Here is a 45,096-nt window from a genome sequence, read left to right on the forward strand (position 1 = left end):
GGTGTGGCTGGATCGTCACTAAGTGCAGGGATGAAGCCTTGAAAGCTGGCTCCAGGTGAATTTTGTGGCGCCTTCAAGGCATAAAAAAGCTGCCGCTTCATAAGCGGCAGCTGATGGTTTATCGGCTGGAGGTTCGCTGCGGGACTGAGCAAAACCCAGGCATGACCATTCTTCAAAAGCGCAGGATTTACTCAAGAAGCGCCTTGGACAACTCACGGACATGCACGCCAACCACTCTGGCCGCCTTCGACAGCGGATGCTGGTGGGTAAACGCCAAGGCAATCGTCCGTTTGATTTCCGGCCTGGTGATTCGCACGGCATCGAGCAACCCGCGTTCGACATCGTCCTGCACCGCCAGAAAAGGCAGGATGGTGAACGCTCCGCCTGTCGTCGCCACATCCTTCATTGCGTTCAGCGTGTCGACTTCGATAGCCACGTTCAACGAGAGCTGATGTTTGCGCGCCAACTGGTCCAGGGTGGTCCGTAACCCGTTGGGGCGAGAAGGCAGGATCAGCGGAAAATCCGCCAACGCAGCAAACTCGATCGATTGCTTGAGCCCATTGAGGCTTCCCGCTTTACCTACCAGGTACGTATCAACGACGCCGAGGGTTTCTTCGTCACGCGCGTTGGATATGCCGTAGCGATTAACGACTATCAGGTCCAGCGCACCTGCTGCCAGTTGCTCATCAAGATCACCGCTGAAGCCCTCGACCACATGCAGGCGTACGCCGGGGGCATGGGTTTGCAGCTTGGTGAACAGCATGGGCAGCAACCTTCTCGACATCGACGGCAGCACACCGATGTGCACCGTCCCTGCCGGCACGCCTGAGGACTCCCTGACCAACGTTTCCAGGCGCTCGGCCTGAGCGAGCAGCAAACGAATCTCCGGTAGCACAAGCCGCCCAAAATCCGAGACGACCAGACCACGCCCAGTGCGCACGAATAGCTGATCGCCCCACTCGACCTCCAGTTGCGCCAGTTGCCGGCTGACCAGCGACTGAGCGGTGCCCAGTGCCACTGCGGTTCGGGAAATAGACCCGAGCTCGTCCATCAGCAGCACGCTTTGTAGCTGTTTCAGATTCATCAACCTCGCCCTCAGCGCCCTCATCCAGTGCTCGAAACATAAACGACAGCCCTGCATCAAGCCATCACTATTTGATGTATCTGATATCGCCTTTATGACACTTCCAGATGGGTATGGCGCTCCCTAGACTCGTATCAGACCTGAAGCCAACGAGAGCCCCCATGGCCCATAACAATAAAATCAGCCCGGCAGCGTTATCGCTGTTCGACCCGTCCAGCGTCGCCGTCATCGGCGCATCCGAAGACCCGAACAAAGTCGGCGGACGGCCCATCCATTACATGCTCAAGTTGGGTTACGCCGGCACAATCCTGCCGATCAACCCCAAGCGCGAGTCGGTTCAAGGCCTGCGCTGCTATCCCGATCTGGGTGCGCTGGATACCGTTCCCGAGGCAGCAATCATTGCCGTCTCGGGCACTGCGGCGGTGGAAGCGATCAAGGCGTGCGCCCGTTTGGGTGTGAAGACGGCAGTGGTCATGGCTTCCGGGTTTGCCGAGACCGGCGAAAGCGGTCGCCAGTTGCAGAATGAACTGGTGGACTTCGCATGCCATCACGGCATGCGTCTGATCGGCCCCAACGCCCAAGGATTTGCCAATTTCGCCAACGGCGCGGTGCTGAATTTCAGCACCATGTTCATGGAAGTGGCGCCCGCCGACGGACCTATCGCCATTGTCAGCCAAAGCGGTGCGGCGAGCGTCATGCCGTACGCGATGTTGCGTGAGCAGGGTTATGGCGTTCGCTACCTGGCAGCCACTGGCAACGACGCTGACCTGGGCGTGTCGGAGCTGACTCGCGTCCTCGTGGACGACCCGCAGATCCGCCTGATTCTGGTGTACGTGGAAACGGTTTCGAACCCGATGCTGCTCGCGGAGGCGGCACACATCGCTCGTCAAAACGGCTGCCACATCGTGCTGCTCAAAGGCGGCGTGAGTAACAAGGGCGCTGCTGCCGCCGCGTCCCACACCGGGGCCATGGTGGGCCAGGATGGCGCCCTCGATGCGTTTCTCGACAAGCATGGAATCTGGCGTGCACACGATATCCACGAACTGGTCAACGCAGCACCGCTGTACCTGAGCGGGTTTGCCCCAGGGGCTGGTCGAGCGGTCGTGATGAGTCACAGCGGTGCAGTGGGTGTGCTGTGCGCCGATGCCGCCGAACGTGTCGGTCTGCCGCTGACCGAGCTGGCGCCGCCAACCCTGGAACGCCTGAAAGGTCTGATCCCTGACTTCGCCAGCGCCGCAAATCCGCTGGACCTCACCGCCGCCCTGCTCGGCAACGGCGGGATGTTTCCTGCCGTTCTCGACGTGCTTGGCCAAGACCCGGAAGCGGACATGTTTCTCATCGGGATCCCCGTGGCTGGCCCCGGCTACGATGTGCCGGGGCTGGCCCAGACCACTGCGAGGTTCATGCAACACACCGGCAAACCCGTGGTAATGACCGCGCCTCAAGCGGATGTCCGGGCGCAATTCCAGCAAGCCGGAGTGCCGGCCTTCCGCAACGAAAGCGAAGCGGTAGCGGCGCTTCGTCAGTACGCCCGGCATTGCCAATGGCAAGGTTCGCCACTCACCGCGCCCACGGCAACAACCGTGAACGCCTGCGCCGGCCTGCTTGATGAGGCAGACAGCCTGGCCCTCCTGGCAAACGCCGGGGTGCCGGTCGTCGAGCATCGGGTTTGCCATGACGCGGATAGCGCGGCCCGTATCGCCGCTGATTTCGGCGGGCGCATCGTCATCAAAGGCTGCGCTGCGCAGGTTCCCCACAAGAGCGAGCACGGTCTGGTTCATCTCAACCTCGCCGACCCGCAAGCGGTTCAGGACGCGGCGCATCGTTGCCTGGGCGCCCTGGACACGCTGGGTGTTCCCCACGGCCGGCTGATCGTCGCGCGCTCGGTCAAAGGGCTGCATGAATTCATGCTTGGCGTCGTCGTAGATCCATTGTTCGGCCCGCTGGTCGTGATCGGTGAAGGGGGAACCCTGGTCGAGATCCGCAAGGACACCGTTTCGCTGCTCGCCCCGTTCACTGAGGCACAAGCGCTGGAAGCGATCGATCAACTGCGCATTGCCCCGGTACTCAAGGGCGCACGCGGTCAACCACCACTCGACGCCAAGGCCCTGGCCCGGGCAGCGGTGGCGCTGGGTGATTTCGCCCTGCAACACCAGGCAAACCTGCTGAGCGTCGACGTCAACCCGGTCATGGTCATGGCCGAAGGCGTAGTAGCGGTCGACGCCGTTATCGAATATCGGGAGGCACCATGAGCATCAGTCATATCGATCAACAGCGCAGCGTCCTGGTTGAAATCGAGAATCAGGTGGCGCTGGTCACGCTCAACCGCCCCGCCAACCTGAACGCGGTGAATCAAAACCTGCGCAGCGCATTGATCACCGCGCTGACACAACTCAATGACGACCCGGCTGTTAAAGCGGTCGTTCTGACGGGTGCCGGTGACCGGGCGTTTTGTGCGGGTCAGGATCTGGAAGAAGCCAGCGCGGTCGACTGGAAGCAGATTGCGCCTTGGCTGAACGCGCAACGCGCCATGTACCAGGCCGTACGCGACCTGGACAAACCCTGCGTGGTCGCCATCAACGGCGTCGCCGCTGGCGCAGGCATGCAACTCGCGCTGTGTGGCGACTGGCGGGTTGCCACGCCGGACGCCCGCATCGGTCAGCCTGAAGTGAAAGCGGGCCTGGCAAGCATCGTCGGCTCCTACTTGCTCTCTTTGCATGTCGGCCTGACCCACAACGCGCAACTGTCCCTGTCCGGCGAACTCATCAACGGCCAGCGCGCTCACGAGATCGGGCTGGTGACAGAGCTTGCGTCAGACGTCCTGGGTGCAGCCATCGTCCGTGCACACTCGCTGGCGCAGCTACCCGCGACGGCCATCCGCCTGTCCAAACAACGCTTCCGGGCGCTCACTCAACCCGGTTTCGACGACGCCTGTACCGCCGGCATCCGCGCCCAACTCGAATGCTATGCCAGCGGTGAGCCACAGACCTTGATGAGCGCGTTTCTCGACGCCCGTGCACGCAAAGGAAATACACCATGACTGCCTATCAACATCACCTGATCAACGGACGCTGGACGCCCGCACAATCCGCCGACAGCACTCGCGTCTACGACTCGGCGAGCGAAGCCGGGCTGGGCCAGGTCGCCCATGGCACATCATCGGAAATCGACCTCGCCGTCGAGGCCGCAAAAAATGCCTTTGCCTCGTGGTCAACGCTGCCTGTCAGCACACGGGCTGACTTCGTGCGCGGCATCGCCAATCAACTGGAAGAACACGTTGCTCAGCTTGCCCAAGGGATCGCCGCCGAGGTCGGCATGCCGCTCAAGCTGTCGCAGCGCATACAGGTGCAGGCACCGATTCTGGCGTGGCGGGCGACGGCTGATCTGGCGGTCGATTGCCTGGCGGATGCCCAGGTCGGCAACTCCGCCATCACCCATGTCCCGGTCGGCGTCGTCGGTGCTATCACCCCGTGGAACTACCCGTTGCACCAGATCACCGGCAAGGTCGCCGCGGCATTGGTCGCCGGTTGCACCGTGGTCCTCAAACCGTCGGAACTGGCGCCTTGCACAGCACGTGCACTGGGTGAAGCGGCACTGGCCGCCGGCCTGCCCAACGGTGTGCTGAACATTGTTCTGGGCGACGCGGCGACCGGCCAGGCTTTGGTCGATCATCCAGACATCGCGCTGCTCTCGTTTACCGGTTCCACCGCAGTGGGCCGACGTATCGCCGCCTCGGCAGGCCAGGCACTGAAGCGGGTTTCACTGGAGTTGGGTGGCAAATCAGCCTGCATCGCGACAGCGGATGCCCCTGCCGAAAACGTCGTACGCCACGTGGTCGCGTCATGCTTTCTGAACTCGGGCCAATCGTGCAACTCACTGACGCGCTTGCTCGTCCCCGTCGAGTTGTATGACACCTACCGTGCCTTGCTGGCTGACGCGGTGACTCGCCTGACGCTAGGCGACCCCATGGAGGCGACCACACGCATGGGGCCCCTGGTGTCTGCGGCGCATCGGGACCGTGTTCACGCCATGATCACTGATAGCGAATCCCAGGGTTTTGACCTGATTGCCGGCGGCAGCCAAGCGCCAGTGCCGGCGACCGGTTACTACATTGCGCCGACTATTTTCGGCCGCGTTCCGCCTCAATCGGCACTGGCACAGCAGGAAGTGTTTGGCCCTGTACTCAGTGTGACCACCTATGAAAGCGAACAGCAGGCCGTCGAGATTGCCAACGGCACAGCGTATGGCCTGGCCGGCGCGGTGTGGGCGGCCGATACCGATCACGCCCTGAGCCTCGCCCTTCAACTACGCGCCGGTCAGGTCGACGTCAATGGCGCGCCCTATAACCCGGCAGCGCCGTTCGGTGGCTTTGGTGATTCCGGCCTTGGTCGTGAGGGCGGTACGTACGGAATCGAGGAGTTTGTGGAAATACGCGCCATTCAAATGCCCGTCGCCAGCACGAGGGAAAAATCATGAATTTCAATCAGATCGAACTCAGCCGTTTCGGCGCTCAAGAGCACGTTGCCGTCGTGACCCTGATGCGCCCCGAGAAAATGAATGCACTGACCAAGGTGATGGAGGCAGAGCTGCGCGAAGCGTTCGCTCAACTGGATCGCGACGACACCGTTCGCGTCATCGTATTGACCGGTAACGGTCGTGCATTCTGCGCCGGCATGGACATCGATGAACTTGAGGTGCTGCCACCCGACGACATCAGTGAAATGGCCTGGATGCGTGCCTATGACATGAACCGTCGCGCCGACTACCAAAGCCGTTACTCGTATTTCCCCGGCGTCCGCAAACCCGTCATCAGCGCAATCAACGGCGCCGCAGCCGGCTTGGGGTTGGTACTGGCGCTGTACAGCGACATGCGTTTCGCCAGTGAAACCGCGGTGTTTTCCACGGCTTTCGCCAAACGCGGGTTGATTGCCGAACACGGCATTGCCTGGCTGTTGCCGCGCATTGTCGGGCCGGGGCACGCCGCGGATTTGTTGCTTTCGTCACGCAAGGTATCGGCGCAGGAAGCACTGAGCATGGGCCTGGTCGAACGCCTGTTTGCAGCGGATGCCCTGCTGGATCAGACCCTGAAATACGCCGAAGAACTGGCCCTCAATGTCTCGCCCCGCTCTGTACGCGTCATCAAACAGCAGTTGGGCGAGTCGCCTTTCCAGACACTCACCGAGTCCATCGCCCAGGCCAACCGGGAGATGTTCCTGAGCATCCAGAGCGATGACTTCAAGGAAGGCGTGGCGCATTTCATGGAACGACGACCGGCACGCTTTAGCGGCACCTGATTTATCCAGACAACCTTCAGAGCTGCCACAATCGCCAGAGTACAGCCGCTTCGACTGCTCGCTGGCGATCACAGGGCATTGATATCACGAGCACTCCATAAAAATAACAAGGAGTCAGCGATGACTATCCTCAATACCGCAGAACAGCACATCGGCGTACAGGACCCTGCCCTCGCCGAATCAACGTTCAAGAAAATCATGTGGCGGTTCATGCCGCTGTTGTTCCTTTGCTATGTCGTCAGTTACCTGGACAGGATCAACGTCGGTTTTGCCAAGCTGACCATGCTCAACGATTTGTCCTTCAGCAATGCGGTCTACGGCCTGGGCGCCGGTGTTTTCTTCATTGGCTACTTCTTCGCTGAAGTGCCCAGCAACATGATCCTGCACCGCGTCGGCGCGCGACGCTGGATCGCCCGGATCATGATCACCTGGTCGCTCATCTCGGCTGCGACTGCACTGGTTCAGACGCCGATGCAGTTCTACATCGCCCGGTTTTTCCTGGGCATCGCCGAAGCAGGCTTTTTCCCCGGCATCGTGCTCTATCTCACCCTTTGGTTTCCGGCCCATCGCCGGGGCAAGATGGTCGCGCTGCTGATGGCGGGCAATCCGGTATCCGGCATCCTCAGCGGCCTGGTGTCGGGCTACATCATGCACACCATGAACGCGGTCCATGGGCTGGCCGGCTGGCAATGGCTGTTCATTATCGAAGCCGCACCGGCACTGATACTGGGTTTTGTCGTGATGTTCTTTCTCACCGACAAAGTCGACGACGCTCATTGGCTGAGCAAAGAACAACGCGCCTTGGTTGCCGAAGAAATCAGCCAGGACAACCGCTCCAAAACCCACAGCTCGGTGCGTCAAGGATTGCTCGGCGGTCGGGTCTGGCTGATGTGCGCCATTCTGTTCCTGCTCGTGATGGGCACCAGCACCATTGGCTTCTGGCAGCCAAGCATCATCAGCAACTCCGGCATTACCGACCCGCGAACGATCGGGATCATTTCGGCGGTGCCCTATCTGGCGGCACTGCTGGGCATGTACCTGGCCGGTAAAAGCTCTGATCGCCATCGGGAGCGCCGTTGGCATGCAATCATTCCGCTGTTGGTGGCCGTGCCTGGTTTTCTGATTTGCGCGTTCTTCCCGTTGACACCCTGGCTGGCCATTACCGGTCTGATCATCGCGACTGCCGGGATCATCACCTCACTGCCCATGTTCTGGGCGCTGCCGACCTCGTTTCTGGGCGGTGCAGGTGCGGCGGCCGGAATTGCGCTGATTAACTCCACGGGCAATCTGGCCAGCTTCGCCGGCCCTGCAATGCACGGTTACCTGAAGGACCTGACGCAATCGATGACCACAGGGTTGGTCATTGTCGCGGGCTGCGTGTTCGTCTCGGCCATGATCATCCTGGTGTTCGTACCGGCGAAAATGGTCAACCGATAGTCACCACTTCCCGTTGTACCCCCCCTCGCAGCTTCTGACGGCAATCCAACAGAAGCTGCGTCAAAGGATCAAAGATCGAGGTGATAACCGTGAACAGCACATTCAGGATTGATGCAGTAGACGCCGTGCCGACAAACGAGCGGGAAGCCGAATATTTCGAGTACAGCAAAGCGGCGAATCCGATCAGCGCCAAGCTCATTACCCGCGTTCCCTACCACAACTTTCCAGCGTCACTCTGTGCCACTGGCCCCTCGCGGATCGTGCCGCTGGACCTGAGCGAAGCACTGGGCTGTGAAGGGCCGGCAACCGGGCCCGGGCTTTGTGCAAACTTCATCCGCCTCAATGCGGGCGATAACCTTACGCTCCAGCCCAACGCCACCTCGCAGGTTTTTTATGTGATTGCCGGCGCAGGCGAAGTCACCCAGGGCGAGCACACCCTTGAATGGTCCAAGGGCTGCTTCATCGCACTGCCAGGTCTTCTGGACGCCCGTTTCAGCGCGACCGAGGATGCCCGTCTCTACTACGTGCATGACGAACCACTGCTGCGTTATCTCGGCGTGACCCGCAGCATCGATCGGTTCATGCCTACGTTGTATCCGGCGCATACAGCCAACGCGAAGCTGCGTGAAGCGGCCGATGACCCGCGCGCGCAAGACCGCAGCCGTATCAGCATTTTGTTGGCTAATCGCAATTTTCCTCAAACCCGAACCGTGACCCATGTGCTCTGGGCAATGTATGGAATCTTGCCTGCCGGCTCGATCCAGAAGCCTCACCGGCATCAGTCCATTGCGCTGGATTTCATCATCGACTGCCCGGCAGGTTGCTACTCACTGGTGGGCACCGAGCTGGATGCCGATGGCCAGATACGTAACCCGGTTCGCGTGGAATGGGCCCCGGGATTGGCTTTTGTAACGCCACCTGGCTACTGGCACGCCCACTTCAACGAGTCGGATCAGGAAGCGTTCCTGATCCCGATTCAGGACGCGGGGCTGCAGACGCATCTTCGCTCACTGGATATTCGCTTCAGCTGATACAGGTTGTTCATTGCCCCCGCTCGCCCTGCACGAGCGGGGGCAACACCGGTTTAATCACCTGAAAGCCGGGTTACTTGAAAACGGGCACGCTGGCTGACCCGCTCGGCTTTTTCAAGTATTCACGCAGCCGTGCACCGATCTCGGCAATTTTCGCCTCCCCCGCCCGCAAGGCTTGCGGGTTGGTATGCACCGAGTAACTTCCCAGCGCCAGATCATAAGGATGAGGCTGCGCGGAGCCGATCACGAAGACCGTATCCTTGTGCATGGCCTTTAGCGTAACGCTGCCGCTACCGGGTTCGAAGACGACCATTTCTCCCGCCATGACCACCTCCGGAGCGCAAAGCGATCCGCGACTGACACTCAACCACAACGACTCATGACCTGTGGGCGGAACATAACTCCAGGATTCTCCGGCAGGTAGCGTGACCAGCAGGTAGTTCATGCCGGCGGGAGCGCGAACCGGGCTTTGGACACCCTGGTATGCACCTAGAATCACACGCGCCGGCCCCACTTCTGGCATCACGCCTGACTCCAGGTATTGGCTATCGACACTGGCGTTTTCCAGCGCCGGCGGGAGTGCAACCCACAGTTGAAAACCCTGAATGCGCTTCGATGTACCGACCGACATTTCCTTGCCATGCCAGACCCCGCCACCGGCGCGCATCCATTCGACACCGCCATAGTCAATCATCCCCGAACCCGAATCCGCCTCCTCAAAACGCAAATTCCCTTCGGTAATGACGGTGACCGTGGCGATGCCGGAATGCGGATGCATCTGCATGCCGTTGATGAACGAGCTCTCGCCTTCAAACAGGTCAAGGAACACAAAAGGCTTGAGCAGTTGGCCGAGGTCTGAGGGGCTCATCAACCGGACAATCGCGCCATGCCCATTGCCGGTGGTGCGGTAACGGATGGCCCGCTGGGTAACGGTTTCTTGTGTAGCGAACTGAGGCTGTTGCTTTAAAGACATCTTGATGACTCGAAGTTGGAAGCCTTTCGGCCCGATGCTCCAGACAATAGGCCCGGAACGATTACTTGATAAGCCGGTACAATTGGATTGCACTCGTCCACCAGCATCAGGAATTACTCGCCATGCTCGACCTCAATGACATCGCCATGTTTGTGCAGGTAGTACGTTGCGGCAGCTTTGCAGAAGCCGCGCGACAGCTGGGCATGCCCCCCAATACCGTGAGTCGGCGCATCCAGCAGCTCGAAACGCAGCTCGGCACTCGGCTGATGCAGCGCTCCACTCGCAAGCTCACGCTCACCAGTGCCGGCCTTGGCTTTCATGAGCGTTGCGTGGGCGCTGTCGATGGCCTGCTTGAAGCGGGACAGGCGTTGATGACGGGCAGTCACGAGCCCAGTGGTCGGGTGCGCGTGGCGGCCCCGGCTGACTTTTTCGACTTTTTTCAGATGCAATGGGTGACGGAGTTTCTGACCGCGCATCCGCGCGTGCGACTCGACTTTGTGCTCAGCGACGCGAAGGCCGACCTGATCGCCGAGCAGATCGACGTCGCCTTTCGTGGCGGCCCCTTGCGCGATTCAGGCTATGTCGGTCGTCAGATCCTTGACCCGCGCAGCGTCGGGATGGTCGCCAGCCCCGCCTACCTCGCGGCGCGCGGTTCACCCCGCACGCTGCAAGACCTGGTAAACCACGATTGTGTGATCTCGGCGCATCCAGGCGGCCATGCCACTTGGCGCTTGGTCGGCCCGAACGGTGAGGAAGAAGTGCAAGTGAGCGGACGCTTCAGCGGCAATACCGCCCAGGCGTTGCGCAAGGCCGCCGTCGCGGGCCTCGGCATCGCGCTGCTGCCGCCGGTGATGGCCAAGCTTGAAGTGGAGGCCGGCGCACTGGTCCCGGTGTTGCCTCAATACCAGCCCAACGGTTACGGCCTGAACGTGCTGTATCCGAGCCGCCGACAGTTGCCGCTGGCGGTATCAGCGTTCATCGAGTTGGTCATCCAGAAGATGAATGCGGCCGACTCTTCGCCTGAGCATCAGTAACGGCACCCATTGCAGGCAACCCGTCACGGCAGTGCCAGGCCTCTACACCTCGCGATAAAGAATCATGCCCGCGTGGTACAGAATCCCGTCGCGGAAGTCGCCATCAGCCGTGAACCCGGTGTCATCGACGTACTCGATGTGGTCACCTTCCAGCCAATACCGCCCCTGGTAGGCACTCGCCTTCCGGCCCCGGGCTTCATCGTATCGGCCACCCGGCAAGAGCTCATGGCGGATGAGCCCGTCTGCCGTGACCCACATACCGACGTACTTGTCCTGATCAGCGGATTTTTTTACCGTCATGTTCAAGTCCTCGGTTCAGTACGCGCTGGCAGTCGGGCGGACAATCAGCTCACTGACGTCCACATCGGCAGGCTGTTCGATGGCGTAAGCGATAGCGCGAGCGACGGCCATTGCCGGGATGGCGATCTTGCGGAACTCGCGCATCTCGGCACGCCCGCCTTCATCGGAAATGCTCTCGGCCAGCTCGGACTCGGTTACGCCGGGTGAAATCACCGTGACACGAATGTCCCCGCCGACCTCCTGACGCAATCCCTCAGATATGGCGCGCACTGCAAACTTCGTCGCGCAGTAGACCGACGCCGTTGGGCTGACGGTGTAGGCGCCAATCGATGCAATGTTGATGAACTGGCCTGATTTCTGTTTTTGCATCAACGGCAAACCTGCCGCGATACCGTGCAAGACGCCGCGAATATTGACGTCGATCATCTGATCCCATTCAGAGACCTTCAGCGCCTCGAGTTTCGACAGCGGCATGATCCCGGCGTTATTGACGAATACGTCGACCCGGCCATGCAGGTTCAATGCAAAATCCACGAATGCTTGTACGTCGGTCAGACGGGTGACATCCAATGCCTGGAAGTGGGCACTTCCCCCGCTGGAATTGATCTCAGCGCAGAGTATTTCGAGGCGCTCCGTACGACGTGCCCCGAGCACGACATGTGCACCGCTACTGGCCAACAGGCGCGCTGTCGCCTCGCCTATTCCGCTGCTCGCGCCCGTAATCAGAACGACTTTTTTCGAGATATTCGACATGACCCTAATCCCTCACTTGAGTGGCTGGTGACGCGAGAGCGGTGTCTCGCTGCCAGTCCAGATTAGGGATAACGGTGGGCAGCCAGTTAGTCAGATCCTTCTGACAACTTGCCTGATCCTGTCGGGATAACGGACTGCGACTTACCGGTTCAACGACGGCGAGCGTCGAGGCTGAAGCGACCGGCACCGAAAGCCACGACCTGCAACAGGCCACCGGCCATCGCGATGTTCTTGAAGAAGTGGATGAACTGGTTTTGATCGCCCAGTGCGTTATGGAAAGCCAGTGCGGTAAATACGCTGAACACGGCCAGTACAGCGGCAACGGTGCGAGTGCGGTAACCGGCGATCAGTGCCAGGCCACCACCGACTTCGACAATGATCGCCAACGCCAGCGCCAGTTCCGGAAGCGGAAGACCCACGGAGCTGATGTAGCCGACCATCATCGCGGGAGCGGCCAGTTTCGAAAAACCGGAGAGAATGAAGATTGCGCTGAGCAGTACGCGGCCGATCAACGAAGCCGAGGCTTGGGTCACGTCGCGGCGGCTCTGTTCAGAGCCGGTGGAATGAGCGATGTTTGCAGAAGTAGTCATGAGGTATTTCCTTCAAAGTTTGTGCGACTCGCCATGAATCGCTGCTGTGAAGAAATTTTGCGTCTTGTCCTCTCATCTGAATAGCCGACTAATTTAGATCATTAGATTCGAATAAATAGGCAAGTAATTCACCCCATCAACAGGGAGTTCAATCGTGCAAATCGTTGAGCGAACCTCTGCAACAGGCCTGGAATCGCACATTCGCGGTCAGCGCCTGGCCGCCTCCGAGGATGTATTTTCCAACGATGTGCTGGTGCAGATCTTTACCCGGGAAAGGATCGAACAGAGCTTTGTCGTTCCCGCCGTGGCTGAACCGCTGATTGTCTGGGTGCTTTGCGGGAGCGCCACCATTGAAGAACGGGAGCCCGGCAAAGAGTGGCTGGCGAGTGAGGTGACAGAGGGTGATTTTTTCCTGACCACCAGTGCTGTGCCCTACGAAATGCGCTGGCACGTGAACAGTGCGGAGCCCTTCGTGGTGATGCACATTTACCTCGGTCTGCCATTGCTTGAACGTGCAATCCAGGAAACCCACAAAGAGGTCACCGGTGCGATTTGCCTGCGGGAAATATCCGGCGGTCGAGATGAAGCGCTGTCAGTGCTGTTCGAACAATTCAGAGTTGAACTGACTGCCCAGGGAGAATCCAGCCCCCTGCTGATGCAAGGCATCGCCCAGTGCATCGCCGTGCATCTGGCGCGCCGGTACCTTGATACGCAAGCGGACAACATCGTGCAGCGCAACGCCCTGCCGGCCTTCAAGCTCAAGCGTGTGCTGAACGCGATGGAGAGGTCATTGAGTGAGGCGTTTTGTCTGGGTGACCTGGCCGACGAAGCCGGCATGAGCGAGTACCACTTCAGTCGCCTGTTCAAACGCGCCACGGGGCTTTCACCCTCGCGCTACTTCATCAGGTTGAGAATGACCAAAGCCAGGCAACTGCTGATTGAAACCGACATGAGCATCATCGATGCCGGACTGGAAGTCGGGTACAGCAGCGCCAGCCATTTCTCTCAAGCGTTCAAACGGGAAGTCGGCGTCCTGCCCAGTCACTACCGCAAATGAAAAACGCGACACGGCGTGCACCGTGCCGCAGGTACAACCGCCCCATCAACCGCCCACGGGAATGCTCATGCCGCCATCGGCCATGACCACCGAGCCGACAATGAAACTGGCGCGCTCGGAGGCCAGGAATGCCACGATTTCGGCGATCTCCCCGGGCGAGGCGGCACGGCCAATGGGGGCGGATTTCCCGTGCTCTTGCAGGAAACCCGGGCCGTCTTCCATGAAGTGATTGAGCAGATTGGTGACCACGTCACCCACGCCAATCGCGTTGACCCGGATACCGTGTTCTATCGCCTCCAGCGCCTGGGTCCGGGTCAACTGCGCCAGTGCCCCTTTCGACGCGGTGTAGGCCGCGATACCGGGGAAGGCAAAGTAAGAGGCATAGGAGGCAATGTTGACGATAGCGCCTGACTTTTTCTTCATCATTTCTTTCGCCGCTTCGCGGGAATGGAGAAATGCACCCGTCACGTTTGTCTCCATCTGCCAGCTCCAGTCCTCGCGGGTCATCTCGACCAGAGGCTTGTAGATGATCCGTCCCGCATTATTGACCAGCACATCGAGCGTGCCGAAGTGTTGAACGGCCAGTGCAACAGCCTGTTCAGCCGAACCATCGACCGTGATATCCGCCACCAAAGGCACCAGCCCCGGGCGCTCAAGTGCATTCACTTCGGGGTTGATGTCTTCGGCTATGATCCTGGCGCCACGGGCATGAAACAGCTCGACGATGGCACGGCCGATACCGCTGGCGGCGCCCGTCACAATCACGACTTTGCCGGCGATCTCGTTGGGGGTAGGAATGAAATCAGTCATCTTGTTTCTCCTGTTAAGAGCGCAGCTGAATAATTCCAGCCGCTGCGCATACGCCTGAACGTATGGGGGTGTCGCAATCGACGACTCAACTGTCGCCGATTGCGACCCGCCACTCTTTAGGAGCCTTGCTCACCCTGTCGGGGCTTTGCGCTTATCTGTCTGGCGTTTCAGTTTCCCTGAGGGTCGGGTTGAAAGCGCAAGCCGGGCAGGCAATCCAGGCTGATGAAACGGTTAGCAATACCGGGATAATATTGACCATTACGTTCGAGGAAACACGCATGATTTCTGATCCCGGAACACCGACACTGGACCAACTGCGCGTGTTCCTGACGGTCGTTGAAGTTGGCAGTTTTGCAGCGGCTGCCAGAAAGCTGCATCGAGCCACTTCGGTCATCAGCTACTCGATTGCCAACCTGGAAATGCAGCTCGGCGTGTCGCTGTTTGACCGTCAGACCACACGCAAGCCGCAGCTCACCGACGCCGGCCGCACCGTTCTGGCCGAAGCCCGGACCATCGCCAATGGCATTCATGGTTTACGCGCCAAAGTGAAAGGGCTGCTCCAGGGGCTTGAAGCCGAAGTCCACGTGGTGCTCGATGTAATGCTTCCCCCGGAGCGCGTGGTCGACGCACTCAAATCCTTTCGCGAAGAATTCCCTACGGTTGCCCTGCACTTGCATATGGAAGCGCTCGGTGCCGTCACCGAACTGGTGATCAACCGTGGTGCAATCGTCGGCGTCAGTGGGCCGATGAACGAAGGCATCGACGGTATCGAAAGAATTGGCGTCGGCAGCGTGGAGTTGATTCCGGTGGCAGCCCCGAATCATCCACTGGCTTCAAGCGACTCGAATGTGCCCGGTGCCGGGCGAGAGTTCACGCAACTGGTGTTGTCCGATCGCTCGCTTCTGACCAAAGGCAAGGATTTCGCCGTGCTCAGTAACCGCACCTGGCGCCTGGCGGACCTGGGTGCCAAGCACATGCTGCTGCGTGAAGGCATCGGTTGGGGGAATATGCCGTTGCCGATGGTCCAGGAAGATCTGGAGAGCGGCCGGCTCGTGCAATTGAACATACCGGAATACAAAAGCGGCCAATATACCTTCGACGTCATCTACCGTACGGATCTGCCACCGGGCCCTGCGGCAAGGTGGTTGATCGACCGGTTCGTACAACAAGGCTCGGTGCTGGATAGCGCCGCTTGAGGACGATTTCGCCCTGCCTGCATCAGCTCTCAAACGGGTGCTGGCAGGGCTGCGTGAAACCATTACCCATGACGACTACTTGCTCGCTGCGGCAAGCGCCATCTTCGACGGCCTGCTCGACGAATTTGTGAAAGAGGAACAACCCGATGAGTAAGGTTTCCACATTGGAAGTTGACGAGAATCTGTCGAGGCCTCAGCCGGTCAGTTTGCGTGAGGCGTTCTGGTTCTGGCTAAAGCTCGGCTTCATCAGTTTCGGCGGGCCGGCAGGACAGATCTCGATCATGCACCAGGAGTTGGTAGAACGGCGGCGCTGGATTTCGGAGCGCAGATTTTTGCATGCCCTCAACTACTGCATGTTGCTGCCCGGGCCTGAGGCTCAGCAATTGGCGACCTACATTGGCTGGCTGATGCATCGGACATGGGGAGGAGTCATTGCGGGCGCACTGTTTGTGTTGCCCTCGCTGTTCATCCTGATTGCGTTGTCGTGGATGTACATCGCGTTCGGCGAAATGCCCGTGGTGGCCGGGCTCTTCTATGGGATAAAGCCCGCCGTGACGGCCATCGTGGTGCAAGCGGCACACAGGATCGGCTCTCGGGCACTGAAGAACAATTGGCTGTGGGCGATAGCGGCGGCATCATTTACCGCGATCTTCGCATTCAACGTTCCATTCCCGCTGATCGTGCTGAGCGCCGCTTTGATCGGCTATGTCGGAGGGCGCCTGGCGCCCGAGAAGTTCAGGACCGGGGGCCATGGTTCCGCCAAAAAATCCTTCGGGCCAGCCTTGATCGATGACGACACCCCCACCCCTGAGCATGCCCGTTTTAACTGGCTGAAACTGGCGTCGCTCGCACTTATCGGCGCCACGCTCTGGGCATTGCCGATGGGCATCTTGACCCTCCTCTTCGGCTGGGAAGGCACCTTGACTCAAATGAGCTGGTTCTTTACCAAAGCCGCGTTGCTGACCTTTGGCGGTGCGTATGCCGTGCTTCCGTATGTCTACCAGGGCGCGGTCGGACACTATGGCTGGCTGACCCCGACACAAATGATCGACGGGCTGGCCCTGGGGGAAACCACACCGGGGCCGCTGATCATGGTCGTGGCCTTCGTCGGCTTTGTCGGCGCCTATGTCTCGCAAGTGTTCGGAGCCGATCAGGTGTTTCTGGCCGGGGCCGTGGCGGCCTCGCTGGTGACCTGGTTCACCTTCCTGCCCTCGTTCCTGTTCATCCTCGCGGGTGGCCCGCTGGTGGAGTCGACCCACAACGAACTCAAGTTCACGGCACCGCTTACCGCGATAACAGCCGCCGTGGTTGGAGTGATCCTCAATCTGGCGTGTTTCTTCGGCTATCACGTGCTTTGGCCAACAGGCTTCAGCGGCAACCTCGACTGGCCCTCCGCGCTGATCGCGATTGCGGCGGCGGTTGCCTTGTTCCGCTTCAAGCGGGGCGTCATTCAGGTGCTGATGGCCTGCGCGCTCGTCGGTTTGACCGTGCATCTGTTGCGTTAGCCTGGTGCAAGGAATGCGAGGGTGAATCGCATAAATGGCCTTCACCCACGCCCTGAACCAGACTAAACCCGAAACTGCTGCATCAGCCCCTGCTGATGGTTGGCCAGGCGGTTCAGCGCCTGGCTCACCTGGGCCGACTCCTCGGCCTGCCCCGAAAGGGACTCGGTGACATCGCGGATGGTCGCCACGTTGGTATTGATCTCTTCGGCCACGGCGCTCTGCTCCTCGGCGGCACTGGCAATCTGCAGGTTCATGTCGGAGATGACCGATACCGATTCGCCGATTCGACGCAAGGCGGCGACCGCCTGTTCGACGTGTACGACGCTGCCCTGTGCCTGCTGGTAGCTGCTGTTCATTGAGCTGGCTACCTCGCGGGTCCCCTTCTGCAAACCTTCGATGACCTGACGGATTTCCTCCACCGAGTCCTGGGTCCGCTTGGCCAGGTTGCGCACCTCGTCGGCAACCACCGCAAAGCCGCGCCCGGCTTCACCGGCACGCGCAGCTTCGATGGCGGCATTGAGGGCGAGCAAGTTGGTCTGCTCGGCGATGCTGCGGATCACCTCCAGCACCAACCCAATCTGTTCACTGTTGGCCGCCAGACCTTCGACCTGCGCCATGGCACTGCTCATGTCGCGCGCCAGGGCATCGATGGCGCTGGTAGTGTGGCCGATGATGCCGAGGCCTTCGCGGGTGGCGAGATCGGCACCACGTGCCGCTTCAGCGGCCTGCGCCGCGCTGCGGGCGACATCCTGGGCGGTGGCGCTCATCTCGTTGGAGGCCGTGGCCACCTGGTCCACTTCGCGATATTGCTGCTGCATGCCGGAGCTGGTCTGGCTGGCGATCGCCGCGGACTGATCGGCGGTGCTGCGGGCGTCCTGCACCGAACGCTTGACGTCGGCAATCACCGGTTGCAGCTTGTCGAGGAAGCGGTTGAACCAACCGGCCAGTTCGCCCAGCTCGTCCTTGCGCGAGTAGTCGAGGCGACGGGTCAGGTCGCCTTCACCGCTGGCGATGTCCTTGAGCATGCTGGCGACCCCAAGGATCGGTCGGGTCACGCCACGCGCGGTCAGCCACACCAGGAGCAGACCGGCGATGGCGGCGGCTATCCCGAGCAGCAGCTCCAGCCAGGTTCCCTGGGTGTTGCGCACGTCCAGATCGTTCTGCAAGGCCATGGCCGGCGCCAGCAGGGTCGTCATGGGCACGTCCAGCAACACGGCCCAGGGCTTGGCATCTGGAATGGGTTGCAGCGGTGCCAGCACCTGCAAATGGTCGTTCGTCTGCTGCTCATGCCCCTGCCCCTGGCGTTGCAAGTCCAGCAGCTCGGCCGCTTCGCCCGGGTAGGCCTTGGACAGGCTCTGGCCGAGCAGGCCGGCGTCCACACTGTGACCGGCCAGCAAGCCGGCCGGGCTGAGGATACTGATGGCGCCCTGCCCCTGATAAAGGCCATGACTGCCCGCCGTCGCCAACTGCTGAAGATTGCTCAGGCTGATGTCCATGCCGACCACCGCGATCATGCGACCGTTCTCGATGACCGGAAAAGTCAAGGTGGTGATCAGCGTCTTCTGCCCCGAAGCGTCATCAAAGTAGGGATTCAACAAGCAGGGTTTAAGGCTTTGCTTGGGGCAGTTGAACCAGGTATTGAAAGGGCTGCCGTCGAGCATGGGCGTGGCGTCGCTGATCATGTCTTCGGTCACCGCCAGGGTATTCAGGCTTGCACCGCGCTGTGCCCAGTAAGTGGCGAAGCGACCTTGTTCGTTACTGCCCGTTTCGGCATGGCCGGCAAAGGCGGAATCGTCGCCGCCCAGCGCATCAGGTTCGAACACCAGGTAGAGGCTGAGCAGTTGCGGGTTGGCCTGCAACGCCTCTTTGATCTGCTGGTTGAGCGAATCACGCAGGGCCTGGCCGTCCAGATTCAGTTTCTGCGCCTGGCGCCGCTGGCGCATTACTTCGCGGGATAAGTTCAGGCCATCCTGGTAGGCCGACATGAAGTAACGCTGGATGGTCAACGCCTGAACCTTGCCCTCCCCTTGCATGCGTTCGCGGGCCGATGCTTCGAGCATCTGCGCACTGCTCGCCTTGACCAGCGTGGTCCCGGCCCCCATGCGGTAGAGCGAGATGCCGATGAGCATGGCAACGATAGCCACCAGACAGAAGCCGGTCAGCAAGGTGATCTTCCATTGGATGGAAAGTCGGTCAAGAGGCATTGAAGCAGTCCTTGTGCGGAGATACTGGTTGAGGTCCGACGATGCGCGCATTGACGGCGGAACCCGACGGCAACGTGGATCGGGTCAGCTCAGCAAGCAGTACTGGCCCCCTGACATCAATCACCAGCACTTTTCACGCCAAAGACATAAAGTCTTTTAGTTACAATGATTTAATTAAAAAATCGGAACCGCGCCGCCGCAGACAGAGGGCCCCTGTGTAAAATTTTGCGACAGACTATCTCTACTTGAATCACTACCTGGCCGACCTCCACATGCGCGGCTTGCGAGACAAGGCGGCAACGGACATGGCAGCGAGAGCCAGAGCCGGCCCCCGCTGCTGGCAGTCAATGTCAGCGCTTGAGTTTGCGCTTGTTGCGGTATTGGTCGATGACCACCGCGACCACGATGATCAAGCCCTTGATGATGTCCTGGATGTAGGCATCGACCCCGACGAAAGTGAACCCGCTGGCCATCACCCCAAGGATCAGTGCGCCGATGACCGTGCCGGTGATGCGCCCCACCCCGCCCGCCAGGCTGGTGCCGCCGATGACCGCTGCGGCAATCGCATCCAGTTCATAGGACATGCCCATCCCGGCCTGCCCGGTGGCGGCACGGGCCGAAGCCACCACGCCCGCCAGCCCCGCCAGCAACCCGGCGATGCTGTAGACGATGACCAGATGGCGTTTGACGTTAATACCCGACGTGCGCGCCGCCTGCATGTTGCCGCCGATGGCGTAGGTGTATTTGCCGTACTTGGTGTAGCGCAGCGCGATGTGGAAGATCACCGCCACCACCAGGAAAATGATCACCGGCATCGCACCGTGACCAATCGCCGTGTAGGAATCCGACAGCATGCTCACTGGCTGGCCTTCGGTGTAGTAACGCGCCAGGCCACGGGCCGAGACCATCATGCCCAGGGTGGCAATGAACGGAGGAATCCCGGTGATGGCAATGATGCTGCCGTTGATTGCCCCCGCCAACAGCCCGACGCCGAGCCCGACAATCACTGGAATCCACACCGGCAAGTCAGTCAGCGACGGGAATACCGCCCGAGTGAAATCCGAGGTCTGCGCCAGGCTGGCAGCGATCATCGCCGACAAGGCCAGCACCGAGCCCGACGACAGGTCGATGCCGGTGGTGATGATCACCTGGGTCACGCCAATCGCCAGCAGGCCGATGATCGACACTTGCAGGATCATCAACACCAACCGCTGGGAGTTCATCAGGAAGCTCTGGTCGCGCACGATCCAGCCGAACATTTCAAATACCAGGCCGATCCCGATCAGCACCAGGAAGATGCTCAGCTCGGTCGGAAAGCGCCGGCGACTCTTGGCCGGTGCCGCTGCCGGTTTGTTTTCCAGTATCGCGTTCATAGCCACTCACCTTTCTATTGCGTCATCGACGGCGGCCGTAGCCACCACCCGCATCATTAATGAACCGAGGACATGCCCGAGGCCAGTTGCATCACTCGTTCCTGAGTCGCTTCGCTGCGGTCGAGGGTGCCCATCAGTTCGCCCTCGTGCATGACCATCACCCGGTCGCTCATGCCGAGCACTTCCGGCAGTTCCGAGGAAATCATGATCACCGCCATGCCTTCGCCGGCGAGGTAGGAGATGAGTCGGTAAATCTCGGCCTTGGCGCCGACATCGATACCGCGGGTCGGCTCGTCGAGAATCAGGATTCGTGGGTTGGTCATCAGCCAGCGCGCCAACAAGGCCTTCTGCTGATTGCCGCCGGACAAGGTGTCGATGCACTGCTCCAGTGAAGGGGTTTTCACCCGCAGCTTCTTGCACATGTCTTCGCACAACACCCGCAAGGCTTTCTGCTGAATGAAGCCGTGGCCGGCGTAGTGCGGCAGCACCGCCATTTCCATGTTCTCCAGTACCGAAAGGCATGGGAACAGGCCGCTGAGCTTGCGATCCTCGGTCAACAGTGCGAAACCCTTCTCGATCGCCATGTGTGGATCGCTGATGCGCACCACTTCGCCATCGAGGCGAATCTCGCCACTATCGCTCGGGGTAATGCCGAAAATAGCTTCGGCCACGTTGGTCCGTCCGGAGCCCATCAACCCGGCAATGCCAAGGATCTCCCCGGCATGCAGGTCGAAAGAGACGCCTTTGAAGATGCCATCCAGCTTGAGGTCGCGCACCGACAGCAACAGATCGCCAATCGGCTCGTCGCGCACCGGAAACAACTGGCTCAACTCACGACCGACCATCATCGAAATCAGGCTGTCGCTGTCCATGCTGTCGGCCCGCTGCAGGCCTATGTAGGCGCCATCGCGGAACACCGCCACTTCATCGGCGATAGCGAACACTTCGTTCATTTTGTGGGTGATATAGATGATGCCTTTGCCCTGGCTTTTCAGGTCGGCAATGATCGAAAACAGGTGGGCGACCTCCTTGTCGGTGATGGCCGAAGTCGGTTCGTCCATGATCAGGATATCGGAGTCATAGGACACGGCCTTGGCGATCTCGACCATCTGCCGCTCGGCGATGCTCAGATTGCCGACCAGCTCTTCGGGGTCGAGGTTGATCCGCAGGCGCTCCAGCAATTTCGCCGTGCAGCGGTGCATTTCCCGGTGGTCGATCATGTGGAAGCCGTTGAGCTGCTCACGGCCAATCCAGATGTTTTCGGCGATGCTCATGTGCGGCATCAGGTTGAGTTCCTGGTGGATCATTGCGATCCCGGCCTGAAGCGCCGCCAGCGGCGTTTCAAAAACCACCGGTTTGCCCCGCAGGCGAAGTTCGCCGGCGTCTGGCTGGTAGATGCCGGCGATGATTTTCATCAGGGTGGACTTGCCGGCGCCATTTTCGCCCATGAGCGCCAGCACGGAACCGGGGCGCACCCGCAGCTGCACATCGGACAACGCCACTACACCGGGAAAACCCTTGCTGACGTTGACGATCTCCAGCAGGTACGGCTCATCGACAGGTGTTGCAGTGGGCTGGGCACCTTTCAAAGGGGTGCTCGAAGCAGTCGCTGAAGCGAACATGATCAGGTACTCCATCAGCAAGGTCGCGCTCGCCACCTTGCGTACTTATTGTTGTTATTGAACGGACGGACTATTTGAACTGGTCAACGTTTTGCGGTGTGATCAGGCGGAACGGCACCCAGACAGCCGACTCGACCGGCTCGTTTTTCGCCATTCTCACTGCAGTATCGATGGAACCGTCGGCCTGCCCCTTGGCGTCCTGAAACACCGAAGCCGCCAGCGAGCCTTTCTTCACGGCATTCAAACCGTCCGGCGTACCATCGACACCCGCAATCAACACACTGCCTTTTTCGACGCCCGCCTGTTGCAGGGCCATCGCGGCGCCAATGGCCATTTCGTCGTTGTTGGAGACGATCGCGTCAAACTTGCGGCCCTGGGTCAGCCAGTCGTTGACCAGGGTCATGCCTTTATCCCGCAGCCAGATACCGCTCTGCTCTTGCTCGATTTTGATGTTCGGGTATTTGGCCAGTACTTCCTTGACGCCCTTGGTGCGATTGGTGGTGGAGTTGTTCGCGAGGTCACCCAGCAAAATCACAATATCGCCCTTGCCGCCCATCTTGTCGGCCAGGTACTGCATTTGCATTTCACCGGCCTCCAGGTCGTTGGAAGCGACAGTCACCACACCTTTGGGCAGGTTCAGGTCATCGGGGCGGCGGTTGACATAGACCAGCGGAATACCGGCCTTCACGGCGGCTTCAGTGATTTTTTTGGTTGCAGCCGTATCCACCGGGTTGACCACGATGGCATCGACTTTCTGGCTGATAAAGCTTTCGACCTGGCTCAGTTGCTTGACCACGTCGCTGCGGGCATCTTCGAATTGCAGCTGGACGCCGTCGGGGTAGGACTTGGCTTTCTTGTCCATGGATTCACGCAGGTAGGTCAGCCAGGTGTCATCGAACTGGGACATGCTGACGCCGATCTTCACATCGGCCAGCACAGCGCCGCTGGCGACCATCAGGGACAGGGCAAGTGAGGCAAAACGGATCTTGGTCTTCATGAAAAGTCTTTCTCCACATTCTTGTTGGTTTTATGGATGAGGCGTGACGATTTCAGTAAGCGGACAAGCAGGAAAAGTGTTGAAACATAACGCGAGGCAGCTCGCTGGAAATGACTTTATTGGAAAATATTTTCTATATCAACCAATTTTAGAATTTTATTCTGATTTTGTTCCATGGCTTTCGAACGGGCTCAACTCCACCGCTTGATGGCGCTTGAAACTCAGCCGCGCGGCGTCTAGCACACGGGTGGTCGCCAGTGCATCACGGGCGTCCACAGGCAGTGGGCCACCGCTCTGCAACGCGGTTTGTAGCTGTAAATAGAACTGATTCCAACAGCCCCGCTCGGAGGGAACCCGTTCGCGCTCTTCGCCCTGCTCGAACCAGCCCCAGCGTCGGTGCTCCTCCACGCCCCAGCGTTCGCCTTCGGTTTTAGGCGAGAGCCCGGCAAGCGCCGACGCCTCCTGCCCGTCCAGACCATCGACGCTGTAACAGCCTTGCGTGCCGGTCACCCGAAAGCGCGGGCCGGGGGTGTTTTGCAGGCAACTGCCCCCCAGGTGCGAGGTCACACCGCTGGCGTGAGTCAGGGACATAAAAAAGCCGTTATCGAACGTCTGGCCTTTCTCCAGGTAATCCAGTTCGGCATAGACCCGTGTCACCGGACCGAACAGCAACAACGCCTGATCCACCAGATGGCTGCCCAGATCCCGCAGGAAGCCGCCGCCACTGCCGTTGTTCACCGACTGCGGCGAGTAGCGCTCGATCCGCGACTCAAAACGGGTGACCTGGCCCAGCGCGCCGGACTCGATGAGTTTGCGTACGGTGAGGAAATCCGAATCCCAGCGCCGATTCTGATAGACGCTGAGCCGCACACCCTGGCGCTCGGCCATGGTAATCAGGGTTTGTGCCTGTTGCGCATCGGCAGCAAACGGCTTATCGCTGACCACTGCCACGCCGTACTCAATGCCGTCGAGCACCAGTGCCGGGCGGCCCTTGAGTGGTGTCGACACCACCAACACATCGATTCCGGCTTCCACCAATTGGCCGATGCTGTCGAAGGCTGGCACGCCGGGATGCTCCGCGGCCAGCAATTGTCGGCGCTCGGGGGAGCGGGTAACCACGCCCACGAAGGTCGCCGTTGGCAAACTGCTGATCAGCGGAGCATGGAAAAACCGGCCGCCATGGCCGTAACCGACAAGTCCGATGCGCATACACGTATTTCCCCTGAAAGAACGTGGACCCTGTGGGAGCGGGCTTGCTCGCGAAGGCGGTGTGTCAGGCACCATCTTTGTCGACTGAAGGACCGCTTTCGCGAGCAAGCCCGCTCCCACAGGTATTGCGGTTAGCCGTAGAAGCGGGGGCGATCAGGGAGTGCGACGTTGACGATCGCCCCGCTGTTTTGCGCTTCGATGCATGCATCGGCGGCGACAGCGGCAGCAAAGCCATCCCACGCCGAAGGCCCACCCACCTGCCCGGCCCTTACACCATCAATGAACGCCTGCAACTCGACGTCGTACGCCGCGATGAAGCGATCCTTCCAGTCCATCAGAATCGCGTTGGACAACTTCGCCCCGCTACGCAATTGAACCTGGGACGGCTCCGGCAGTTTCGCGATGCCGGTCTCCCCCACTACTTCGCACTGGATGTCGTAGCCGTACTGGCAATTGACGAAAACTTCCACGTCGATGCGCGTGCCCTTGGCGGTTTCCAGCAGAACGATCTGCGGGTCTTTCAAATGCGCGAGGGCCTTACTGCTTTTGCGCGGGAACACTACCTGCACCGAAACGTAATCGTCGTCGAGCAACCAGCGCAGCACGTCCAGCTCATGGATCAGCGTGTCGGTGATCGCCATGTCAGTATTGTAGTTCTCGCCCACCGTGGGGTTACGGTGAGCGCAATGCAGCATCAACGGTTCGCCGATCTGGCCACTGTCGATCACTGATTTCAACGCGCGATACCCTTCATCGTACGGACGCATGAAACCGACCTGCACCAGCCGCTTGCCATGGGCCACTTCGGCCTCGACGATCTTGCGGCAGCCTTCGGCGGTGACCGCCAGAGGTTTCTCGCAGAACACCGGTTTGCCCGCGGCAATCGCTGCCAATACGAACGCTTCGTGGCTCGGCCCCCAGGAGGTGACGAGGATCGCTTCGACTTCCGGCGCCTTGATCAGCGCATGACCGTCGGGATAGACCTCGGCAGTCAGTTTCAGATCGGAAACGACCTTGGCCGCTTGCTGCAAATTGATGTCGGTGACCGCGACCACCTGACTGTTGAGCAAGGTCTGGCTGCAACGACGGATGTGGTCCTGGCCGATGGCCCCGGTGCCGATGACGCCAAGCTTCAAAGACATATAAACACTTCTGTTTGTTCGTTTCAGGGCAATCAGTACTGACGGGCCTTGGCCAGTCGTTCGTTCAGGGTCTTGGCCACCGCATCGGTGCGGGCGCTGGTGGAGACTTGCGCCACGCCGACCCGCCACCAGGACAGGTAGCCGTGAATCATGGTTTTGGGCAGGACCTTGATATCGATCAGGGTCGACACGGTCTGCAAGCGCGCATCCGCCAACGCGGCGTGCAACTCTTCAACGGTGTTCACTTTGTAGGTCTTGCAGCCATAGGCCGCCGCGCTCATGGCGAAATCCACCGGAACGAAACCGCCGTCAAGCTTGCCGGTTTGCGGGTTGCGGTAACGGAACTCGGTAGCGAAGCTGTCCATGCCGTTGCCCATCTGCAGGTTGTTGATGCAGCCGAAGGTCATGTTGTCGAGCAGCACCACGTTGATCTTGCGCCGCTCCTGAATCGAGGTCGCCAATTCCGAGTGCAACATCATGTAGGAGCCATCGCCCACCAGCGCATAGACCTCGCGCTCAGGCTCGGCGAGTTTCACCCCCAATGCAGCATTGATCTCATAGCCCATGCACGAATATCCGTACTCGACGTGATAGGTGTTCACGCCTTTGCTGCGCCAGCTGCGCTGCAAGTCACCCGGCAGGCTGCCGGCGGCGGCAACGATCACCGCGTCATCCGCGAGGGTTTCATTGAGCACGCCGAGTACGCGGCTCTGGGTCAGGCACGAGCCGGTCAACTCGATGAATTCGCGCAACACTGCCGGGTCCAGGTGATCGTTGATTTCCGGGGTGAAGTCCTGGGTCTGGTATTCGATCTGATAAAGGCGATCGACTTCCTCATCCAGCTGCGCCCTGGCCTGACGGGGTTGATCACCCCAACCGGAGCGGTAGTCGCCCAGCGCTTCGGCCAGCGCCTGCAAACCGGTCCGGGCGTCCGCCAGCAGTTGCACGCCGTCGAGCTTCAGGGCGTCGCACGGGCTGATATTGAGGTTGAGGAATTGCACTTCAGGGTGCTGGAACAAGGATTTCGACGCGGTAGTGAAGTCGCTGTAACGAGTGCCGATACCGATGATCAGATCTGCATCCCTGGCCAGCAGGTTTGCCGCCAAACAGCCGGTCTCACCGATGCCGCCGACGTTCAGGGCATGGCTGGAGACCACCGAGCTTTTGCCGGCCTGGGTTTCGGCAAAGGGAATATCGAAGCGCTCGGCAAAGGCCTGTAACGCCGCGTTGGCGCCAGAGTATTTAACTCCGCCGCCGCAGATGATCAGCGGTTTGCGCTTGCCTTTGAACAAAGCCACGGCATCGTCGAGCATCGCTTCGGTCGCCGGACGGCGCTCGATGCGGTGCACGCGCTTTTGCAGGAAGTAATCGGGGTAGTCGTAAGCCTCGGCTTGCACGTCTTGCGGCAAGGCCAGGGTTACCGCACCGGTTTCAGCGGGGTCGGTGAGCACGCGCATGGCGTGAATCGCGGCGGTCATCAGTTGCTCGGGACGGTTGATGCGATCCCAGTATTTGCTCACGGCCTTGAACGCATCGTTGGTGCTGATGCTCAGGTCATGGAACTGCTCGATCTGTTGCAGCACCGGATCTGGCTGGCGGCAGGCGTAGACATCACCCGGCAACAACAGCAAGGGAATGCGGTTGGCTGTCGCGGTGGCGGCAGCGGTCAGCATGTTCGCCGCACCTGGCCCCACCGACGAAGTACAGGCGTAGATCTTGCGTCGCAGATGCTGCTTGGCGAACCCGATGGCGGCGTGGGCCATGCCTTGTTCGTTGCGGCCCTGATGGACGATCAGGTCGCCGCTGTCCTGCTCCAGGGCTTGCCCCAGACCCAGCACGTTGCCGTGGCCGAAGATGGTAAATATCCCGGCGACGAATTTGCTCTGAACCCCATCGACCTCGATGTACTGGTTATCGAGGAATTTCACCAGGGCCTGGGCCATGGTCAGTCTTGTAGTGGTCATGCTTGCACCTTTTTGTGAATGCAATCCGATCCCTGTGGGAGCGGGCTTGCTCGCGAAAGCGGCGGCACATTCAATATTTATGTCGCCTGACACACCTCTTTCGCGAGCAAGCCCGCTCCCACATTGGACCTCCATTAGGCTGACGAACGATGTCAGCCCAGGGATTTTTGCAGGTGATCCATGCTCGCGCCGATCGCCTGCTCGATATCCACCAGCCCATGCACGCTGTCGGCAAACGGTTCGAACGACAGGTAGCCGCTGTAGCCGCTGCCGAGCAAGGTCTCGATCTGCACCGCGTTGCCGAGAATGTCGCCCTCGCCCACCAGCACCCGATGGCCATCGCGGATGGTCGCCAACGGCGCATCGGTATCCTCGACGCCGGAGATGTGCACCAGCCCGGTCAACTCAGGGAAAAACTCCTGTTCACCGGCCAGGTGATGATGAAAGGTGTCGTGCACCAGACGGAACACATCGAGCCCGCCGATGGCCCTGATCGCATCGACCGCCGTGCGTTTGCGCCGCAGCGAACATTCTTCGAAGCCCAGCGGTTCGATGAAACCGAGGATGCCGTGATCGCGCAGGATCGGCGCCAGCTGACTCAACGCCGTGCGCAGGCCCGAAGCGCGTTCGGCCTCGCTGCGCGGATCGGCCCGGTCGTTCAACGGGCACATGACCAACCCCTGCGCGCCACAATCACGTGCGTAAGCGGCGAGTTTCAACGCCTGCGCACGGCGCTCGTCATTCCACACATCAAACGGATACAACGCGTTGATCGACAGCACGGTGATGCCTTGGGCCGCACACAACTCCCGGACGTGCCCGGGCGCGGTCCCATCCTCGATCTCGATGCCCTTGAGGTCGTTGCGGATCTCAATGGCGTCGGCCTTGAGGGTCACCGCCAACTCGATGAACGCAGGCAGGGACAAGCGTGGGGCGACCATACGGTTCAAGGCGAAACGCAGCGGCTTGCTCATTATTGTTGTTCTCCGCACAGGTGAATTATTTGGCCGTCGGCATGCTGAATTCCGGGCCCTTGGCGATGCTGTCGGGCCAGCGCTGCATCACGCTTTTATAGCGGCTGTAGAAGCGGATGCCTTCTTCGCCGTAGGCATGGTGGTCGCCGAACAGCGAGCGCTTCCAGCCGCCGAACGAATGCCAGGCCATGGGTACCGGAATCGGCACGTTGATGCCGACCATGCCAACCTTGATGCTGCGCGCAAAGGCACGGGCAATCCCGCCGTCGCTGGTAAAACACGACACGCCGTTGCCGAACTCATGTGCGTTGATCAGGGCCACGGCACTGGCGAAATCCGGCACGCGAACGATGCCCAGCACCGGCCCGAAAATTTCCTGCTGGTAGATGCTCATCCCGGTCGTGACGTTGTCGAACAGCGTCGCGCCGACGAAGAAACCATTCTCGGCACCCGGCACCTTGAAGTTGCGCCCGTCAACGATCAGATGCGCGCCCTGGGCCACGCCCTGATCGATGAAGCCTTCAACCTTGGCCTTGTGTTCGGCGGTCACCAATGGCCCCATGTCGGTGTCACCCTGCAGGCCATTGCCGACTTTCAACTGATCGATACGCGGCAACAATTTGGCAATCAGTCGGTCACCGACATCACCGACTGCCACGGCAATCGAAATCGCCATGCAGCGCTCACCGGCCGAACCATAAGCGGCGCCGATCAGGGCATCCGCCGCTTGATCCAGATCCGCATCGGGCATGACGATCATGTGGTTCTTCGCCCCGCCCAGCGCCTGTACACGCTTGCCACGCGAGGTCGCCTGCTGGTGGATGTACTCGGCGATCGGCGTTGAACCGACAAACGAAATCGCTTCGATGTCCGGGTGTTGCAGCAAGGCGTCGACCGCCGTCTTGTCCCCCTGGACCACGTTGAACACACCGTCCGGCAAGCCGGCTTCGGTCAGCAGGCGGGCCATCAGCAAACTGGCGGACGGATCGCGCTCGGACGGCTTGAGGATGAAGCAGTTACCGGTGACCAGCGCCAGCGGAATCATCCACAGCGGCACCATCACCGGGAAGTTGAACGGCGTGACCCCGGCGCAAACACCGAGCGGCTGACGCAGGTTCCAGTTGTCGATGCCGCCGCCGATGTTGTCGCTGAACTCGGTTTTTAGCAGGTTCGGCGCACCGCAGGCGTATTCGACGATTTCGATGCCGCGGGTGACCTCGCCCTTGGCGTCGGAAAAGACCTTGCCGTGTTCGCGGCTGATGATTTCCGCCAGCTCATCGTGATGGCGGTCGAGCAGCTCCTTGAACTTGAACATCACCCGCGAGCGTCGCAGGGACGATTGCTCGGACCAGGCCGGAAAAGCTTTCAGGGCCGAGGCGACAGCCTGTTCCACGGTCTTCTGGCTGGCCAACCCGACCCGCGCCTGAACGCTGCCGGTGGCCGGGTTGAAGACGTTGCTGAACCTTTCACTGCCGCTGTCTTGCACCTGACCATCGATGTAATGACCTACAACCTGGGCGTCGCTCATTGTGCTTGTTCTCCGTGCAGAGGTTGGAATTCAGAGATCCAGCAGCCAGCTGTGCTGCGGATCGTTATGGAATTGCCAGACGCGTTTCGGGCCCGCCATCACGTTCAGGTAATACGACTCGTAGCCGTACGGCACACTGACCGGGTGATAACCCTTGGGCACGACCACAAGGTCGTTGTTTTCCACGGCCATGGCCTGATCGATGCTGCGATCGTCGGTGTAGACCCGTTGGAACACGAAGCCCTGGGGCGGGTTGATCTGGTGGTAATAGGTTTCTTCGAGAAAGCTCTGGTGCGGCAGATCGTCGGTGTCGTGCTTGTGCGGCGGGTAGCTCGACGAGTGCCCCGAAGGCGTGCGCACTTCCACCACCAGCAGCGAATGGGCCGGCTCGGTGTCCGGCAGGATGTCGCAGACGTAGCGGGTATTGGCGCCCTTGCCGCGCACGCTGCGTTTCATGGTCTCGGGTTTGATCAGCCGTGGGCCGAGGTTCTCGGTTGGCGCACCGGGCGCCGCGCAAACGGCGATCTGCACATCACTCAACGCAACAATCCGAGCCTGACTGCCGGGCGGCAAGTACGCGGCGAACGGGGATTTGTCTTCAAACACCGACTGGCGATCCCCAAGATTGTCCCAGTCGAACACGCCCTGCCCCGGCGTTTCACCCTTGATGCCGACCCGCCCGCTGAGCAGCACCAGGCACAGTTCCTTGTCACCGGCAGAGACCGGCAGGGTTTCGCCGAGGCTCAAGCGGTAAGCGGCGAAACCGACGTATTCAAGTTCACCTTTGCCCAACTCGACCATGGTCCCGCCACGGGCATTGCTTTTGACCAGCAGGCTCATCGTGCCGTCCTCTCGTCGAGCAGCGCACGCAAGGTGTCGAAGCCTTTTTTGGCATAGACGTAGCTCGGGGCCACCGCCGGGTCCTGCTCGGCCTCGACCACCAGCCAGCCCTGGTAATCGGCCGCCAGCAGAACGTCGAGCAGTTCGGCGAAGTCGATGTCGCCATCTCCCGGCACGGTGAAGGTGCCGTTGATGATGCAGTCCGGGAAGCTCCATAGATTGTTGCGCGCCAACTGCACTACCGGTTTGCGCACGTCCTTGAAATGCACATGGCAAATGCGTGAGATGTGTTTGCGCAGCACCTGCAAGGGTTCACCGCCCCCCATGTAGCAATGGCCCGAATCGAACAGCAGGCCGACTTCACTGCCGGTCAACGTCATCAGGGTGTCGATGTCCGACGGGGATTCGACGTAGGCGCCCATATGGTGGTGATACGCCAGGCGTACACCCTGTGACAGGGTGAAGCGCGCCAGCTCGGTCAGTTTGTCAGCGTATTCCTGCCACGCCTGTTCGGTGTGAAAACGCGGGCGTTCGACCAGAGGAATACGTTGCCCTTGAATGGAATCGGCGACTTCACCGTAAACCAGCACCTTGGCGCCGTTCTTCGCCAGCAGCTCGACATGACTGGCAATGGCGTCGATTTCCTCGGCCACGGAGCGGCGTGCCAGGCGACTGGAATACCAGCCGGACACCAGCGCCAGGTCATACGGGCGCAGTACATCGCCAACGCCTTTGGCGTCCTTGGGGAATTTGCCGTTGAGTTCGAAGCCTTCGTAGCCGATCTCCTTGCCTTCGCCGAGGGCGGTGCTCAGCGGCGTCTCACCACCGAGGGACGGCAGGTCGTCGTTGCTCCAGGAGATCGGGTTGATGCCAATTCGGATAGCGGGCATGGCTGCACCTTTTATTGTTTTCTGAATTTCCGTTGAATCTGAGGCCGCCTTCGCGGGCAAGCCTCGCTCCTACGGGAAGCTACGGTGATCTGTAGGAGCGAGGCTTGCCCGCGAACAACGATAACGCGGTGTCGCGTCAAGCGCGGGCTGTGCGCCAGGCATCGATCAATTCGACAAACGTGCCCTGCACCTGTCGAATCAGCGCCTCGTCGTCGATTTCCCCAGCCAGCCACGCACGGCTTGGTTCCTGAAAAATCGTCCGCCCCACGGCGAACCCTCGACATGTCCGGCTCTGGCTCGCCTGTTGAAACCCTTCGGCCAATGTCGCCGCCGGGGCATTCAAGCCCAGCAACACCACGCCTCGGCAGTACGGATCGCGCTCCTGGATCAGCTCGTCGAGTTGCTTCCACTCCTCCGCACTCTGGGCTTCGATCTTCCACCACGCCGGGTAGATGCCCAGGTTGTAGAGGCGCTTGAGCGCGCGATACAACACGTCCGGGTGCGTCGAGGGATGATCCTTGGGCGGGATGATTTCCAGCAGCAGTTCATGACCGCTGACTTGCGACGCCTGGTACAAACCCTTGATCTGCGATTCCTGCTCCAGGCGTAGCATTGGCTCGTCGTCCGGGTGAAATTGCACCAGGCATTTGATGATTTGCTCTTGCGGCCAGGCAATCAGGTTACTGCCGATCGAACGGCCGTGTTCGAAGGCCAATGGACGGGAGTTTTGTATCTCGACCGGCCGCGCCACCCACCAGCCACGACCGGTGGCCGCGTTCAGCGAGTCCTGGCCGAAACGCTGGTCCGCCAGCAGCCCGACATCGGCCTCGATGCCCTGCTCGCGCAAATCGCGTTCGACCCGCTCCACGGCTTTGATAAAGAGCTGTTTGAGTTCGCTGATGACGCCGAGGTCGCGACCGCCCTTTTGCGCCAGATCCACCAGTTGCCAGCGATGGTCGAAGGCAAAGATGAACAGTTGCTTCCACGGCTTGCGCGACACACTGACCTGATGCAGGCGTTGCAACGTGGCGTCCTGATCCGGCCGGGTAATCGGCACCGGACTGTTGAACAGGTAATCGAGCTCGGCACGGGTCGGCATCGCCGGGGCGCAGGCATGGCGTGACACCACCAGGCCACCGCAGGCATTGGCCAGCCGGCAGCAATGCTCGTCGCTGGCATCCTCCAGCCAACCGCTGAGGAAGCCGGCCATAAAGGCATCGCCGGCCCCGAGTACGTTCAGCACTTCGACCCGCACGCCGGGATAAATCGCGCCATCTTCCAGACGCTCCGGGATCACCCCGTGAATCACCGTGCAGCCTTGCGGGCCGAGTTTGACCACCAGGGTCGCGTCACTCAATCGACGGACATTGCGCAGCGCGGTGAGCAAGTCCTCGGAACCACCGGCAATCAGAAACTCTTCTTCGGTGCCGACAATAAGATCGAAACGCGGGAGGATTTTCTGCACATGCTGACTGACGTTCTGGTCGGCAATGAAGCGGGTTTCGCCGTCGGCCTTGCCGGCAAGCCCCCACAGGACCGGGCGGTAGTCGATGTCCAGAACCCGTTTGACGTTGTGTTTTTCGGCATAGTCCAGCGCCTGGATGCTCGCCTTGTAGACGCCGTCGGTGGAGAAATGCGTGCCGGTGATCAGCAAGGCTTTGCTGGAGGCGATAAAGGCTTCGCTGATGTCTTCGGCCTGTAGCGCCATGTCGGCACAGTTTTCGCGATAGAACACCAAAGGAAAGGTCTCGCGGTCCTTGAGGCCGAGCAACACCATCGCCGTCAGGTGCTCCGGATCAACGTTGATACCGCTGGTATCGCAGCCTTCGCGGGCCAGGGATTCGACCAGGAAACGTCCCATGTGGTCGTCCCCTACCCGGCTCAGCATCGCCGACTTGAGCCCCAACCGGGCGGTGCCGAAAGCGATGTTGGCGGACGATCCACCGAGGTACTTGGCGAAGCTGCTCACATCCTCCAACCGCGCCCCGACTTGCTGCGCATAGAGGTCGACACCCAGTCGCCCCAGGCAAATCAGATCCAATTGGCGTCCACTGGCAAAACGAGTCTGGCCCATGCTGGCTCCTGTTATTTTTATCAGCCTGTGTTCAGGACGATGACCGTGCCGAACACTCTTGGTGGATGCAGACTAAAACGACCGGGACCGAATAATCAATAATTATTCCAAATAATTTTTACGTGGAATATTTTTTCCAATAAGCTTCATTACAAGCACTCCAGACGCGGTGCATCGTTTCAGCAAGCCTCACACTACTGCAAGCTCATGATTTTGTTCGGGCCTACCCTGTAGACTGCGCACAGCCAACCTATTGTCCTGGGACGCGGTGAAACATCGTCGCTAGTAAGAACAAGCCAAGAACAAGCCAGAAGGATTCCTTATGTCCCGCACCGATCAGCCGGATACGACCGAGAGCACGCCCGAGAGCGATCTTGTCAGCCCCCCGATCAACGCCGAGCGCCTGCTGCAGCTGATCACCAATGAATACGAAAGCCTGCCGCGCCAGCTCAAACGCATTGCCAGTTACATGAGCCAGCAGAGCGACCGGATCATGGTCGACCGCATCAGCGACATCGCTCGCGAGTGCGAAGTGCACCCGTCGGCCATCGTGCGGTTTTCCCAGCGTTTCGGCTTCAGCGGTTTCAGCGAAATGCAGGCACTGTTCCGCGAGGCGTATACCCACAAAACCACGCCGGTACAGAACTACCAGCAGCGCATTCGCAGCATGATCGCCAACAAGTCGCAGAAAGCCAGCGGCGGCGACCTGGCGCGCGAGTGCATCGACGCGACCCTGTCGGGCATCGAGCGACTGGGGCTGGAACTCGATGACCAGGCCTTCGACAAGGCCGTGGACCTGGTGGTCAACGCCGACAACATCTACGTGGTCGGCGTGCGTCGTTCGTTCGCGGTAGCCGATTACCTGGTCTACAACCTGCAACACACCAACAAGCGCATTCATTTGGTGTCTGGGCTCGGCGGCAGCTACCGCGAGCAGATGCGCAGCGTGCGCGCCAACGACCTGGTGATCGCCATCAGCTTCACGCCATACGGCAAGGAAACCCAGCACTGCCTGCGCATCGCCCAGCATCATCAGGCGAAAACCCTGATCATCACCGACAGCAATCTCTCGCCCCTGGCCAAGCGCGCCAACACCCTGCTGCTGGTCAACGAAGGCAGTTCGTTTGCGTTCCGTTCATTGAGTGCGACCCTGTGCCTGTGTCAGGCGCTGTTTATCGCCGTGGCCTATCGACTGGAGTTGAAGGTCGATGAGATTCACGAACAGGTCGGGTTCGACGACTGACCCGGACACAGGTGTTACGGTTCCGCATACGGCGACTCAGCGATCGCGTGTAAATATTTATTCTAAAAATTGAAACAAGAGAATATTTATTCTATAAATTGGATCTCTGAAAACAAGAATCCAAAGGATCCTGTCATGCGCGAACTCGGAATCGGACTTATCGGCACGGGTTTCATGGGCCGTGCCCATGCCCTGGCCTTTCGCAACGTCAGTGCGGCATTCGAACTGCCCTTCACGCTTCGCCTCGCCGCCGTGGCCGACGCCGATCCCGTTCGTGCACAAGCTTGCGCCACTGCCTGGGGCTTTGAGCAGGCCCATGGCGACTGGCAGCAATTGATCGATGACCCCAAGGTCAACCTGATCGCCATCACCACCCCCAACCATCTGCACTACCCGATGGCCATGGCCGCTCTTGCCGCCGGCAAGGCCGTGTACTGCGAAAAACCGCTGGCGGTAAACCTTGAACAGGCGAATGCCATGCACGTGGCGGCCAAGGATGCCGGCGTGGTCACCCGTGTCGGCTACAACTACCAGCACAACCCGATCATTGGCCTGGCACGTGAGTTGATTCTGAGCGGCGAACTCGGCGAGATCATCAGTTTTCAAGGCGAATTCAGCGAAGATTTCATGGCCGATCCAGCGTCCCCCTGGTCGTGGCGCTGTGAGGCCGGGCATGCCGGCGGGGCATTGGCGGATCTGGGCAGCCATTTGCTCGCCATGGCGCGCCATCTGCTGGGTAATGTCGAAGCGGTGTGCGCCGACACCCAGACCGTGCACCGCCAGCGCCCGGTCACGGCCGGTAGCCAGGATCAACGCAGCATTGCTGTTGACGATCACGCCCATGCCTTGCTGCGCTTCACCAGCGGCGCTCGTGGCACCTTCAGCAGCAGTTGGCTCAAGCACGGCTACAAGAATCATCTGAGCTTCGAGATCAGCGGTACCCGAGGCACCCTGGCGTTCGATCAGGAACGCTTGAATGAGTTACGCCTGTGCCGCGCCGGCCAGGACGGTTTCCAGCGTTTACTCGCCGGACCGGACTTGCCCGGTTACGCAGCGTTCAGTCCAGCGCCGGGGCATCAGTTGGGCTACAACGAGTTGAAGACGCTGGAAGTGCATGAGCTGATCATGGCCTTGGCCGGCCACGGACAAGCCGGCACCGATTTCGAGCAAGCCTTTGAAGTGGAGCGACTGGCAACGGCGATTCGACTGGCGGCGCGGGAACAGCGCTGGGTCAACATCAGCGAGGTCTGATCGCAATAGGCGTTGAAGAACGCCAATTCCTGTGGGAGCGAGCCTGTTCGCTCCCACAATTGTTCTGCGTGCTGCGGGCGTTTTGCGACCGGCGCAGACAATCACCCGCGCTAAACTCCGACATCATCAAACTTTCCCCGCCAATCGCTCCGGCCACCTTCACGCCAGCATCAAGCCCCCCGGATGATCAGGACGGCTGCCCAATCCTGTCAGCGTGGATAATCCTGCGACTCATGGGCTTTCACCGAACCACGAGGCACTATTCCTCGTGGACCTCAGACTCATTACTGGCCAACGAACGTCCCTCACATGATCAACGAGAACAAAGGCATACAGTCCGTCGAGCGCGCGATGATGATCCTTGAAACCATCGCGGCGGCGGGGGGCGAAATCCGCTTGGTGGACCTTGCGGCGCAATCCGGACTGCACAAGAGCACCTTGCACGGCCTGCTCAATACACTGGCCGCCATGGGCTACATTGCCCGCCGTGGCACTCACTATGCGTTGGGTTTGCGCCTGCGCGAAATCGCTCAACCGTTGAGCGACGCCGATGCGTTGCTGCGTGAAGCCTTTGCCCCTGCGCTGCGCATGCTGGCCGAACGCAGTGGTGAAACCTGTTTCCTCGCAGCGCCCTGTGGCACCCGCGAATACCTCTACATGGATGCCCTGGAAGGCAGCGGCAACTTGCGCGTTGCAAGCCCGCGCGGGCGTCGCGCCGGGCTGACCACCTCGGCCATCGGTAAAATATTCCTGGCCTTTGACGAGGACCTGCGTCGCAGTCTGCGTCGAGCGGACTTGCTGCCTGCGGAACTGGAAATCGAGTTGGCCGGTATCGTCACCCATGGCTACGCGTTAGACCTTGAAGAAGCCGAGCCGGGGCTTAACTGCGTCGCCCTGCCCCTGCGCTTGCAAGGTCGCGTGGTGGCGGCGCTCGGTGTTGCCGCGCCCGCCTCACGCTTGCCCAAGACAGCGTTGTGCACGTTGGCGAACCACGCCATGCGCGAAATGTTCGACATGCTCAAACTTTAACCGCCAATGGCCTGGGGCATATTCCCTTGAAAAGCAATCGTCGGGATCATCGCGTTCCTGTCGTTTTATTCAATGGAGTCCCGAATGTTTGAGCAATTGTCCCAGCAGGTCATTAACCGTGCACAAGCGCAGGCGCGTGATCAGGGTTTCGCCGTCTGCATCAGCGTGGTCGACGATGCCGGACTTCTGCGCCATTTCGTGCGCATGGATGACGCTGTGCCAGGCGCCATCGATGTTTCGCTGAAGAAAGCACGCACGGCTGCGTTGTTTCGCACCGACAGCGCCGAACTGGGTATGGAAGCGCAACCGGGCGGAGCCATTTACTCGCTGGAGGCTACCAACGGCGGCCTGATCAGCTTTGGCGGTGGCGTGGTGTTGCGTGATGAACACGGCAAGGTCATCGGCGCCGTTGGCGTTGCCGGGGCGACCGTCGAGGCGGATCAGGTGATTGCCCTGCAGGCAGCGGGTCGTCCATGAACCCGAGCACGCAACGTATTCACCCTGGCGTGGTGGCGCTGGCGGTGACCGCTTTCGCTATCGGAATGGCCGAGTTCATTGTCGTCGGCATTCTCCCGGCTATCGCCTCTGACCTCGACATCCCACTGGCGCGTGCGGGGAGTCTGGTCGGGCTGTACGCGTTGGCGCTGGCACTGGGCACGCCGCTGACCGTTCTGGCACTGGCGCGCCTGCCGCGCAAACCGGTGCTGCTGGCGTTGATTGCGGTGTTTCTGGGCGGGAATCTGCTGGCAGCGCTCTCCACCGATTACCCTTGGTTACTGGCAGGACGCATCATCACCGCGCTTGCTCATGGCAGCTTTTTTGCCATTGGTGCCACCGTCGCCGCCAGCCTGGCGCCAAAGGGACAGGCAAGCAAAGCCATTGCCGTGATGTTCGCCGGCCTGACGCTGGCGATGGTCATCGGTGTGCCGATTGGCAGCATCCTGGGTAACGCGATGGGGTGGCGGCTGCCATTTTATGCGGTCGCGCTGCTGGCTGCCCTGGCCTTGATAGCCAGTGCGCGGTGGTTGCCGAACGTACCGACACCGCCGTCGGGCAAAGCTCTCACTCAGCTGGCGGCACTCAGGCACCCGGCCATTCTGGCGATGATGGCCGTGACCGTGCTGGGTTTTGGTTCAAGCTTTGCCGCCTTCACCTTTATCACCCCGATCCTCACCGACATCAGCGGCTTTTCCACCGCGACCGCCAGTTTGTTGTTGGTCGTGTTCGGCGTTGCGACCCTGGTCGGCAATCTGGTCGGGGGCCGACTCGCGGCCACGATGGGCTGGCAATCGGCGCTGCGAATGATCTTTGTGCTACTGACACTCGTGCTGGCGGCGGTCGCACTGCTGTTGCCCTATCAACTGCCGATGGTAGTGATGCTGTTTTTCTGGGGCGCGCTGGCCTTCGGTCTCTCTCCCGCCGCCCAGGCCGGCATGCTGGCCACCGCCGAACGCTATACCCCGCACGCCGTGGCGTTCGCTTCGGCGCTGAACATTTCGGCCTTCAACCTCGGTATAGCCTTGGGAGAAACCAGCGGCAGTGCCCTGGTCGCCAATGGGCAAATGGCTCTAACGCCCTGGGCCGGTGTCGTGACCGTGATCCTTGCGCAGTTGCCGCTGATCTGGCTGCTGTCGCTCAACCGAAAAGACTCGCTTGAGCACCGAGCCGAAATCTGCAACCCCTGAGCAGCCCCCAATGCTGATCAATCACATGGGAACGGCGATGAGTAATATCGCCGTCCCGTGTGCAGCGGTGGCGGCGATCACGCCGTAGCGCATGCGGACGAAAGCACAGACTAGCCCCTCCAGCAACGTGAACAGTAGAATCGGCCAGCCAATCCGGGTGACGCTCAGTGCCAGAAACGAATGGCAGGCCGAGAAGGCGACAGCGCTGATCAAGGCGGCTCGTATCGCAGAGGTGTGGTGTTCGAGGTGACCTTGCAGGAACCCGCGAAACAGCACTTCTTCCAACGCATTCCCGCCGTAGGCCAGCACGACCATGCCCATCAACCAGGGCCAGTAACCGGCTATTTCGCCTACACCGATGCCTTGATAGAGCCGCAGCGGAACGCCGATCGCACACCCGGCCGCAACACCCAGCGCAAGCCCTGCGGCCAGATTGCCCTTCTTCCAGACGACGAGTTGCCAAAGCTGCGGGGCGATCCTTGCCAGCGCGGCGACGATTGCCAGCGACAGTGCACCCAGCACGGCCAGGACAAACGGATTCGCAACAAAGCCGATCTGCACATCGCCACTCAGGGACCATAAATGCAGCGGTGTCATCACATCGCGCAGCAGGACGAAGGTCAGCAGCAGGATCGCAATACGCAAACCGGGTTGCGTCTTCGGCGTCAGCCAGAACCAGAGAGCACAGAGGCTAAAACCGGGCAGCAGATAAGTGCCGTAATCGATCAGTAGCGAAAGTCCCTCTTCAATCATGTGTCTGTCCGTTGGCGTCGAGGCGAGTGCCGGGTTATAGCATCCACTTCAGAAGAATGTGAGTGGCAATCCAGGGAGACGCCGCGGCCACGCCCAATCCGAACACCAGGAAAGCGGACAGATAAACCGCAAAAAACCGAATCAGCGCCCGCCTCGACATCACCCGCCTCCAGAAACATTGAAATGCTCAAACCGGCTTAATGGCTTGGACGTGCGGCCATTTGCACAGTTCAATGTTCCGCGAGGCCGTGCAAACAGCAGAAGCGCCGATCAAGCAGCGATTGGAGACGGTGTAGGGGGTGGATTTTCAACTGAAGGGGGACGTGGCGGGTTTTGCGATTGATCGGCGGATCAGCGGGGCTTGCGCGAGTGATTTGCTGAAATCGCTGTGTGACAACTATCGGGACAAGCTTGTGTGCCGCAATGAACCGGGGCGAACCCTCATCGAACGTAAACCCTGAAAATTACTGCGCAAAACAATGTGGGAGCTAGCCTGCTGGCGATGGCGGACTGTCAATCAACAGTGATGTTGAATGTTCAGTCGCCATCGCCAGCAGGCTAGCTCCCACAGGGATTGCTGTTAACCCGACAACCGGGTCAACAGCACTTGGGCCCGGCCTTGCTTCCGTAACGCGCTTCCTGGCGTTCCCGGAAGAATACCTCGTAACTCATCACCGGTTTGTCCGGATGTTTGGTCTGCATATGCTCGACGTAAGTATCGTAGTCGGGCATGCCGACCATCAGGCGCGCGGCCTGACCGAGGTATTTACCGAGGCGACTCAGGTCATTGAACATGCTGCACTCCTCGATCACGCATTCGGCAGGGCCTGGAATGGCGCTTCTTTATCCGTGCGCTCCTTGGTTCCCCACGCGGCAATGCCGACCTTGAGGGCAAAGAACAGGATGCTGAACACCACCAACAGGAACAGCGCGGTCAACGTCGCATTGGTGTAGGCGTTGTAGATCACGTGCTGCATCTGCTCGATGCTCTTGGCCGGGGCGAGTACCTGACCGTTGGCCAAGGCATCGCTGTACTTCTTGGCCAGCGCGAGGAAGCCGATGGCCGGGTTGGCGTCGAACAGCTTGATGAAACCGGCGGTGGTGGTGCAGATCAGCAGCCATACCGCTGGCAGCATGGTCACCCAGACGTAGCGCTGGCGCTTCATTTTGATCAGCACAACCGTCGCCAACATCAGCGCGATACCGGCCAGCATCTGGTTGGAGATGCCGAACAGCGGCCACAAGGTGTTGATGCCACCCAGTGGATCGATCACGCCTTGATAGAGCAAGTAACCCCACATCGCCACACAACCGGCGGTGGCGATCAGGTTGGCGGTCCAGGATTCGGTGCGTTTCAGCGCCGGCACGAAGGAGCCGAGCAAATCCTGCAACATGAAGCGACCGGCACGGGTACCGGCATCGACTGCGGTCAGGATGAACAGCGCTTCAAACAGGATCGCAAAGTGGTACCAGAACGCCATGGTGTTTTCACCCGGCAGGACGTGGTGCAGGATCTGCGCGATACCGACCGCCAGGGTCGGTGCACCGCCGGCACGGGCCAGGATGGTGGTTTCACCGATGTCCTTGGCCACCGCTTGCAGCGCTTCCGGGGTAATTGCAAAGCCCCAGCTGCTGACGGTCTGCGCAACCGAAACAGCATCCGCGCCGACAATCGCCGCCGGGCTGTTCATGGCGAAGTACACGCCCGGATCGATCACCGATGCCGCAACCATGGCCATGATGGCGACGAAGGATTCCATCAGCATGCCGCCGTAACCGATGTAGCGGGCATGACCTTCACTGGCGAGCAGCTTCGGCGTGGTGCCGGAAGCGATCAGCGAGTGGAAACCCGATACCGCGCCACAGGCAATGGTGATGAACAGGAACGGGAACATACCGCCCTTCCACACCGGACCGGTGCCATCGATGAACTGGGTCAGTGCCGGCATTCTCAGCTCGGGCATGGTGATCAGAATGCCGATCGCCAATGCCACAATGGTGCCGATTTTCAGGAACGTGGAGAGGTAGTCACGCGGTGCCAGAATCAGCCACACCGGCAGTACCGCGGCAACGAAACCGTAGCCGATCAGCATCCAGGTGATTTGAATGCCGGTGAAGGTGAACGCCTTGGCCCAGACCGGGTCCGCGGCAATCTGCCCGCCCAGCCAGATCGAGCCCAGCAGCAGGAACACGCCGATGATCGAGATTTCACCGATGCGGCCCGGACGGATGTAGCGCATGTAGATGCCCATGAACATCGCGATCGGGATGGTCGCCATCACGGTGAACATGCCCCAAGGGCTTTCGGCCAGGGCTTTGACCACGATCAGCGCCAGCACCGCGAGGATGATGATCATGATCAGGAAGCAGCCGAACAGCGCGATGGTGCCGGGGATGCGGCCCATTTCTTCGCGGACCATATCGCCCAGGGAGCGACCGTTGCGGCGGGTGGACATGAACAGGACCATGAAGTCCTGAACCGCACCGGCCAGCACCACACCGGCGATCAGCCAAAGTGTGCCAGGCAAGTAGCCCATCTGCGCCGCCAACACTGGACCGACCAGCGGACCTGCGCCGGCGATGGCTGCGAAGTGGTGACCGAAGAGCACGTGTTTGTTGGTCGGGACGTAGTCCAGGCCATCGTTATTGAGTACGGCGGGAGTGGCTCGATTGGGGTCCAGTTGCATCACCTTGTTGGCGATGAACAGGCTGTAGTAGCGGTATGCGACGAGGTAGATGGCGACGGCTGCGACTACGATCCAGAGGGCGTTGATCGCTTCGCCGCGGCGCAGGGCCACGACACTCAGCGCAAACGCTCCCAGAACAGCCACGGCAAACCAGGCGAGGTGTTTAGCCAGACGGGGCATAGCGTGTCTCCTGCCGACAGCTTGTGACTGCGGCGGTAATTTTTATAATTGTGTCCGCTGTGCGGAGCTGGCCCAATATCCGCGCATGCCGTCTACAAATAAATCCGCGTTACTACGTACGCGCCCTCTACGTAGTTCTACGTAGAAACTGCAAAACCTGTAGGAGCCGGCTTGCTGGCGATCCAGGCGACGCGGTGTATCAGTCACGCCGCCATCGCCAGCAAGCCGGCTCCTACAATTCGGCGTTGTCCGGTCATTCCGTCCAGCAGCGCTACTGGACGTGCGCATCTTTGGCATATGATGCCGGCCTTCGCCTTCCCCCGGTCCGGACAGGAGCCCAGATGCAGCTCAAACACAAAATCGTCGCGCTCGGGATTCTGCCGCTGGTGTTGGCGATCGCTGTCATCTGCGGACTGGTGATTTCCCTGAACCGCCAGGTGGGTGATCAACAGGCGCAACTGATCGAAGACAGCATCCTGGCGAGCAAGCGCGCCGAACTGAAAAACTACGTGGAAATGGCGCAAAGCCTGATCGCGCCGCTGTACGACGACGGCCACGGTGACGAGCACGCCCAGCAACGCGTGCTGGAAGAACTGCGCAAACTCAGCTTTGGCATCAATGGCTACTTCTTCGTGTACGACCGCGAAGGTCGCAGCCTGATGCACGCGCGGCAGTCGGAACTGGTCGGCCAATACCTGTGGGACATGAAGGACCCGCACGGCCTGCCGGTGATTCAGGCATTGCTCAAAAGTGCGCAATCGGGCGAAGGCTTTCAACGCTACGCCTGGAACAAGCCCTCTTCCGGCCAGGTCACCGACAAGCTCGCCTACGTGGTGATGCTGGATCGCTGGGGCTGGATGCTCGGCACCGGCATTTACCTTGAGGACGTCGAACGCGCGACCCAACAGGCGCGTGACGAGGTGGCCCAGGGCATCCGCAAAACCATGCTGGCGATTGCCGCCGTGGCCCTCGTGGCGGTGCTGTTCGTGTTTGCCAGCGGCATGACGCTGAACGTGAGCGAGCACCGTCTGGCCGACAAAAAACTGCAACGCCTGACCCAGCGAATCGTCAGTTTGCAGGAGGAAGAACGCTCGCGGGTTTCCCGTGAACTGCACGACGGCATCAGCCAGGTGCTCGTCTCCATCAAGTTCCAGTTCGAACTTGCCAGCCATGTGCTGGAGAATGGACAAGACAAGGGTTTGAGTATTTTAAGAGAGGCCACGGAACGACTCGGCGAAGCGATTGGCGAGGTGCGCAGCCTCTCCCACGACCTGCGCTCATCCTTGCTCGACACCCTGGGGCTGTCGGCGGCCATCGGTCAACTTGCCGAGGAATTCGAGCAACGCAGCGGCCTCACCGTGACCTATAACGACAACGAATTCGACTGCCATCTGGTCGATGGCGCGGCGGTTTCGTTGTTTCGCATTGTGCAGGAAGGCCTGACCAACATTGAACGCCATGCACAGGCAAAAAACGTTTCCATCAACCTGCACGGTTCTGAAGAATCCATCCGGCTGACGGTGATCGATGACGGTATCGGCTTCAACGTCGCCCAGGTCGAACGTGGCCATGCCGGCATCGGCCTGCGTAATATCCGTGAGCGTGTCGAGCACTTTGGCGGCCGGTTCGAGCTGATCTCGGTGCCGGGAAGAAGTGAGCTGGACGTGCTGCTGCCCATGAAAATGCCCGTCGCAAAACGCTGATCAGACAACAAGAGTGAATGCCCGTGATTAACCTGCCCTCCCCGATCCGCGTCGCCCTGGTCGACGATCACTCCCTGGTTCGCGACGGGATCAAGGCGCTGCTGTCCGTCATGGCCCCGCTGGAAGTGGTGGGTGAAGCCGAGAATGGCGCGGACGCCATCGAGATGGTCGGACGCTGCCAGCCTGACCTGCTGCTGGTCGACATCAGCCTCAAGGACATGAACGGGCTGGAGCTGACCCGGTTGCTGCGCAGCCAGTACCCTTCGCTCAAAGTGCTGGTGCTGAGCATGTACGACAATTATGAATACGTGAGCGAGTCCGTGCGTTCGGGTGCCAGCGGTTATGTGCTGAAGAACGCGCCGTCACGGGAAATCATCGCCGCCATCGAAGCCATTGCCAGCGGCGGCACGTTCTACAGCGCGGAAATTGCCCAGCGGCTCATTGCTGATAAAAGTACCGACAACGAGCTGACGCCGCGTGAAAGCCAGGTGTTGTACAAAATGGCCCAGGGGATGAACAACAAGGAAATGGCCCGTGACCTCGACATCAGCGTGCGCACGGTTGAAACCCATCGCCTGAGCATCCGCCGCAAACTCAACATCGACAAACCGGCGGCGCTGGTCAAATACGCCATCGACCATGGGATCATTTCCCCATAAACCTGCTGAACACTACCCCCCTGTA

At 60.3% G+C, this 45,096-nt stretch carries 39 protein-coding genes and 2 pseudogenes (1 of these 41 only partly in view); 19 read left to right on the forward strand and 22 right to left on the reverse strand.

What is annotated here, in order from left to right:
- A protein-coding gene (locus ACM6IO_RS03695; protein WP_414910970.1) for an aldehyde dehydrogenase family protein crosses the window boundary here: on the forward strand, window positions 1-22 show its 3' end. The gene continues 1,370 nt to the left of window position 1, outside the view; 22 of the gene's 1,392 nt are visible here — the last part of the coding sequence; the start codon falls outside the window, past its left edge; it ends in the stop codon at window positions 20-22.
- 165 nt (window positions 23-187) lie between these two features.
- On the opposite strand, the gene ACM6IO_RS03700 is transcribed toward ACM6IO_RS03695, so the two are convergent.
- A complete protein-coding gene (locus ACM6IO_RS03700) occupies window positions 188-1,084 on the reverse strand; it encodes a LysR family transcriptional regulator (RefSeq protein WP_192228345.1) in 897 nt (298 codons plus the stop codon).
- Window positions 1,085-1,245: 161 nt separating this feature from the next.
- Between ACM6IO_RS03700 and ACM6IO_RS03705 the strand changes: the two genes are divergently transcribed.
- From ACM6IO_RS03705 to ACM6IO_RS03730, 6 genes are all read left to right on the forward strand, one after another.
- Window positions 1,246-3,336: an acetate--CoA ligase family protein gene (locus tag ACM6IO_RS03705; RefSeq protein ID WP_414910971.1), complete on the forward strand. Its 2,091-nt coding sequence runs from the start codon at window positions 1,246-1,248 to the stop codon at window positions 3,334-3,336.
- Window positions 3,333-4,124 carry an enoyl-CoA hydratase/isomerase family protein gene (locus ACM6IO_RS03710; RefSeq protein WP_192228347.1) on the forward strand — a complete coding sequence of 264 codons (792 nt, stop codon included), beginning with the start codon at window positions 3,333-3,335 and terminating at the stop codon, window positions 4,122-4,124. The genes ACM6IO_RS03705 and ACM6IO_RS03710 overlap by 4 nt, the downstream gene beginning before the upstream one ends.
- Complete coding sequence (locus tag ACM6IO_RS03715) at window positions 4,121-5,560, forward strand: aldehyde dehydrogenase family protein (protein WP_414910972.1); 1,440 nt, start codon at window positions 4,121-4,123, stop codon at window positions 5,558-5,560. Before ACM6IO_RS03710 ends, ACM6IO_RS03715 begins: the two co-directional genes overlap by 4 nt.
- Window positions 5,557-6,378, forward strand: a complete 822-nt coding sequence (locus ACM6IO_RS03720) for an enoyl-CoA hydratase (protein WP_192228349.1) — start codon at window positions 5,557-5,559, stop codon at window positions 6,376-6,378. Before ACM6IO_RS03715 ends, ACM6IO_RS03720 begins: the two co-directional genes overlap by 4 nt.
- 120 nt (window positions 6,379-6,498) lie before the next feature.
- Window positions 6,499-7,815 (forward strand): MFS transporter, encoded by a 1,317-nt coding sequence (locus tag ACM6IO_RS03725; protein ID WP_192228350.1) that lies wholly within the window; start codon window positions 6,499-6,501, stop codon window positions 7,813-7,815.
- 89 nt (window positions 7,816-7,904) lie between these two features.
- Window positions 7,905-8,846: a cupin gene (locus ACM6IO_RS03730; RefSeq protein WP_414910973.1), complete on the forward strand. Its 942-nt coding sequence runs from the start codon at window positions 7,905-7,907 to the stop codon at window positions 8,844-8,846.
- Between the two features lie 73 nt (window positions 8,847-8,919).
- Here the strand turns inward: ACM6IO_RS03730 and ACM6IO_RS03735 are convergent, their stop codons facing one another.
- Window positions 8,920-9,819, reverse strand: coding sequence for a pirin family protein (locus ACM6IO_RS03735; RefSeq protein WP_414910988.1), 900 nt, complete (start codon window positions 9,817-9,819; stop codon window positions 8,920-8,922).
- Between the two features lie 122 nt (window positions 9,820-9,941).
- Here ACM6IO_RS03735 and ACM6IO_RS03740 point away from each other — a divergent pair, with 122 nt between their 5' ends.
- Complete coding sequence (locus ACM6IO_RS03740) at window positions 9,942-10,853, forward strand: LysR family transcriptional regulator (protein ID WP_414910974.1); 912 nt, start codon at window positions 9,942-9,944, stop codon at window positions 10,851-10,853.
- Between the two features lie 42 nt (window positions 10,854-10,895).
- Here ACM6IO_RS03740 and ACM6IO_RS03745 read toward each other — a convergent pair whose 3' ends face one another.
- From ACM6IO_RS03745 to ACM6IO_RS03755, 3 genes are all read right to left on the reverse strand, one after another.
- Entirely contained in the window at window positions 10,896-11,153 is a 258-nt protein-coding gene (locus ACM6IO_RS03745) for an Atu4866 domain-containing protein (protein WP_008039090.1), read from the reverse strand.
- Between the two features lie 15 nt (window positions 11,154-11,168).
- Complete coding sequence (locus ACM6IO_RS03750; RefSeq protein WP_414910975.1) at window positions 11,169-11,906, reverse strand: SDR family oxidoreductase; 738 nt, start codon at window positions 11,904-11,906, stop codon at window positions 11,169-11,171.
- 149 nt (window positions 11,907-12,055) lie between these two features.
- Window positions 12,056-12,496 carry a DoxX family protein gene (locus ACM6IO_RS03755; protein ID WP_008024732.1) on the reverse strand — a complete coding sequence of 147 codons (441 nt, stop codon included), beginning with the start codon at window positions 12,494-12,496 and terminating at the stop codon, window positions 12,056-12,058.
- A 154-nt stretch (window positions 12,497-12,650) separates the two neighbouring features.
- Here ACM6IO_RS03755 and ACM6IO_RS03760 point away from each other — a divergent pair, with 154 nt between their 5' ends.
- On the forward strand, window positions 12,651-13,553 hold the full coding sequence (locus ACM6IO_RS03760) for a helix-turn-helix domain-containing protein (protein ID WP_414910976.1): 903 nt from the start codon (window positions 12,651-12,653) through the stop codon (window positions 13,551-13,553).
- Between the two features lie 45 nt (window positions 13,554-13,598).
- On the opposite strand, the gene ACM6IO_RS03765 is transcribed toward ACM6IO_RS03760, so the two are convergent.
- The gene (locus tag ACM6IO_RS03765; protein WP_192228355.1) at window positions 13,599-14,363 is read right to left on the reverse strand and encodes an SDR family NAD(P)-dependent oxidoreductase; all 765 of its coding nucleotides are present in this window, start codon (window positions 14,361-14,363) and stop codon (window positions 13,599-13,601) included.
- A 278-nt stretch (window positions 14,364-14,641) separates the two neighbouring features.
- On the opposite strand from ACM6IO_RS03765, the gene ACM6IO_RS03770 reads away from it, so the two are divergent.
- From ACM6IO_RS03770 to chrA, 3 genes and pseudogenes are all read left to right on the forward strand, one after another.
- The gene (locus ACM6IO_RS03770; RefSeq protein ID WP_008024727.1) at window positions 14,642-15,559 is read left to right on the forward strand and encodes a LysR family transcriptional regulator; all 918 of its coding nucleotides are present in this window, start codon (window positions 14,642-14,644) and stop codon (window positions 15,557-15,559) included.
- Between the two features lie 19 nt (window positions 15,560-15,578).
- A pseudogene (locus ACM6IO_RS03775) lies at window positions 15,579-15,713 on the forward strand (chromate resistance protein); the annotation flags it as partial.
- Window positions 15,706-17,064 (forward strand): chromate efflux transporter, encoded by a 1,359-nt coding sequence (gene chrA, locus ACM6IO_RS03780; protein WP_414910977.1) that lies wholly within the window; start codon window positions 15,706-15,708, stop codon window positions 17,062-17,064. The pseudogene ACM6IO_RS03775 and the gene chrA, both read left to right, overlap by 8 nt.
- A gap of 62 nt (window positions 17,065-17,126) precedes the next feature.
- Here chrA and ACM6IO_RS03785 read toward each other — a convergent pair whose 3' ends face one another.
- The 13 genes and pseudogenes from ACM6IO_RS03785 to ACM6IO_RS03845 form a co-directional block, all read right to left on the reverse strand.
- Window positions 17,127-17,882 carry a methyl-accepting chemotaxis protein gene (locus ACM6IO_RS03785; RefSeq protein WP_411736698.1) on the reverse strand — a complete coding sequence of 252 codons (756 nt, stop codon included), beginning with the start codon at window positions 17,880-17,882 and terminating at the stop codon, window positions 17,127-17,129.
- 102 nt (window positions 17,883-17,984) lie between these two features.
- A pseudogene (locus ACM6IO_RS03790) lies at window positions 17,985-19,319 on the reverse strand (HAMP domain-containing protein); the annotation flags it as partial.
- Window positions 19,320-19,618: 299 nt separating this feature from the next.
- Window positions 19,619-20,641, reverse strand: a complete 1,023-nt coding sequence (locus tag ACM6IO_RS03795) for an ABC transporter permease (protein ID WP_008039101.1) — start codon at window positions 20,639-20,641, stop codon at window positions 19,619-19,621.
- 56 nt (window positions 20,642-20,697) lie between these two features.
- Window positions 20,698-22,263: a sugar ABC transporter ATP-binding protein gene (locus ACM6IO_RS03800; RefSeq protein WP_008039108.1), complete on the reverse strand. Its 1,566-nt coding sequence runs from the start codon at window positions 22,261-22,263 to the stop codon at window positions 20,698-20,700.
- Between the two features lie 70 nt (window positions 22,264-22,333).
- Window positions 22,334-23,260 carry a sugar ABC transporter substrate-binding protein gene (locus ACM6IO_RS03805; RefSeq protein ID WP_008039109.1) on the reverse strand — a complete coding sequence of 309 codons (927 nt, stop codon included), beginning with the start codon at window positions 23,258-23,260 and terminating at the stop codon, window positions 22,334-22,336.
- Window positions 23,261-23,416: 156 nt separating this feature from the next.
- Window positions 23,417-24,469: a Gfo/Idh/MocA family protein gene (locus ACM6IO_RS03810; protein WP_414910978.1), complete on the reverse strand. Its 1,053-nt coding sequence runs from the start codon at window positions 24,467-24,469 to the stop codon at window positions 23,417-23,419.
- 131 nt (window positions 24,470-24,600) lie between these two features.
- Entirely contained in the window at window positions 24,601-25,611 is a 1,011-nt protein-coding gene (locus tag ACM6IO_RS03815) for a Gfo/Idh/MocA family protein (protein ID WP_414910979.1), read from the reverse strand.
- A gap of 32 nt (window positions 25,612-25,643) precedes the next feature.
- Window positions 25,644-27,575, reverse strand: a complete 1,932-nt coding sequence (gene iolD / locus ACM6IO_RS03820) for a 3D-(3,5/4)-trihydroxycyclohexane-1,2-dione acylhydrolase (decyclizing) (RefSeq protein WP_414910980.1) — start codon at window positions 27,573-27,575, stop codon at window positions 25,644-25,646.
- A gap of 152 nt (window positions 27,576-27,727) precedes the next feature.
- Window positions 27,728-28,549, reverse strand: a complete 822-nt coding sequence (locus tag ACM6IO_RS03825; protein ID WP_414910981.1) for a TIM barrel protein — start codon at window positions 28,547-28,549, stop codon at window positions 27,728-27,730.
- A gap of 25 nt (window positions 28,550-28,574) precedes the next feature.
- Window positions 28,575-30,077 carry a CoA-acylating methylmalonate-semialdehyde dehydrogenase gene (locus ACM6IO_RS03830; protein WP_223480291.1) on the reverse strand — a complete coding sequence of 501 codons (1,503 nt, stop codon included), beginning with the start codon at window positions 30,075-30,077 and terminating at the stop codon, window positions 28,575-28,577.
- Between the two features lie 30 nt (window positions 30,078-30,107).
- Window positions 30,108-30,917, reverse strand: a complete 810-nt coding sequence (iolB, locus tag ACM6IO_RS03835) for a 5-deoxy-glucuronate isomerase (protein ID WP_207284599.1) — start codon at window positions 30,915-30,917, stop codon at window positions 30,108-30,110.
- The gene (gene iolE / locus ACM6IO_RS03840) at window positions 30,914-31,807 is read right to left on the reverse strand and encodes a myo-inosose-2 dehydratase (RefSeq protein ID WP_008039119.1); all 894 of its coding nucleotides are present in this window, start codon (window positions 31,805-31,807) and stop codon (window positions 30,914-30,916) included. The genes iolB and iolE overlap by 4 nt, the downstream gene beginning before the upstream one ends.
- A gap of 136 nt (window positions 31,808-31,943) precedes the next feature.
- A complete protein-coding gene (locus ACM6IO_RS03845; protein ID WP_414910982.1) occupies window positions 31,944-33,881 on the reverse strand; it encodes a bifunctional 5-dehydro-2-deoxygluconokinase/5-dehydro-2-deoxyphosphogluconate aldolase in 1,938 nt (645 codons plus the stop codon).
- A gap of 322 nt (window positions 33,882-34,203) precedes the next feature.
- On the opposite strand from ACM6IO_RS03845, the gene ACM6IO_RS03850 reads away from it, so the two are divergent.
- From ACM6IO_RS03850 to ACM6IO_RS03870, 5 genes are all read left to right on the forward strand, one after another.
- Window positions 34,204-35,124, forward strand: a complete 921-nt coding sequence (locus ACM6IO_RS03850; RefSeq protein WP_008039123.1) for a MurR/RpiR family transcriptional regulator — start codon at window positions 34,204-34,206, stop codon at window positions 35,122-35,124.
- A gap of 135 nt (window positions 35,125-35,259) precedes the next feature.
- Window positions 35,260-36,375 (forward strand): Gfo/Idh/MocA family protein, encoded by a 1,116-nt coding sequence (locus tag ACM6IO_RS03855; RefSeq protein WP_414910983.1) that lies wholly within the window; start codon window positions 35,260-35,262, stop codon window positions 36,373-36,375.
- 309 nt (window positions 36,376-36,684) lie between these two features.
- Window positions 36,685-37,404, forward strand: coding sequence for an IclR family transcriptional regulator (locus ACM6IO_RS03860; RefSeq protein ID WP_192228364.1), 720 nt, complete (start codon window positions 36,685-36,687; stop codon window positions 37,402-37,404).
- 84 nt (window positions 37,405-37,488) lie between these two features.
- Complete coding sequence (locus tag ACM6IO_RS03865; RefSeq protein WP_008039127.1) at window positions 37,489-37,881, forward strand: GlcG/HbpS family heme-binding protein; 393 nt, start codon at window positions 37,489-37,491, stop codon at window positions 37,879-37,881.
- Window positions 37,878-39,089, forward strand: a complete 1,212-nt coding sequence (locus ACM6IO_RS03870; protein ID WP_414910984.1) for an MFS transporter — start codon at window positions 37,878-37,880, stop codon at window positions 39,087-39,089. The genes ACM6IO_RS03865 and ACM6IO_RS03870 overlap by 4 nt, the downstream gene beginning before the upstream one ends.
- A gap of 21 nt (window positions 39,090-39,110) precedes the next feature.
- Here ACM6IO_RS03870 and ACM6IO_RS03875 read toward each other — a convergent pair whose 3' ends face one another.
- The 3 genes from ACM6IO_RS03875 to ACM6IO_RS03885 all read right to left on the reverse strand — a co-directional run bounded on the left by ACM6IO_RS03875 (window position 39,111) and on the right by ACM6IO_RS03885 (window position 42,709).
- Entirely contained in the window at window positions 39,111-39,842 is a 732-nt protein-coding gene (locus tag ACM6IO_RS03875; RefSeq protein ID WP_414910985.1) for a lysostaphin resistance A-like protein, read from the reverse strand.
- 597 nt (window positions 39,843-40,439) lie between these two features.
- Window positions 40,440-40,637 carry a YbdD/YjiX family protein gene (locus tag ACM6IO_RS03880; protein WP_007900300.1) on the reverse strand — a complete coding sequence of 66 codons (198 nt, stop codon included), beginning with the start codon at window positions 40,635-40,637 and terminating at the stop codon, window positions 40,440-40,442.
- 14 nt (window positions 40,638-40,651) lie between these two features.
- Window positions 40,652-42,709: a carbon starvation CstA family protein gene (locus ACM6IO_RS03885; RefSeq protein ID WP_008024713.1), complete on the reverse strand. Its 2,058-nt coding sequence runs from the start codon at window positions 42,707-42,709 to the stop codon at window positions 40,652-40,654.
- Window positions 42,710-43,050: 341 nt separating this feature from the next.
- Between ACM6IO_RS03885 and ACM6IO_RS03890 the strand changes: the two genes are divergently transcribed.
- Both ACM6IO_RS03890 and ACM6IO_RS03895 read left to right on the forward strand, forming a co-directional pair.
- Window positions 43,051-44,412: a cache domain-containing protein gene (locus ACM6IO_RS03890; RefSeq protein ID WP_414910986.1), complete on the forward strand. Its 1,362-nt coding sequence runs from the start codon at window positions 43,051-43,053 to the stop codon at window positions 44,410-44,412.
- A 26-nt stretch (window positions 44,413-44,438) separates the two neighbouring features.
- On the forward strand, window positions 44,439-45,071 hold the full coding sequence (locus tag ACM6IO_RS03895; protein WP_017339266.1) for a response regulator: 633 nt from the start codon (window positions 44,439-44,441) through the stop codon (window positions 45,069-45,071).
- Window positions 45,072-45,096 lie beyond the last annotated feature (25 nt).

The sequence above is a fragment of the Pseudomonas sp. IT-P44 genome (assembly GCF_949768225.1).
GTDB lineage: Bacteria > Pseudomonadota > Gammaproteobacteria > Pseudomonadales > Pseudomonadaceae > Aquipseudomonas > Aquipseudomonas migulae.

Coding starts and splice junctions, on each gene's coding strand:
- ACM6IO_RS03710 (WP_192228347.1), top strand. CDS start 3,333: ATGAGCATCAGTCATATCGATCAACAGCGCAGCGTCCTGGTTGAAATC.
- ACM6IO_RS03705 (WP_414910971.1), top strand. CDS start 1,246: ATGGCCCATAACAATAAAATCAGCCCGGCAGCGTTATCGCTGTTCGAC.
- ACM6IO_RS03800 (WP_008039108.1), bottom strand. CDS start 22,263: ATGTTCGCTTCAGCGACTGCTTCGAGCACCCCTTTGAAAGGTGCCCAG.
- ACM6IO_RS03785 (WP_411736698.1), bottom strand. CDS start 17,882: ATGCAGCAGCAATATCGCGAAGTGGACCAGGTGGCCACGGCCTCCAAC.
- ACM6IO_RS03795 (WP_008039101.1), bottom strand. CDS start 20,641: ATGAACGCGATACTGGAAAACAAACCGGCAGCGGCACCGGCCAAGAGT.
- ACM6IO_RS03770 (WP_008024727.1), top strand. CDS start 14,642: ATGATTTCTGATCCCGGAACACCGACACTGGACCAACTGCGCGTGTTC.
- chrA (WP_414910977.1), top strand. CDS start 15,706: ATGAGTAAGGTTTCCACATTGGAAGTTGACGAGAATCTGTCGAGGCCT.
- ACM6IO_RS03750 (WP_414910975.1), bottom strand. CDS start 11,906: ATGTCGAATATCTCGAAAAAAGTCGTTCTGATTACGGGCGCGAGCAGC.
- ACM6IO_RS03700 (WP_192228345.1), bottom strand. CDS start 1,084: ATGAATCTGAAACAGCTACAAAGCGTGCTGCTGATGGACGAGCTCGGG.
- ACM6IO_RS03830 (WP_223480291.1), bottom strand. CDS start 30,077: ATGAGCGACGCCCAGGTTGTAGGTCATTACATCGATGGTCAGGTGCAA.
- ACM6IO_RS03870 (WP_414910984.1), top strand. CDS start 37,878: ATGAACCCGAGCACGCAACGTATTCACCCTGGCGTGGTGGCGCTGGCG.
- ACM6IO_RS03805 (WP_008039109.1), bottom strand. CDS start 23,260: ATGAAGACCAAGATCCGTTTTGCCTCACTTGCCCTGTCCCTGATGGTC.
- ACM6IO_RS03735 (WP_414910988.1), bottom strand. CDS start 9,819: ATGTCTTTAAAGCAACAGCCTCAGTTCGCTACACAAGAAACCGTTACC.
- ACM6IO_RS03810 (WP_414910978.1), bottom strand. CDS start 24,469: ATGCGCATCGGACTTGTCGGTTACGGCCATGGCGGCCGGTTTTTCCAT.
- ACM6IO_RS03855 (WP_414910983.1), top strand. CDS start 35,260: ATGCGCGAACTCGGAATCGGACTTATCGGCACGGGTTTCATGGGCCGT.
- ACM6IO_RS03755 (WP_008024732.1), bottom strand. CDS start 12,496: ATGACTACTTCTGCAAACATCGCTCATTCCACCGGCTCTGAACAGAGC.
- ACM6IO_RS03740 (WP_414910974.1), top strand. CDS start 9,942: ATGCTCGACCTCAATGACATCGCCATGTTTGTGCAGGTAGTACGTTGC.
- ACM6IO_RS03725 (WP_192228350.1), top strand. CDS start 6,499: ATGACTATCCTCAATACCGCAGAACAGCACATCGGCGTACAGGACCCT.
- iolB (WP_207284599.1), bottom strand. CDS start 30,917: ATGAGCCTGCTGGTCAAAAGCAATGCCCGTGGCGGGACCATGGTCGAG.
- ACM6IO_RS03720 (WP_192228349.1), top strand. CDS start 5,557: ATGAATTTCAATCAGATCGAACTCAGCCGTTTCGGCGCTCAAGAGCAC.
- ACM6IO_RS03880 (WP_007900300.1), bottom strand. CDS start 40,637: ATGTTCAATGACCTGAGTCGCCTCGGTAAATACCTCGGTCAGGCCGCG.
- ACM6IO_RS03715 (WP_414910972.1), top strand. CDS start 4,121: ATGACTGCCTATCAACATCACCTGATCAACGGACGCTGGACGCCCGCA.
- ACM6IO_RS03765 (WP_192228355.1), bottom strand. CDS start 14,363: ATGACTGATTTCATTCCTACCCCCAACGAGATCGCCGGCAAAGTCGTG.
- ACM6IO_RS03825 (WP_414910981.1), bottom strand. CDS start 28,549: ATGAGCAAGCCGCTGCGTTTCGCCTTGAACCGTATGGTCGCCCCACGC.
- ACM6IO_RS03815 (WP_414910979.1), bottom strand. CDS start 25,611: ATGTCTTTGAAGCTTGGCGTCATCGGCACCGGGGCCATCGGCCAGGAC.
- iolE (WP_008039119.1), bottom strand. CDS start 31,807: ATGCCCGCTATCCGAATTGGCATCAACCCGATCTCCTGGAGCAACGAC.
- ACM6IO_RS03875 (WP_414910985.1), bottom strand. CDS start 39,842: ATGATTGAAGAGGGACTTTCGCTACTGATCGATTACGGCACTTATCTG.
- ACM6IO_RS03845 (WP_414910982.1), bottom strand. CDS start 33,881: ATGGGCCAGACTCGTTTTGCCAGTGGACGCCAATTGGATCTGATTTGC.
- ACM6IO_RS03885 (WP_008024713.1), bottom strand. CDS start 42,709: ATGCCCCGTCTGGCTAAACACCTCGCCTGGTTTGCCGTGGCTGTTCTG.
- iolD (WP_414910980.1), bottom strand. CDS start 27,575: ATGACCACTACAAGACTGACCATGGCCCAGGCCCTGGTGAAATTCCTC.
- ACM6IO_RS03860 (WP_192228364.1), top strand. CDS start 36,685: ATGATCAACGAGAACAAAGGCATACAGTCCGTCGAGCGCGCGATGATG.
- ACM6IO_RS03890 (WP_414910986.1), top strand. CDS start 43,051: ATGCAGCTCAAACACAAAATCGTCGCGCTCGGGATTCTGCCGCTGGTG.
- ACM6IO_RS03865 (WP_008039127.1), top strand. CDS start 37,489: ATGTTTGAGCAATTGTCCCAGCAGGTCATTAACCGTGCACAAGCGCAG.
- ACM6IO_RS03850 (WP_008039123.1), top strand. CDS start 34,204: ATGTCCCGCACCGATCAGCCGGATACGACCGAGAGCACGCCCGAGAGC.
- ACM6IO_RS03745 (WP_008039090.1), bottom strand. CDS start 11,153: ATGACGGTAAAAAAATCCGCTGATCAGGACAAGTACGTCGGTATGTGG.